At 71.0% G+C, this 56,767-nt stretch carries 48 protein-coding genes (2 of these 48 only partly in view); 22 read left to right on the top strand and 26 right to left on the bottom strand.

Going from position 1 to position 56,767, the window contains the following annotated elements; all coding sequences use genetic code 11:
- The 5 genes from fliG to ACX9MN_RS22490 form a co-directional block, all read right to left on the bottom strand.
- Positions 1–467, bottom strand: the start of a protein-coding gene (gene fliG / locus ACX9MN_RS22510; protein ID WP_020090834.1) for a flagellar motor switch protein FliG. It extends 592 nt beyond the left edge of the window; 467 of the gene's 1,059 nt are visible here — the first part of the coding sequence; it begins with the start codon at positions 465–467; the stop codon falls past the left edge of the window.
- Positions 468–492: 25 nt separating this feature from the next.
- Complete coding sequence (fliF, locus tag ACX9MN_RS22505) at positions 493–2,124, bottom strand: flagellar basal-body MS-ring/collar protein FliF (RefSeq protein ID WP_489725509.1); 1,632 nt, start codon at positions 2,122–2,124, stop codon at positions 493–495.
- 369 nt (positions 2,125–2,493) lie between these two features.
- Positions 2,494–2,769, bottom strand: coding sequence for a CtrA inhibitor SciP (gene sciP, locus ACX9MN_RS22500; RefSeq protein ID WP_007569077.1), 276 nt, complete (start codon positions 2,767–2,769; stop codon positions 2,494–2,496).
- Between the two features lie 91 nt (positions 2,770–2,860).
- Positions 2,861–3,547, bottom strand: coding sequence for a flagellar hook assembly protein FlgD (locus tag ACX9MN_RS22495; protein WP_020090831.1), 687 nt, complete (start codon positions 3,545–3,547; stop codon positions 2,861–2,863).
- An 89-nt stretch (positions 3,548–3,636) separates the two neighbouring features.
- The gene (locus ACX9MN_RS22490) at positions 3,637–5,193 is read right to left on the bottom strand and encodes a flagellar hook-length control protein FliK (RefSeq protein ID WP_489725508.1); all 1,557 of its coding nucleotides are present in this window, start codon (positions 5,191–5,193) and stop codon (positions 3,637–3,639) included.
- A gap of 239 nt (positions 5,194–5,432) precedes the next feature.
- Between ACX9MN_RS22490 and mnmA the strand changes: the two genes are divergently transcribed.
- The 4 genes from mnmA to ACX9MN_RS22470 all read left to right on the top strand — a co-directional run bounded on the left by mnmA (position 5,433) and on the right by ACX9MN_RS22470 (position 9,764).
- Positions 5,433–6,587, top strand: a complete 1,155-nt coding sequence (gene mnmA, locus ACX9MN_RS22485; protein WP_020090829.1) for a tRNA 2-thiouridine(34) synthase MnmA — start codon at positions 5,433–5,435, stop codon at positions 6,585–6,587.
- 25 nt (positions 6,588–6,612) lie between these two features.
- Positions 6,613–7,266 carry a class I SAM-dependent methyltransferase gene (locus ACX9MN_RS22480; RefSeq protein WP_056531444.1) on the top strand — a complete coding sequence of 218 codons (654 nt, stop codon included), beginning with the start codon at positions 6,613–6,615 and terminating at the stop codon, positions 7,264–7,266.
- Positions 7,263–8,066 (top strand): TVP38/TMEM64 family protein, encoded by an 804-nt coding sequence (locus tag ACX9MN_RS22475; RefSeq protein WP_020090827.1) that lies wholly within the window; start codon positions 7,263–7,265, stop codon positions 8,064–8,066. Before ACX9MN_RS22480 ends, ACX9MN_RS22475 begins: the two co-directional genes overlap by 4 nt.
- Positions 8,067–8,276: 210 nt before the next feature.
- A complete protein-coding gene (locus ACX9MN_RS22470; protein WP_489725507.1) occupies positions 8,277–9,764 on the top strand; it encodes an ATP-binding protein in 1,488 nt (495 codons plus the stop codon).
- 35 nt (positions 9,765–9,799) lie between these two features.
- On the opposite strand, the gene bioB is transcribed toward ACX9MN_RS22470, so the two are convergent.
- The 3 genes from bioB to ACX9MN_RS22455 form a co-directional block, all read right to left on the bottom strand.
- A complete protein-coding gene (gene bioB, locus ACX9MN_RS22465; RefSeq protein ID WP_020090825.1) occupies positions 9,800–10,813 on the bottom strand; it encodes a biotin synthase BioB in 1,014 nt (337 codons plus the stop codon).
- A gap of 31 nt (positions 10,814–10,844) precedes the next feature.
- Entirely contained in the window at positions 10,845–11,960 is a 1,116-nt protein-coding gene (locus ACX9MN_RS22460; protein WP_489725506.1) for a methyl-accepting chemotaxis protein, read from the bottom strand.
- Between the two features lie 228 nt (positions 11,961–12,188).
- Positions 12,189–13,073, bottom strand: a complete 885-nt coding sequence (locus ACX9MN_RS22455; RefSeq protein WP_091979324.1) for a fumarylacetoacetate hydrolase family protein — start codon at positions 13,071–13,073, stop codon at positions 12,189–12,191.
- A gap of 411 nt (positions 13,074–13,484) precedes the next feature.
- On the opposite strand from ACX9MN_RS22455, the gene ACX9MN_RS22450 reads away from it, so the two are divergent.
- Positions 13,485–14,798 (top strand): OmpP1/FadL family transporter, encoded by a 1,314-nt coding sequence (locus ACX9MN_RS22450; RefSeq protein ID WP_489725505.1) that lies wholly within the window; start codon positions 13,485–13,487, stop codon positions 14,796–14,798.
- A gap of 181 nt (positions 14,799–14,979) precedes the next feature.
- Here the strand turns inward: ACX9MN_RS22450 and ACX9MN_RS22445 are convergent, their stop codons facing one another.
- On the bottom strand, positions 14,980–16,761 hold the full coding sequence (locus ACX9MN_RS22445; protein WP_489726344.1) for a PHA/PHB synthase family protein: 1,782 nt from the start codon (positions 16,759–16,761) through the stop codon (positions 14,980–14,982).
- A 216-nt stretch (positions 16,762–16,977) separates the two neighbouring features.
- Between ACX9MN_RS22445 and ACX9MN_RS22440 the strand changes: the two genes are divergently transcribed.
- The 4 genes from ACX9MN_RS22440 (at position 16,978) to ACX9MN_RS22425 (ending at position 19,512) form a co-directional block, all read left to right on the top strand.
- On the top strand, positions 16,978–17,364 hold the full coding sequence (locus ACX9MN_RS22440) for a hypothetical protein (RefSeq protein WP_244492163.1): 387 nt from the start codon (positions 16,978–16,980) through the stop codon (positions 17,362–17,364).
- 110 nt (positions 17,365–17,474) lie between these two features.
- The gene (locus tag ACX9MN_RS22435; protein WP_489726343.1) at positions 17,475–18,692 is read left to right on the top strand and encodes an LL-diaminopimelate aminotransferase; all 1,218 of its coding nucleotides are present in this window, start codon (positions 17,475–17,477) and stop codon (positions 18,690–18,692) included.
- 134 nt (positions 18,693–18,826) lie between these two features.
- Positions 18,827–19,039, top strand: coding sequence for a hypothetical protein (locus ACX9MN_RS22430; protein WP_020090818.1), 213 nt, complete (start codon positions 18,827–18,829; stop codon positions 19,037–19,039).
- Between the two features lie 113 nt (positions 19,040–19,152).
- The gene (locus ACX9MN_RS22425) at positions 19,153–19,512 is read left to right on the top strand and encodes a hypothetical protein (RefSeq protein WP_020090817.1); all 360 of its coding nucleotides are present in this window, start codon (positions 19,153–19,155) and stop codon (positions 19,510–19,512) included.
- Between the two features lie 21 nt (positions 19,513–19,533).
- On the opposite strand, the gene ACX9MN_RS22420 is transcribed toward ACX9MN_RS22425, so the two are convergent.
- On the bottom strand, positions 19,534–19,869 hold the full coding sequence (locus ACX9MN_RS22420; protein ID WP_056531456.1) for a DUF3140 domain-containing protein: 336 nt from the start codon (positions 19,867–19,869) through the stop codon (positions 19,534–19,536).
- A gap of 280 nt (positions 19,870–20,149) precedes the next feature.
- On the opposite strand from ACX9MN_RS22420, the gene prfB reads away from it, so the two are divergent.
- A protein-coding gene (gene prfB, locus ACX9MN_RS22415) for a peptide chain release factor 2 (protein ID WP_106427873.1) occupies positions 20,150–21,278 on the top strand; the annotation gives its coding sequence in 2 pieces (ribosomal slippage) (positions 20,150–20,218 and positions 20,220–21,278; 1,128 coding nt in all).
- 182 nt (positions 21,279–21,460) lie between these two features.
- Here prfB and ACX9MN_RS22410 read toward each other — a convergent pair.
- From ACX9MN_RS22410 to ACX9MN_RS22385, 6 genes are all read right to left on the bottom strand, one after another.
- Positions 21,461–23,062 (bottom strand): gamma-glutamyltransferase family protein, encoded by a 1,602-nt coding sequence (locus ACX9MN_RS22410; protein ID WP_489725504.1) that lies wholly within the window; start codon positions 23,060–23,062, stop codon positions 21,461–21,463.
- Between the two features lie 258 nt (positions 23,063–23,320).
- A complete protein-coding gene (locus ACX9MN_RS22405) occupies positions 23,321–24,244 on the bottom strand; it encodes an ABC transporter ATP-binding protein (protein WP_489725503.1) in 924 nt (307 codons plus the stop codon).
- Complete coding sequence (locus ACX9MN_RS22400) at positions 24,241–25,269, bottom strand: ABC transporter ATP-binding protein (protein ID WP_489725502.1); 1,029 nt, start codon at positions 25,267–25,269, stop codon at positions 24,241–24,243. Before ACX9MN_RS22400 ends, ACX9MN_RS22405 begins: the two co-directional genes overlap by 4 nt.
- A complete protein-coding gene (locus ACX9MN_RS22395; protein ID WP_056531468.1) occupies positions 25,266–26,195 on the bottom strand; it encodes an ABC transporter permease in 930 nt (309 codons plus the stop codon). Before ACX9MN_RS22395 ends, ACX9MN_RS22400 begins: the two co-directional genes overlap by 4 nt.
- A complete protein-coding gene (locus ACX9MN_RS22390) occupies positions 26,192–27,136 on the bottom strand; it encodes an ABC transporter permease (RefSeq protein ID WP_091676321.1) in 945 nt (314 codons plus the stop codon). The genes ACX9MN_RS22395 and ACX9MN_RS22390 overlap by 4 nt, the downstream gene beginning before the upstream one ends.
- Complete coding sequence (locus tag ACX9MN_RS22385; protein ID WP_489725501.1) at positions 27,136–28,623, bottom strand: ABC transporter substrate-binding protein; 1,488 nt, start codon at positions 28,621–28,623, stop codon at positions 27,136–27,138. Before ACX9MN_RS22385 ends, ACX9MN_RS22390 begins: the two co-directional genes overlap by 1 nt.
- 440 nt (positions 28,624–29,063) lie before the next feature.
- Between ACX9MN_RS22385 and ACX9MN_RS22380 the strand changes: the two genes are divergently transcribed.
- The 8 genes from ACX9MN_RS22380 to ACX9MN_RS22345 all read left to right on the top strand — a co-directional run bounded on the left by ACX9MN_RS22380 (position 29,064) and on the right by ACX9MN_RS22345 (position 38,999).
- On the top strand, positions 29,064–29,555 hold the full coding sequence (locus ACX9MN_RS22380; protein ID WP_489725500.1) for a PilZ domain-containing protein: 492 nt from the start codon (positions 29,064–29,066) through the stop codon (positions 29,553–29,555).
- A gap of 112 nt (positions 29,556–29,667) precedes the next feature.
- Positions 29,668–30,276, top strand: a complete 609-nt coding sequence (locus ACX9MN_RS22375; protein WP_489725499.1) for a HupE/UreJ family protein — start codon at positions 29,668–29,670, stop codon at positions 30,274–30,276.
- A 62-nt stretch (positions 30,277–30,338) separates the two neighbouring features.
- Positions 30,339–30,662 (top strand): winged helix-turn-helix domain-containing protein, encoded by a 324-nt coding sequence (locus tag ACX9MN_RS22370; protein WP_489726342.1) that lies wholly within the window; start codon positions 30,339–30,341, stop codon positions 30,660–30,662.
- Between the two features lie 121 nt (positions 30,663–30,783).
- Entirely contained in the window at positions 30,784–31,473 is a 690-nt protein-coding gene (locus ACX9MN_RS22365; protein WP_056531477.1) for a hypothetical protein, read from the top strand.
- Positions 31,474–31,857: 384 nt separating this feature from the next.
- Entirely contained in the window at positions 31,858–33,507 is a 1,650-nt protein-coding gene (locus ACX9MN_RS22360) for a porin (protein WP_132368113.1), read from the top strand.
- Between the two features lie 873 nt (positions 33,508–34,380).
- A complete protein-coding gene (locus ACX9MN_RS22355) occupies positions 34,381–35,976 on the top strand; it encodes a porin (RefSeq protein ID WP_489725498.1) in 1,596 nt (531 codons plus the stop codon).
- Positions 35,977–36,284: 308 nt separating this feature from the next.
- Entirely contained in the window at positions 36,285–37,667 is a 1,383-nt protein-coding gene (locus ACX9MN_RS22350) for a 2-hydroxycarboxylate transporter family protein (protein ID WP_489725497.1), read from the top strand.
- 24 nt (positions 37,668–37,691) lie between these two features.
- Positions 37,692–38,999, top strand: coding sequence for an MFS transporter (locus ACX9MN_RS22345; protein ID WP_091979345.1), 1,308 nt, complete (start codon positions 37,692–37,694; stop codon positions 38,997–38,999).
- 13 nt (positions 39,000–39,012) lie between these two features.
- Here ACX9MN_RS22345 and ACX9MN_RS22340 read toward each other — a convergent pair whose 3' ends face one another.
- On the bottom strand, positions 39,013–39,666 hold the full coding sequence (locus tag ACX9MN_RS22340) for a GntR family transcriptional regulator (RefSeq protein ID WP_056531487.1): 654 nt from the start codon (positions 39,664–39,666) through the stop codon (positions 39,013–39,015).
- 116 nt (positions 39,667–39,782) lie between these two features.
- Here ACX9MN_RS22340 and tcuA point away from each other — a divergent pair, with 116 nt between their 5' ends.
- Entirely contained in the window at positions 39,783–41,279 is a 1,497-nt protein-coding gene (gene tcuA / locus ACX9MN_RS22335) for an FAD-dependent tricarballylate dehydrogenase TcuA (protein WP_091676348.1), read from the top strand.
- 117 nt (positions 41,280–41,396) lie between these two features.
- A complete protein-coding gene (gene addB, locus ACX9MN_RS22330) occupies positions 41,397–44,558 on the top strand; it encodes a double-strand break repair protein AddB (protein ID WP_489725496.1) in 3,162 nt (1,053 codons plus the stop codon).
- A 151-nt stretch (positions 44,559–44,709) separates the two neighbouring features.
- On the opposite strand, the gene ACX9MN_RS22325 is transcribed toward addB, so the two are convergent.
- The 4 genes from ACX9MN_RS22325 to ACX9MN_RS22310 form a co-directional block, all read right to left on the bottom strand.
- Complete coding sequence (locus ACX9MN_RS22325; protein ID WP_091676352.1) at positions 44,710–45,939, bottom strand: acyl-CoA dehydrogenase; 1,230 nt, start codon at positions 45,937–45,939, stop codon at positions 44,710–44,712.
- 113 nt (positions 45,940–46,052) lie between these two features.
- Positions 46,053–46,982, bottom strand: a complete 930-nt coding sequence (locus ACX9MN_RS22320) for an AEC family transporter (protein ID WP_489725495.1) — start codon at positions 46,980–46,982, stop codon at positions 46,053–46,055.
- A 260-nt stretch (positions 46,983–47,242) separates the two neighbouring features.
- Positions 47,243–47,722, bottom strand: coding sequence for a hypothetical protein (locus ACX9MN_RS22315; RefSeq protein ID WP_056531494.1), 480 nt, complete (start codon positions 47,720–47,722; stop codon positions 47,243–47,245).
- A gap of 92 nt (positions 47,723–47,814) precedes the next feature.
- Complete coding sequence (locus ACX9MN_RS22310) at positions 47,815–49,017, bottom strand: trans-sulfuration enzyme family protein (protein ID WP_489725494.1); 1,203 nt, start codon at positions 49,015–49,017, stop codon at positions 47,815–47,817.
- A gap of 131 nt (positions 49,018–49,148) precedes the next feature.
- On the opposite strand from ACX9MN_RS22310, the gene ACX9MN_RS22305 reads away from it, so the two are divergent.
- Complete coding sequence (locus ACX9MN_RS22305) at positions 49,149–49,667, top strand: TspO/MBR family protein (protein ID WP_091979357.1); 519 nt, start codon at positions 49,149–49,151, stop codon at positions 49,665–49,667.
- A 192-nt stretch (positions 49,668–49,859) separates the two neighbouring features.
- On the opposite strand, the gene ACX9MN_RS22300 is transcribed toward ACX9MN_RS22305, so the two are convergent.
- The 4 genes from ACX9MN_RS22300 to ACX9MN_RS22285 all read right to left on the bottom strand — a co-directional run bounded on the left by ACX9MN_RS22300 (position 49,860) and on the right by ACX9MN_RS22285 (position 55,630).
- Positions 49,860–50,387, bottom strand: coding sequence for a phosphate-starvation-inducible PsiE family protein (locus ACX9MN_RS22300; protein ID WP_043712027.1), 528 nt, complete (start codon positions 50,385–50,387; stop codon positions 49,860–49,862).
- A 123-nt stretch (positions 50,388–50,510) separates the two neighbouring features.
- Positions 50,511–51,068: a DUF4337 domain-containing protein gene (locus ACX9MN_RS22295; RefSeq protein WP_489725493.1), complete on the bottom strand. Its 558-nt coding sequence runs from the start codon at positions 51,066–51,068 to the stop codon at positions 50,511–50,513.
- A 119-nt stretch (positions 51,069–51,187) separates the two neighbouring features.
- Positions 51,188–54,325, bottom strand: a complete 3,138-nt coding sequence (locus ACX9MN_RS22290; RefSeq protein ID WP_489725492.1) for an efflux RND transporter permease subunit — start codon at positions 54,323–54,325, stop codon at positions 51,188–51,190.
- A 21-nt stretch (positions 54,326–54,346) separates the two neighbouring features.
- Complete coding sequence (locus ACX9MN_RS22285) at positions 54,347–55,630, bottom strand: efflux RND transporter periplasmic adaptor subunit (protein ID WP_489725491.1); 1,284 nt, start codon at positions 55,628–55,630, stop codon at positions 54,347–54,349.
- Between the two features lie 177 nt (positions 55,631–55,807).
- Between ACX9MN_RS22285 and ACX9MN_RS22280 the strand changes: the two genes are divergently transcribed.
- Positions 55,808–55,990: a hypothetical protein gene (locus ACX9MN_RS22280; protein WP_091676367.1), complete on the top strand. Its 183-nt coding sequence runs from the start codon at positions 55,808–55,810 to the stop codon at positions 55,988–55,990.
- A 72-nt stretch (positions 55,991–56,062) separates the two neighbouring features.
- On the opposite strand, the gene ACX9MN_RS22275 is transcribed toward ACX9MN_RS22280, so the two are convergent.
- Positions 56,063–56,767, bottom strand: the 3' portion of a protein-coding gene (locus tag ACX9MN_RS22275) for a glycosyltransferase (RefSeq protein WP_489725490.1). 330 nt of this gene lie beyond the right edge of the window; only the last 705 of its 1,035 coding nucleotides appear in the window; its start codon lies beyond the right edge, outside the window; its stop codon occupies positions 56,063–56,065.

Raw genomic sequence — 56,767 nt, 5'->3', positions numbered from 1 at the left:
CGCACCCGCGACAGCACCACCGCCACCGTCTGTGGGTACTCGTTGCGCAGGAACGAAGCGAGGATCTCCGGGTCGACCTGGGCGATCGAGGCCCAGACGCGCTTGCCCGACGCGCCCTTGATCTCCGCCATGATCAGCGAGACCTGATCGCTGGGGAAGATCTTGAGGAGCAGCGCCTCGGTCCGCTCGAAGTTCGACGAGATGCCGCCACTGTTGCCGAGCTTGGTCACGAACTCGATGATCAGCTTCTCGACGGTCTGCGCCTCCAGCGTGCCGAGCTGGACCATGGCGGCGCTGACCTTCTTGATCTCCTCCTCCTCGAGCATCTGCCAGATCGGGGCGCCTTCCTCCTCCCCGAGCATCAGAAGGAGCGCGGCGGCGCGCTGCGGCCCGGGCATCGACGCGAACGAATCGCCGCCCGCCGTCGCCAGCGTGTTCGCCAGACCCAGTGCCGCACCTGCCGCCATCGTGTTGCCCTCGACGCCCTACGCTTCACTCTTCCTGGATCCAGGTGCGCAGCACCTCGACGGTCTCGGACGGGCTCGCCCGGACCATGTCGACCACGCGCTGGACCGTCTCGGCCTGGACCTGGCCGTTGATCTTGGCGAACTCCATCAGCCGCGCGGTCGGGTTGTCGCGGTCGATGACCGTCACGGTCTGGCCCGGACCCGCGACCGCGGCGGCGTCGCCGGGGAGCGCCATTCCGGACGCCGTCAGGACCGGGGCATCCGGGACCGGCGCGAGCACTTGGCGCACCAGGGGGCGGACCACCGTGAGCAGGACGATGAGCGTCAGCAGCGCCAGGACGGCGAGCTCGGCCATGCGCAGCACGTCCTCCTTGGTGGGGGCGAGCAGCGACTGGATCAGCGTGGGCTCGGTGAATTGCGGCACGCTCGGCGCCTCCGCGAAGCGCAGGTTCACCACCTCGATCTGGTCGCCGCGGGACTTGTCGAAGCCGACGGCGCCGCGCACCAGCGCGGTGATCCTCTCGATCTCGGCGGGCGTGCGCGGGCTGTAAGTCTGCTTGCCGTCGGGGGCGGTGGCGTAGACGCCGTCGAGCACCACGGCGACCGACAGGCGCTTGATCCGGCCGCTCTCGGCGATCTCGGTCTTGGTGACCCGCGAGATCTCGTAGTTGGTGGTTTCCTCGTTCTTGTTGGTCGCGTCCTTGGGCGTCGGCGTCTTGTCGCCGCCATTGGCGCCGGGCAGCTCGTTGCCGACGCTGACCTGTCCCTCGGCATTGCCGGTGACCGCCGATTCGGTGCGGGTCTGGGCGGAGCGTACGACCCGGCTCTCGGGATCGAAGGTCTCGGAGCGGCTCTCGACCCGGTTGAGGTCGAGTTCCGCGTTGACCTGGACGCGGGCCCGGCCCGGGCCGACGATGCCGGCGACGACGTCCTCGATCTGGCCGCGCAGGCGCCGTTCGAGGCCGACCTGCCGGTCCTCGAACCCGCCGGCGACGTCGGCCGCGGCGTCCCGGGCGCCGTCGGCCAGAAGCCGGCCGCGCTCATCGACGATCGAGATCCGTTCGGGCTTGAGGCCCTCCACCGCGGAGGCCACGAGATGGCGGATCGCCCGGACCTGCCCGGCATCGAGATCGCCCATCAGCTTCAGCACGATCGCCGCGCTCGGGCTCTCCCGGTCCCGCTCGAACAGGCGGCGCTCCGGCAGCACGAGATGGACGCGGGCCGCCTGGACCCGCCCGATCGCCCGGATCGAGCGCGCCAGTTCGCCCTCCAGGGCGCGCAGGTGGTTCACGTTCTGAACGAAGTTGGTGGACGAGAACGCGTCGCCCTTGTCGAAGATCTCGTAGCCGACGCCGCCCTGGGTCGGCAGGCCCTTGCCGGCGAGGTCCATGCGCAGCTTGGCGAGGTCCGGGCGGGGGGCCAGGATCGTCTGCCCGGCATCGCCCCGCGTCTCGTAGCGGATGCCGCGGCTGTCCAGCTCCCGGACCACGGAGGCCGAGTCCTGCATCGACAGGTCGGAGAACAGCACGCCCATGTCGGGGCGCGAGACCCGCAGGATGATGAAGGCGAAGAATCCGATGAGCGTCAGCGTCACCGCCGCCATGGCGGCGATTCGGGCCGGTCCGAACTTCGTGACGAGATCGAGAACCGGCTTCACGGGAGGATTCGCTGCACTCTAACGCTGGCGGACCCCGGCGGCCCGCTCGGCAGAAATTGCCCAGGTCGTGGTTAGCGGGTCGTTAATGCGGGGGCGTCCCGCGGGCTCGGATGCGGGCGCCGGAACGACCGAAGCCGCGCCCGGGGTCCGGACGCGGCTTCGTGAGTCCTCGGATTCGACCGGGCCAGCCCCTCGGCGCCGTCTGAGGTCGTCGCTGCGGGCGGGTGGCCTTCGCGTCGGTCCGGGGCCGCGAAGCGGGTCCCTCGACCAGAGTCGCCGACGCGCCGGGTCCGGCATCCGCGGCCTCGATGAGACCCGGAAGCGCTGGCGGCGTCCCGGGATAGGGGCGCCCGGCACGGGCGCCGCGGATCAGTGACGGTAGTGCTGGATCCGGGTCGTCCGCAGGCCGGCGAGGCCGTGCTGGTCGATGGAGAATTGCCAGCTGAGGAATTCCTCTGTGGTCAGCGTGTAGCGCTTGCACGCCTCCTCCAGGCTGAGGAGACCGCCGCGCACCGCGGCCACGACCTCGGCCTTGCGCCGGATCACCCAGCGACGGGTGCTCGGGGGCGGAAGGTCCGCGATCGTCAGGGGGCTGCCGTCGGGCCCGATCACGTACTTCACTCTCGGGCGGCTCGGTTCGGTCATGATACGCTCTACACTCGACTGACCTGTCGAGCATTGAAGGTACTTGTGCCCGCTTAAGAGATGTTGAAGCGAGTCACTCGGATGTGATTCGTTAAGTGCCACTTGTGGACAACCCGATGGTCTGGACGCTGGACAGCGGCACGCGCTGCGAACCGATCACCAGCACCGGCGACGTTCCGCTGAGATCGACCTCGTCGACCGTGCCCGTGAGGCTCGTATCGACCGAAACGCTCGAGCCGGTGGCATCCGTGGCCGCCACCTTGATCGAGTAGTTCCCGTCGGGCGCGGTCAGGCCGGCCGAGGTCTTGCCGTTCCACGTGTAGGTCTGGCTGCCGGCATTGAGCGCGGTGGTCTGCGTGGCCACGACGTTGCTCTTCGAATCCAGGACCGTGATCACCGCCTTCGAGGCGGCCCGGGCCGGGTTCAGCGTCCAGGAGGCGGAGCCGCCGGACAGCTGCGAGGCGCTGCCGTCGGCCGACACGGTCTTCCCGATGTAGCTCGTGGCCGAGGCCGAGCTCGCCGATTGCGAGGCGCTCAGGATGCTGTCGAGGCGGTCGTTGGTCTTGAGCTGCTGCTCGACGCCGGCGAACTGCACCAGCTGCTGCGTGAACTGGTTGGTGTCCATCGGGTCGAGGGGGTTCTGGTTCTTGAGCTGCGTGGTCAGCAGCGTCAGGAACTGCGTGAAGTTGCTGGCGATCTCGGTGGCGTTGCCGCTGCTGCTCGTGGACGAGCCCGTCGTGTTCGTCGTGCTTGTCAGGCTCGATATACCGCTCGTCATGCTGATCTCTCCTGTGCCGCGTCCTGGCGCAGGGGCCGGATGCGCGTCGTGTCTGTGTGGGTCCGCGATGCGGGCGCCGCGCGTACCGCCTAGATCCTCATGTCGAGGCCGCCGTAGCCGCGCAGGACGCGGATCGGGGCGACCTCGTGCGGGGCTTCCCCCTGATCGCGCGACCAGCCCGTGCCGCCCCCGCGCGGGGAATCGCCCGGCTGACCGCCGCTGCCGCCGCTCTGGGCGCTTCCGTCGCCCCGCAGCGACAGGTTGATCCCGCCGGCCGAGGGATCGAAGCCGGCCTGGGTCAGCGCCTGCTGCAGCTGGCCGGCGTCGCGCTGGAGCAGCGCGAGGGTCTCGGGCCGGTCGACCACCAAGTGGGTCATGACGCGGCCGTGCGCCTTGTCGATCTCCAGCTTGACGTCGATGCGCCCGAGCTCGGCCGGGTCGAGCCGGATCTGGAACTCGTTGGATCCGCGCAGCGACCTCAGGCCGATGGTCATCGGCACTTGGCCGATCGGGATGGGTGGGTCGGTCTGGAGCGACGCGGTCTGCGTCGGCGCGGCGGTCTCCTGGGCGGCGCGCGTCGTGTCCACGGCCTGGCCGGATGTCGCGGGCGGCGCCGGACCACCCTGCGCCGCCGCGGGCAGCGTCTGAAGCGGACCTGCGCCCTGGCCAACGTCGGTCAGGGCGGTGAGGAAATCCTGGGCCGCCGCATCGGACGTCGCGGCCGCCGCGCCGCCGGCCGTCAGGCCGTCGACCGGGACGCTGCCCGGTTCGACTTTGCCGGGTTCGTGACCGGCGCCCGCCGATGCCGGAGCGGTCCCGGCGATGCTGTGGACGGTTCCGGCCGCGCGGCCGCCGCCCTGAGCGTTCGTGCCGGAAGGGCCCGCGGTTGCGCCGGTTCCGGAGAGAGCCGCCGAGCCGTCCTGCGCTGGCGCCGTGCCGCTACCCGCATCCGTCTCAGCCTCGGCCTCGGTCTTGACCGTCCCGGTCGCGCCGCCCCCCTCGGACAGCGCGGCGATGAGGGCCAGAAGGGAGGCGGACGGCCCCGAGGCCGCGGGTTGCGCGGGGGCCTCGGCCTTCTGCGGCGGCACCGCCGCGTCGGCCTCGGGGCCTGCGGTGCCGGCCGCCTCGGCGGCCGGATCCTGCCCGGCCGCGACGGCCTCGGAACCCTGCTGCGCGGCGGCTCCCGCCCGGCCGGTCTCGGCGGTGCGCGCCGCGCCCGCCTTCGGAGCCTCGGCGCGCGCGCCCGCGGCGGAGGGCGGTCCCTCGGCCCGCGCGGCCGAGGCCGGCGCATCCGCCGGCTTGGCGAGGCTGGCCCTCTTGTCCGCGACCCGGGCCTCGGTCTGAAGCGCCGCATCCCGGGCGCGGTCGCCGGCCAGCCGCGCGGCGTCGGCCTGATCGCGCAGGTCGGCCTGACGGGCGCGGGCCGAGGCGGCGACGTCGCGCTGATCGGCGGCGCGGGCCCGCGCCGTCGCGGCGTCGTCGCGGGCCTGGGCCGCGCTCAGGGCGGCGCCGAAGCGGTCCTGCGCGGAATTGCCGGCGCGGGCCGCCACGCCCGCGGCCTCCCAGCCCGAACGCTGCGCCTGCGCGTTCCGCGCGGACGGAATCCACGTGGTGACATCCAAACGATCCGCCGCGCCGCTCGCCATTCCGGACTCCTCTGGGCCGCACAGCAGCAAGGCGCGCGCCACCGTGCCGGCCGGATAAGTCTCTGAAAAATCTCGTTCTCTGCTTGCAGCACGTGGGTCGTACCTGATCGAAGCTGCCGCCCGCCCGGCAGGATCTGCCGAGTGTCCGATCTCGCTGCCCTGGAAAGCCGGGCGAAGTCCCGCTATAGACGGCCCGTGCAGCCAGGGAGCTTCCGGGCCGGCGGCTGCGGACCCTCGCGATGAACGCCCTCGATCTTCCCAAAGCCCCCCACGAGACGCGCGTCGTCGTCGCCATGTCGGGCGGCGTCGATTCCTCCGTGGTCGCGGGCCTGCTGAAGCGGCAGGGCTTCGACGTGGTCGGCGTCACGCTCCAGCTCTACGACCACGGCGCGGCGAGCCACCGCAAGGGCGCGTGCTGCGCCGGCCAGGACATCCACGACGCCCGGGCGGCGGCGGAGCATCTCGGCATCCCGCACTACGTCCTCGACTACGAGGATCGCTTCCGCGACGAAGTCATCGAGAAGTTCGCCGAGAGCTACCTCGCGGGCGAGACGCCGATCCCCTGTGTCGAGTGCAACCGCACGGTGAAGTTCCGCGACCTGCTGGGCCTCGCCCGCGACCTCGACGCCGACGCGCTCGCCACCGGCCACTACGTGGCCAGCCGGGCGCTCCCGGGCGGCGGCCGCGCGCTCCACCGCGCCCTCGATCCCGCCCGCGACCAGAGCTACTTCCTCTACGCGACCACGGCGGAGCAGCTGGACTTCCTGCGCTTCCCCCTGGGCGAGATGGAGAAGACCGAGACACGCGCGCTCGCGAAGGATCTCGGCCTGTCGCTCGCCGAGAAGCCGGACAGCCAGGACATCTGCTTCGTACCGCAGGGCCGCTACAGCGACGTGATCGCGCGTCTGCGCCCCGACGCGGCGCGGCCCGGCGAGATCGTCGACCTCGCCGGCCACGTTCTCGGCCGGCACGACGGGATCGTGCATTACACGGTGGGCCAGCGGAAGGGCCTGGGCCTGTCCGGGCCCGAGCCGCTCTACGTCGTGCGGCTGGAGCCGGACTCGGCCCGCGTTGTGGTCGGGCCGCGCACGGCGCTGGCCACGACCCGGATCCGCCTCTCGGACCTCAACTGGCTCGGCGAGGGGCCGGTGGCGGCCGTGCGCGACCTGCCGGTGGCGGTCCGCGTGCGCTCGACCCGTCCGCCGCGCCCGGCGACGCTGACGGTCGGGCCGGACGGCGCGGCCGAGGTCGTGCTCGCCGAGCCCGAGGACGGCGTGTCGCCGGGCCAAGCCTGCGCGATCTACGCGGATGACGGCCCCCGGGCCCGGGTCCTGGGCGGCGGCACCATCCGGCGTGTCGACGCGTTGTCGGCCCGGCCCCGCGAGGCCGCCTGATCTCAACCTCTGGAACCTTCGAACGATGCTGAGCGAGCCGCAGATGGCCGGGCCGAGCACGGCCCTGATGCGCAAGGCCTATGCCCGCTGGGCCCCCGTCTACGACGTGGTCTACGACAAGCTCACCGAGCCCGCGGCCCGCGCCGCCGTCGAGGCGGCGGCCGAGCACGGGCCTCGGATCTTGGAGGCCGGCGTCGGCACCGGGCTGGCGCTGGGCTACTACCCGAAGGCGAGCTTCGTCTGCGGCGTCGACCTGTCCGAGGACATGCTCAAGCGCGCCCGCGCCAAGGTCCGGCGCCGGAACTTGGCCCACGTGAAGGGCCTCCAAGTGATGGACGTCTGCCACCTCGGCTACGCCGACGCGAGCTTCGACGCCGTCGTGGCCCAGTTCCTGATCACCCTGGTGCCCGACCCCGAGGCCGCGATGTCGGAGTTCCTGCGGGTGGTTCGCCCGGGCGGCGGCATCGTCCTCGCCAACCATTTCGGCCAGAGCGACGGCCCTCTGGCCCGGGTCGAGGAAGTCGTGGCGCCGCTCTGCACGAAGATCGGTTGGTCGTCGGACTTCAAGGCGACGCGGATCGAGGCCTGGGCGCGGCGCAACGGCGTCGAGGTCCTGGGATTGAAGCCGACCTTCCCGGGCGGGTTCTTCAAGATCCTGCGGATGCGCAAGCCCGGGTGAGCGAGACCGGCAACGCCCCCGTCGCCGAAGGCCGCGTCGAGAACCGCGAGGGGCGCTGGAAGCGCCTGCGGCGCTGGCTCCCGCTGGCGCTGCTCCTGACGGTGTCGGCGGTGGTCCTGGTCTCGGGAGCCGCGCAACTCCTCAGCCTCGACCGCCTGCTCGCGTCCCGCCTCTGGCTGCGCGGCTTCGTCGAGGCCGGGTATCTCCGCGCGCTGGTCGCGGCCTACTGCCTCTATGTCGGGGCCGTCGTCGTGTCGGTACCGGCCACGCTGATCCTCACGATGGTCTGCGGCTTCCTGTTCGGCATCGTGCCGGGGGCGCTCACCGCGGTCTGTGCGGCCACGACCGGGGCGGCCATCGTTTTCGCGATCGGCCGCGGGCCCGGCGCCGACCTGCTGCGGCGCATGGGCGGCACGCGCCTCGCCGGGCTGGCCGAGGGCTTCCGGCGCGACGCCTTCGGCTACATCGCGGTGCTCCGCCTCCTGCCGCTGTTCCCGTTCTGGGTGACCAACCTCGCGCCCGCCGCCTTCGGGGTGAAGATGCGGGTCTTCGTGCTCGCGACGTTCCTGGGGCTGCTGCCGGGCGCGGTCGTGTACGCCACCACGGGCGCGGGCATCGAGGACGTCGTCGCCGCCCACGAGGCCGCCAGGGCCGCCTGCCTCGCGACGGGGGCGGGCGGCTGCGACCAGGCCCTGACCCTGCGCGCCCTGGTCACGCCCAAGATGGTTGCAGGTCTCGCGATGTTGGCCGTCTTCGCCCTGGTCAGCATGCTGCTGAGCCGCCGCGCCCGACGCGGCTGAGATGCGCCGCCGAGACGCGCGATCCGCCACCGGCTGTGTTTTTCGGTGTCTGAGGGCGCGTGCAACCGCTTGGAGGGGGATATCGTATAGTGCTCGCCGCCGGGAGCCTGTATTCCCGCCTGCGAATCTGTGGCTTGCGAACATGTATCCCGCGAAGGCCGAACCCGGCTCGAGCTTTCTCAATCCTCTCTCCGCCGATCCTCATCCGCGATGCCGGCGCGGAGCGTGACCGGCGTGTCCCTCGAGTCCCATCAGGCCGAGGCACCGGCGACGCCGGCGCCCGCACCGGCCCGCGACGTCCCCGAGCGGCGCACCGCGCGCCTCGGCCTGTCCGGGCGCCTGTTCCTCGTCACCGTCGCGTTCGTGGTGGTGGCCGAGGTGCTGACCTACGTGCCGGCGGTGGCCAATTACCGGATCGAATGGATGTCCGACCGCTTGGCGGCCGCGCAAGTCGCCGCTCTGGTACTCGACGGGCGGACCGGCGAGCCGGTCTCCGAGCCGCTCGAGAGCCGGCTCCTGGCCGGCGTGAACGCCCGCGCCATCGCCGTCCGCGGCGGCGGCGCCCAGCGTCTGCTCGCCATCGAGCCCATGCCCGAGCAGGTCGCCGACACCGTCGACCTGCGCGACGTCACGGCCCTGTCGGCGATCCGGGGTGCGTGGCGCACCCTCGTGGCGCCGGTCCACGAGCCGATCCGCGTGGTCGGGGAGGGCGGCATCGGCTTCGACCGGGTCGAGATCCTGCTCGATGAGGCGCCGCTGCGCACCGCCATGATCGACTACGCGCTGCGCCTGCTGGTCTCCTCGCTGATCATCGCGGCGGCCGCCGCCGGTCTCGTCTTCGTGGTGCTGCAGGTGCTGATCGTGCGCCCCGTGCGGCGGCTCGCCACCAGCATCACGGCCTTCGCGGACGATCCGGAGGATGCCGGGCGGATCATCGCGCCGTCCCGCCGCAGCGACGAGATCGGCCAGGCCGAGCGGGCACTCGGGCGGATGCAGCGCAGCCTCGCCGACCAGCTCCGGCAGAAGCGGCGACTCGCCGAACTGGGCTTGGCGGTCAGCAAGATCAGCCACGAACTGCGCAACCTGCTGACCGGCGCGCAGCTCCTGGGCGACCGCCTGGAGGGGACCGAGGATCCGACCGTGCAGCGCGTGGCCCCCCGCCTCGTCGGGACGCTGGCCCGCGCGATCCGCTTCTGCGAGGCGACCCTCGCCTACGGGCGGGTCTCCGAGCGGGCGCCGCTCCTCACCAGCACGCCGCTGGCACCGGTCTTCGCGGAACTTCCGGACCTCGCCGCGCTGGCGGCGCATCCGGTCAGCGTCCAGGTCGCGGCGGGCGATCTCTCCGTGCAGGCCGATCCGGAGCAGCTCGGGCGGGCGCTGGCCAACCTCGTGCGCAATGCCGTGCAGGCGCTGGACGGGGCGGCCGTGCCGGAGGCCGCCGTGAGCGTGGTCGCCGTCCGCGCGGCACCGGGCCGGGTCACGATCCTGGTCGCCGATAACGGTCCCGGTCTCCCGGCGCGCGCGCGGGAGAACCTGTTCGCGCCGTTCCAGGGGTCCATGCGGTCCGGCGGTACGGGCCTCGGGCTGCCGATCGCCGCCGAGCTGATCGGGATCAACGGCGGCACCCTCACCCTCGACGATTGCGAGGCCGAGGGGCTGAGCGGCGCGCGCTTCCGGATCGTGCTGCCGGAGGGCTGACGGGACCGGACCCGCGAGACGGTGCCCCGTTGCCGCTACTCGGCCGCGGCCCGGACGGGCTCCCCGACCCGGATGCCGAGATCGGCCAGCAGCGCCGCGTCGTCGTCCTGCCCGTTATTGGCGGTGGTGAGCAGCCGCTCGCCGTAGAAGATCGAGTTGGCGCCGGCGAGGAAGCACAGCACCTGGGCCTCGCGGGTGAGGCTCTTGCGGCCGGCGCTGAGCCGCACGCGGGAGCGCGGCATCACGATCCGCGCCGTAGCGCACATGCGCACCAGATCGAACGGGTCGACCGCCGGCTGGTCCTCCAGCGGGGTGCCGGGCACCGCCACGAGGGCGTTGATCGGCACGCTTTCCGGATGGGGGGCGTGGTTGGACAGAACCTGGAGCATCGCGGCGCGGTCGGTGACACCTTCGCCCATCCCGACGATGCCGCCGCAGCACACGCCGATCCCGGCCTCGCGGACGTTCGCGAGGGTCTGCAGGCGCTCGTCGTAGGTGCGGGTGGAGATGATGTCCTCGTAGAAATCCGGCCCGGTATCGAGGTTGTGGTTGTAGGAGGTCAGCCCGGCCTCGGCGAGGCGTCCGGCCTGCGAGGGCGTGAGCATGCCGAGCGTCACGCAGGCCTCCATGCCGAGGCCGCGCACGCCGCGCACCATGGCGAGCACCGCGTCGAATTCCGGGCCGTCCTTCGGCTGGCGCCACGCGGCGCCCATGCAGAAGCGCTGGGCGCCGGCGGCCTTGGCGGCGGCCGCCTCGGCCAGCACCGTCTCCACGGGCATCAGCCGCTCGCGCGCGACGCCCGCGCCCTTGTGATGGGCCGATTGCGGGCAGTAGGCGCAATCCTCCGGGCAGCCGCCGGTCTTGATCGACAGGAGCGAGGCCCGCTGGATGTCGGCGGGATCGTTGTGCCGGCGGTGCACCTGCGCGGCCCGGAACACGAGGTCCATCAGCGGCAGGTCGTGGATCGCGCGGATCTCCGCCACGCTCCAGTCGTGGCGGATGTCGCCGAGGTCGGGCTGCTGGGAACCGGGGAGGGAAGTCGCGCTCATACGGTGTTTGAGCCGGATCGGCGGCCAGAAATCAAGCGGGCCTCGCGCCCGATCCTCCGACCGAGGGGTCGGTCTGGACGATCATGCCGTACCAGCCCAGCCCGCGATAGGTCTCGTATCCCGGTGTCCGATGGTACGCCGTGACCGTGCCCGACCGCGGATCCCACACGACTCCGCTCGTCTCGCCGTCCATCCGGCAGGAGACCCGCTCGGTCAGGAGGCCGACCTGATCCGAGGCGGCCAGCACCCGGCCGCCGGCATCGACCAGCAGTGCGCGGGTGCGCCCCCGATCTTCCGGCGCGACCCGGATCCCCGAAACGATGGCGTGGGCCTGCGGTGCCCAGTCGAAGTGGATCGCCAGGACGCCGAGCGGTGCGCCGGTCGCCTGACCGCCTTCACGCACGCTCGCCGCGTAGGTGGCGACCTGCGCGCCGCCCAGCGCATCCTCCTGCCGCACGTCGGCGCAGACGAAGGCGTCGCCGCTCTCCAGGGCGAGCGCCTCCCGGAACCACGCCTCCCCCGCGACGCTCCGGCCCTGCAGGCCGGGGTATCGATCGGCGCGGCCGGTCGCGAGGATGCGGCCGTCCAGGCCGCAGATCCAGAGATCGAGATAGACCGTGTAGGCCGAGAGGATGATGCCGAGGCGGTCGCCCGCGAAGGCCGCCGCGGCCGGGCCGGGATCGGCCGCGCAGGCGACGACGGCGGCGTCGGTCGCCCACCAGCGCACGTCGCAGGTCCGCTCGTAGAGGTTGCGATCGATCAGTTCGACCGCGCTGAGCGCGAGATCGACCAGGCGTTCTCCCTGGACGCGGCCCGCCATCGTCTCGACGGTGCGCTGCAGCTCGACGATGCGGCCGGACAGGTGAAGCTCCAGCTCGCCGGCGATGACGTCCACGGACTCGCCGAGGGCGCGCACTTCCTGGGCGACGACCGCGAAGCCGCGTCCCTCATCTCCGGCGCGCGCGGCCTCGATGAGCGCGTTGAGGGCGAGGATCTTGGTCTGCGCCGTGATCCGCCGGATCCGGCCGGTCTTCTCCTGCGCCGCCTGCTTGACGGCATCGGCCAGGATCTCGATCGACCTGAGGGTCGGCGGCTCGGACTCTAATCCGGAGGTCCGGTCATTTGGGAAATCAGTTTTCGCAGTCATGCCGGGCCCGATCGACGAGGCGGGCATTTTACAGCTATAATATAATACAGTCTTAACCGATCAAGGTCCGCGATATAACTTACAATACTAAAATAAATCCATAATTCAATCGAGAGTATATAAATCCCGTCGGTCGCGGGTGCCGGGCGCTCGCCAATATCGATGACGTTGCCTGGACGCGGGGCCGCCGCCCGGACGCGGGCGGCAGCCCGTCTGTCAGCCCGTCTTTCAGTGCGTCGGCTCGCCGGCCGAGACCTTGGCGGTCCAGTCGTCGAAGGCGATGACCTTCTGCCGCTGCTCGCCGAGCCGGTCGATGCGCAGGACCATCTCGTCCCCGGCCTTGAGGTAGCGCGGCGGCTTCATGCCGAGGCCGACACCCGGCGGCGTGCCGGTGGTGATCACGTCGCCCGGCTCCAGCAGCATGAAGTGCGACGCGTAGGCGACGAGTTGGGGAACGTCGAAGATCATCGTGGCTGTCGAGCCGGTCTGACGGCGCTCGCCGTTCACGTCGAGGCTCATGGCGAGGTTCTTCAGGTCCGGAATCTCGTCGAGGGTCACCAGCCATGGGCCGAGGGGGCCGAAGGTCGGCGCGCTCTTGCCCTTGGTCCAGGTCGGACCGCGGTTCATCTGCCACTCGCGCTCGGAGACGTCGTTGCAGATGCAGGCACCCGCCACGTAGCTCAGCGCCTCGTTGGCGTGGACGTAGCTGGCGCGCCGCCCGATCACCACGGCGAGCTCCACCTCCCAGTCGGTGCTGTGCGATCCCTTGGGGATGATGACCGTGTCGTTCGGCCCGCACAGGCTGGACGGAGCCTTGTTGAAGATGATCGGCTCCGCGGGGATCGGCGAGCCGGTCTCTTCGGCGTGGTCGGCGAAGTTCAGGCCGATGGCGACGACGTTCCGGGTGCCGCCGACGCAGGGGCCGAGCCGCACGTCCGGGGACAGCTTCGGCAGGGTCTCGGGATCCAGGGCGCGCAGCCGCGCCAGCGAGTCGGGCGCGAGGGCCGGCCCGGCGATGTCGCGCACGATGCCCGACAGGTCGCGCAGCCCCCCGCTGGCATCCACGAGGCCGGGCTTCTCGTCGCCGCTCGGGCCGTGCCGGAAGAGCTTCATGGCCGCACTCCTCATCCTTCCCTGAACCGGTCTGCGCCGGACGCCGGGACCATGGCCGGGCCTCGACCCGGGTGCAAGGCCGGCCGCGTCGGCGTGTCGGTCCGCCGGGTGTCGCCGCAGGGCAACAGGACGGCGGAAAAGTGCAGGGTCGGCGACGTTCGGATATATTGTTCCTGTCGCCATCTCGGTGTGACAGCTCGGATCAAGACTGAAAAATCTCGATCATCACGGGGTTTCGCTCGTGAAGGTGCCGTTTACCGCTCCTTATCTACTACTATTCCTCTCGGTGCCGAAAATGGTCGGGGTCATTGCGGTTCCGCACCCGAAACCGGCACCATGCATGGAAGGTCGCCGCATAACGGGTCTCGAACAATCGACGGCGCCCAGCAGAACGAAGGCTTGGGGGAAGAGATGGGCGGGACGGTTCGCGCTGCGATGCTGGCGGCGACGGCGGTGGTCCTCGGCGCCGGGCAGGTACAGGCGGGGGCGTTCGGGATCCGGGAGCAGAGCACCGAGGCCCAGGGGCTGGCCTTCGCGGGCGCGGCGTCGGGGTCGGGCGGCGTCTCGTCGATGTTCTGGAACCCCGCGACGATCACGATGAACCCGGGCTTCGTCGCGGAGCAGAACTTCACCTATATCGGCCTCTCCTCGACGATCCGTCCGGATGCCGGCACCAATCCGGGCTTCGCGCGGCTGGGCGGCTCCGGCGATATCGGCCAGGGCGCCGTCGTGCCGGCGGGCGCGACCTCGTACCAGCTGAACGACCGCCTGTGGCTCGGCCTCTCGACCGGCGCCCCCTTCGGCCTCGTCACCAAGCCGCGGGACGTGTGGGCCGGCGAGGTCTACGGACGCTCGTCGCGGATCTTCTCGCTGGCGATCAACCCGGTCATCGGCTTCAAGGTCAACGAGTGGCTCTCGATCGCGGCCGGCCCGAACATCGAGTATTTCCGCCTGACCCTGCGGCAGGCGCTGCCGATCCCCGGCATCCTGCCGACCTCGTATCCGAGCTCCTTCCTCAAGGGTGAGTCCTGGGGCGCGGGCTTCACCGCCGGCGCCACGCTCACGCCCCGCGACGGGACCGTGCTGGGTATCGGCTACTGCTCCTCGGTGCACTACGACATCGACGGTTCGATCGGCGTCCCGCTCGTCGCCCTGGCGCCGCTGGCCGGACAGGTCCGCGCCAAGCTGAACACGCCCGAGAAGCTGAGCGTCGGCCTGACCCAGGCGGTCTCGCCGGTGGCGCGGGTGAATCTCGGCTTCGAGTGGGACAACTGGTCGAGGCTCGGGACCATCGGCATCGTGTCGAAGACGATCGGCCTGCCGGTGAACAACCTGCCGCTCAACTACAAGGACGGGTTCACCTACGCGATCGGCGCCGAGTACGACGCGTCGCCGAACCTGACGCTGCGGACCGGCTTCGCCTACGAGACCTCGCCCATCGACTTCCGGAACCGCTCGGTGCGCCTGCCGGACGGCGACCGGTACAACGTCTCGGTCGGCGCCAGCTACCGCTGGAGCCAGCAGCTGACGCTGAACCTCGCCTACTCGCACTTCTTCCTGGACCGCTCGCGGATCCTCGCGGGCATCGGCCGCGACTACAACATCAGCAACATCGCCTTCGCGGGCGTGGTGGATTCCAGCGCCGACATCGTCTCGGTGGGCTTCCGCTACGTCTTCGGCGCGCCGCCGGCCCCGGCCCCGGCGCCGCTCGTGCGGAAGTACTGACGGGCAGCTCCGGTCGCGTCCGTCGCTGCCGCCGTCCTCGCGAGCGGAATGAGGCGATCCAGGGCATCGCCACGCCGACAGGTGTCGCGCTGCCCCGGGTCACGTCGCTCCGCTCGTGATGACCGGGCGGCTCCGTGATCGTCGCGGCCGTTCACCCATCGATCCGCGTGCGTCGCGCGCCTCAGGCGCGCATCCGCACGTATGTGCCGGGCGCGGGCCCTAAGGATTGCAGCGCGTCGCCGCCCGGCTGCCGAGCCGGCACCCGCTCCGGGGCCTGCGCCTCGATCCACTGGAACCAGTAGGGCCACCACGAGCCCTTGGTCTCGACCGCGGCCCTGATCCACTCCTCGAGCGTCCCCTTCACGGGGCCGCCGGTCCAGTAGCCGTATTTCGGCTTGGACGGCGGGTTGATCACGCCGGCGATGTGGCCGGAGCCGGCGAGGACAAAATCGACCTTCCCGCCGAAGACCTTCGAACCCTCGAAGACCGACAGCGCCGGCGCGATGTGGTCCTCGCGGGTCGCGAGGTTGAAGATCGGCACCTGGACCTTCCTGAGGTCGAGGCGGACGTTGCCGAGCACCATCCGCCCCTGCGCCAGCGTGTTGTCGAGGTAGCAGTTGCGCAGGTAGAACGAGTGGTTGGCCGCTGGCATCCGGGTGGCGTCGGAGTTCCAGTACAGCAGGTCGAAGGCCGAGGGTGCCTTGCCCTTGATGTAGTTGTTCACGACGTAGGGCCAGATCAGGTCGTTCGGCCGGAGCATGTTGAAGGCGTTCGCCATGCGGGCGCCCTCCAGGTAGCCCTGCTCGGCCATGCGCGCCTCGACCTGGCGGATCTGCTCCTCGTCGGCGAAGACCTTCAGGTCGCCCGCGTGGGTGAAGTCGACCTGCGTGGTGAGCAGCGTCGCGCTCTTGATCCGCCGGTTGCCGGTGGCCGCCTGCATGGCGAGCGTCACCGCGAGCAGCGTGCCGCCGACGCAGTAGCCCGCCGCCGTGACCTCGCTCTCACCGGTGGCGACGCCGATCGCGTCGATGGCCGCCTCGATCCCCTCGCGCATGTAGGACTCGAAGTCCTTGTCGGCGTGGCGGGAATCGGGATTGACCCAGGAGATGCAGAAGACCGTCAGGCCCTGGTCGACCATCCACTTCAGGAAGCTCTTCTGCGGATTGAGGTCGAGGATGTAGAACTTGTTGATCCAGGGCGGGACCATCAGGAACGGGCGCCGCAGCACGGTCTCGGTGGTGGGCGCGTACTGGATCAGCTCGATCAGGTCGTTGCGGAACACCACCTCGCCGGGGGTGACCGCCATGTTGCGCCCGACCTCGAACCCGCTCGGGTCGGTCTGGCGCACGCGCAGCTGCCCGCCGCCGGCCGCCAGATCCTCCTCGTACATCTTGAGGCCGCGGACGAGATTGGCGCCGTTCTCCTGCAGGGTGTGGCGGATCAGCTCCGGGTTGGTCGGCAGGAAGTTCGAGGGCGACAGCATGCTGGTCACTTGGCGCAGGTAGAACTGCGCCTTGTGACGCGTGTGCGCGTCGAGCCCCTCGGCCTCGTCGACGAGGCTCTCCGCCCAGCGGGTGGCGAGCAGGTAGGCCTGCTTGAGGAAGTCGAAATACGGGTTGGTCGTCCACTCGGCGTGGGCGAAGCGCGCGTCCCGGGGCTCGGGCAGCGCCACCGGATCGGCGGGCTGGCCCTGCAGGCGCAGGTAGGTCGAGCCCCAGAGCGACAGGAACGCCTGCGACAGGCGCGCCTGAGCCTCGGCGCTGCGGTTCGGATCGGCGAGCCAGGTCTCGGCCACCTGACCGAGCACCTTGGCCGCCTCGTTCATCTCGCTGCCGGGTGCGGCCGCCTGGCCCTCGGGCCCGAGGAGGCGGGCGGCGTTGCGCCCCATCGCCTCGACGAACTGACCGGCATTGCGGGAAATCGCCTCGAAATCCGGCATCGGGGCGACCGTGCCGTCCGGCATCGCGCCGTTCGAGACCGACTTCGGAGGGGCGGTCCGATCCGGCGCCTGCGGGCTCGTCAAACGTGCCTCCCTGTGCTTCATCTGTTGACCCGATGGCGCGGGCCTCGTTTCCGACAAAATAAGGAGCGAGCCAGAGTTTTCGCCAGCCCGGCTCAGGACGTCGCCGAAACATCCGGCCGATCTTTTCATACGCATGTGACGATGGATCGTGCCATTTTGAACCCCGCTATCCGCCCACATCGCGCCGGTCCGCTGCGCCGCCTGACGCGCGCGGCCGGCCTGGGCGTGCTGGTCGGCGCGCTCGGGGCCTGCTCGGGCGACGTCGTCCGCTCGCTGGCCTCCGATGCAGGCTACGGGCCGCGGGTCGTCGCGGCCCCGGATTTCGTCACGGACACCCGCAGCAAGGCGCAGCCCGACTTCATGCCGGTGGGCGTCGACGCGCCGAAGCGGCCGGTCCGGGCCAAGTCGGTCACGGGCCAGAAGGCCCTGGAGGCGGAGCTGGAGGGTGCCCGCGGCCGCAACGAGGCCCGGGGGCGGGCCGCCGAGAGCGCCGGGCGGGGCGCGGCCGCCACCGTCAAGCCGGCTCCGGCGGCGTCGCAGTAGCGGCCCTTTTTCAGGGTCGGCGGCGGCCCGCAACTCTGCTAGAGCACGTGGTTCGCCCGACCGGCCCAGACGAGAGACGCCGGATCCGGGACGCGCCGATGGACACGCCCATGACCGACTTCCACCGCATCAAGCGACTGCCGCCCTACGTCTTCGAGCAGGTCAACCGGATCAAGGCTGCCGCCCGCGCGCAGGGCGCCGACATCATCGATCTCGGCATGGGCAACCCGGATCTGGACGCCCCGAAGCACGTCATCGCCAAGCTGTGCGAGACGGCCGGGCGGCCGCGCACGGATCGCTACTCGGCCTCCAAGGGCATCGCCGGCCTTCGCAAGGCCCAGGCGGGCTATTACCAGCGGCGCTTCGGCGTGACCCTGAACCCCGACACCCAGGTGGTGGCGACCCTCGGGTCCAAGGAAGGGTTCGCCAACATGGCCCAGGCGATCACCGCGCCGGGCGACGTCGTGCTGGTGCCGAACCCGAGCTACCCGATCCACGCCTTCGGCTTCCTGATGGCCGGTGGCGTCATCCGCTCCGTGCCGGCCGAGCCGACGCCGGCGATGTTCCCCGCCCTGGAGCGGGCCATGCGCCACTCTATCCCGAAGCCGGTGGCGCTGGTCGTCTGCTACCCGTCGAACCCGACCGCCTACGTGGCGAGCCTCGACTTCTACCGCGACCTCGTGGCCTTCGCGAAGCAGCACGAGCTGATCCTGCTGTCGGACCTCGCCTACGCGGAAGTCTATTTCGACAACAACCCGCCGCCCTCGGTGCTGCAGGTGCCCGGCGCTATCGACTGCACGGTGGAGTTCACCTCGCTGTCGAAGACCTACTCGATGGCCGGCTGGCGGATGGGCTTCGCGGTGGGCAACGAGCGCCTGCTCGCGGCGCTCACCCGGGTGAAATCCTACCTCGATTACGGCGCCTTCACGCCGATTCAGGTCGCCGCGACGGCCGCCCTCAACGGCCCGGACGAATGCATCCACGAGATGCGCAGCATCTACAGGAAGCGTCGCGACGCGCTGGTGGAGTCCTTCGGCAAGGCCGGCTGGACCATCCCGTCGCCCGCCTCGTCGATGTTCGCCTGGGTGCCGATCCCCGAGCGGTACCGGGAACTGGGCAGCCTCGAATTCTCCAAGCTGCTCCTGGAGAAGTCCGACGTGGCGGTCGCGCCCGGCATCGGCTTCGGCGAGTTCGGCGACGAGTACGTCCGCATCGCGCTGGTGGAGAATGAGCAGCGCATTCGGCAGGCGGCGCGCAATATCCGCCGGTTCTTCGACGGCACCGACAAGACGCTGCACAACGTCCTGCCGATGGCCCGGACCGGCTAAGCCGGCCCGCGCAAATTGTTGCCGCGGGGCGACAGACGTCGTCAAAGGTGTCGGCGCCCCGCGCCGGCGCTTGTCAGCGCGGGGCGCGATGGCCAGGGTCAGGTGCGGGGGTCTTCCCGCGTCCCGAGTCTCGCATGCGCCGCCTGAACCTCATCGCCGCCCTGCTGCTCGCCGCCGCGGCCTCGGCCTGCGCGCCGAACCCGATCATCGCCCGGGACCCGATCCCTGCGCCAGGGCCGGCGGACGTGTACGCGTGCGACTCGAAGCCGTTGCCGGTCAACGCCTTCACGACCGATTGCCGCCCCGTCCCGGCGAGCCCGCAGGTCGTGCTGCGCGCGCGGGGCTGAACCCGCCCGGAATTTCGGTAACCGGTCGATTCGGACGGGCCGGACAAGCCGCCCGCGATCAGCTAGACTGTAGGCCAGATGCCGGCCAGCCCGGCCCCCTGACGGAGCATCGCGTGAGCACCAAGACCCTGATCGCCGCCGGATTGCTCGCCCTCCTGGCGGGGCAGGGCGCCTCGGCCTCTGACGCCGCCTACCCGCCGGCGCCCTACCAGCCCCGCGCCTTCGTGTTCACCGCCCCGAACGGCCCGACGGTCCTGCAGACCGAGGGCTGCTGCCAGGTGGTGGTGCCGCCGGGCCGGCCCGATCTCGCCCAGCCCGCCGTGCCGGTGGCCGAGGTGATGAACGGCGGCGGCTTCGGCTACACCGGGTTCGACTACTACAACGACCAGATCACCGAGGGGCGGTTCGGCGCGCGCAAGCGGCCGCGGGAGTACGTGATCGCTCCGTCCTACATCGTGCCGCCGCGCTACTGAGCCGCCGGGCGTTCCGGGGCCTCAATCTTTCTGCGGATCGTGGCCCCAGTTCATCAGCGACATCCGCCACGGGGAGTCGGGGTCCTTCCGGGCCTCGCCGCCCTGCTTGAGATGGCGGTGGACGTAGCCCACGACCTTGCGCATGGCGGCGTAGTCGTCGTCCGTCAGGTCGGCCTTCTTGGTGTCCTTGATCGCCAGGATCCGCCGGCCCATCTCGTGCCCGGTCGACTCGCCGCCGTCCTTCTTCTGGCCGACCTCCCGGCTCGCCGCGCTGTCGAGGTGCTTCCTCAGCGCCGCCGGCGTCATGTTGACGGCCTCGTTGAAGTCCTTCCACGTCGCCGCGTGATCGTCCGCCATCCGCCTGCCTCCCGGGCCGTGTCGCTCGTCCTCGACAACCCCGACAACGCGCCCGAGGCTCGCCGGCTCGCCGCCATCCCTGCGGTCGGGCGCCGCACGGGCGACGGGCGACGTGGCGGGCGACGTGGCGGGCGACGTGGCGGGCGACGTGGCGGGCGACGCGGCGGGCGACGTGGCGGGCGACGTGGCGGGGAAGCGTTTACAGGCCGGGTCCCGGGGGGTATCACCCCGACCCGACGAGCTTCCATTCTCTCCCCACACCCCATTCCCGAAAAGCCAGATGCGCGCCGAGATCGAGCAAGCCTCGGATGCCGCCAAGCAGTCTATAGGGCTGCTGAGGAGGCATCTTTGACTGGGATACAGTCGATAAACGCCTCGCGGAGCTGAACGCGGCTTCCGAGGACCCCGACCTCTGGAACGACGCCGAGGCCGCCCAGAAGGTCATGCGCGAGCGCCAGCAGCTCGACGAGGCCGTCACGGCGATCAAGAAGCTGGAGCGCGACCTCGAGGACGGCGCCACGCTGATCGAGCTCGGCGAGATGGAGGGTGACGAATCCTCGATCCGCGAGGGCGAGGCGGCGATCCTCGCCGTCGAGAAGGAGGCCGCGAGCCGGCAGGTCGAGACGCTTCTGTCGGGCGAGGCCGACGGCTTCGACACCTATCTCGAGGTCCATGCCGGGGCCGGCGGCACCGAGAGCCAGGACTGGGCCAACATGCTCCAGCGCATGTATGCCCGCTGGGCCGAGCGCCGGAAGTACAAGGTCGAGGTCGTCGAGATGACCGACGGCGAGGAGGCCGGGATCAAGGGCGCCACGCTCCTGATCAAGGGCCACAACGCCTACGGCTGGCTCAAGACCGAGTCCGGCGTGCACCGTCTGGTCCGGATCTCGCCCTACGATTCCAGCGCCCGGCGGCACACCAGCTTCGCCAGCGTCTGGGTCTATCCGGTGATCGACGACCGGATCGAGATCGAGATCAAGGAATCCGACTGCCGGATCGACACCTACCGGTCGTCCGGCGCCGGCGGCCAGCACGTCAACACCACCGACTCGGCGGTGCGCATCACCCACAACCCCACCGGGATCGTGGTCGCGTGCCAGCAGGAGCGCTCCCAGCACAAGAACCGGGCGACCGCCTGGAACATGCTGCGCGCCCGCCTGTACGAGCTGGAGCTGAAGAAGCGCGAGGAGAAGGCCAACGCCGAGGCCGCCGCCAAGACGGATATCGGCTGGGGCCACCAGATCCGGTCCTACGTGCTGCAGCCGTATCAGCTGGTGAAGGACCTGCGCACCGGCACCCAGTCCACTGATCCGGACGAGGTGCTCGACGGCGACCTCGACCCGTTCATGGAGGCCTCGCTCGCGCAGCGGGTCTACGGCGGCGGTGAGGCGGTCGAGGATATCGACTGAGGCGGCGTGAGCTGCCTCCCCGTCATCACGAGCGCAGCGAAGTGACCCAGGGCGGCGCGCGATCGATCAGCGTGGCGCGACCCTGGATCGCTTCGCTCCGCTCGCAATGACGGCGGTGCTGACAGAAGAGCGCCGTTGAGGCCAAAGGATGAGCGCCGGCGGCGCCCATCCTCCCACGCCTCTCAATACCCCAGCGCCGCCCCGTCCTTGCGCGGGTCCGAGCCGGCCGCCAGCGTGCCGGCCTTGCGGTCGATCCAGATGACCTGCCCCCCACCGAGCGGCAGCGGCGCGCGGATCGCCGGGTGGCCGCGCTCGACCAGCCCCGCCATCACGGCGTCGGAGATCCCGCCCTCGACCTCCAGGCTGCCGCCGTAGGCGAAGCTGCGCGGGGCATCGAGGGCCTCCTGCACGTCGAGGCCCCGGTCGAGGAGACCGGAGAGCAGCTCGACATGGCCCATGGCCTGGTAATGGCCGCCCATGACGCCGAACGGCGCGACGGCCTGCCCGTCCTTCATCAGCATGCCGGGGATGATCGTGTGCATCGGCCGCTTGCCCGGCCCGACGCTGTTCGGGTGGCCGCCCTCCGTGCGGAACGACAGGCCGCGGTTGTGCAGCAGCACGCCACTCTCGGGCGCCAGGATGCCGGAGCCGAAGCCCTGGAAGATCGAGTTGATCAGCGACAGCGCGTTGCCGTCCCGGTCGACCACGCAGAGGTAGACCGTGTCCTTGTGGGCGCGGCCCTCGGCCATCTCGCGGGCGATCTCGGGATAGATCTCCGGCTCGCGGGCCCGGCCCATGTCGATCGCCCCATGGGCGGCGGCCTTCCAGGCGTCGGAGAGCAGGTGCTCGACCGGCACGTTGGCGAGGGCCGCATCGCCGAACAGCACGTCGCGGTGATGGTAGCCCTGCTTGCACACCTCGGCGAAGAGGTGGAGCCGGTCGAGGTCGGAGAGCGCGCCGACATCGTAGTGCGACAGCACGTTCAGCATCATCAGCGCCGCCAGACCCTGGCCGGCGGGCGGGCACTCGTAGACGTCGTAGCCGCGGTAGCGGGTCGAGACCGGCACGACCACGTCGGGCCGCGCGGCGGCGAAGTCGTCCAGCGTGTGCAGGCCGCCGAGGGCGTTCAGCCGGCTCACCATGTCCTCGGCGACGGGGCCCTCGTAGAAGGCGCGCGCGCCCGCCTCGGCGATCGCCCGGAGCGTAGCCGCGAGCTTCGGCAAGCGGACGACGCTGCCGATCGCCGGCACCTCTCCGCCGGGCAGGTAGGTCGCGGCGGCGTGGGGATCGGCGGCGACGCGCTCGGCGCCGCGCAGCCAGTCCCAGCCGACCCGCTGCTGGACGATGAACCCGTCCTCCGCGTAGCGGATCGCCGGCTGGAGCAGCTCGCCCAGCGACCGGGTGCCGTGCTCGCGCACCAGCAGATCCCAGGCCGCGACCGCGCCCGGCACCGTCACGGCGTGGGGGGAGGTGGGCGTGATCGCGACGCCGTGCTCGGCGTACCAGTCGGGCGTCGCGGCGGCGGGCACGCGGCCCGAGCCGTCGAGGGCGATGGGCTTGGTGGCGCCCGCGGGGGCGTAGAGCGCGAAGCAGTCGCCGCCGATCCCGGTCATCAGCGGGTCGACCACGCACTGCACGGCCACCGCCGCGATACCGGCATCGACGGCGTTGCCGCCCGCGCGCAGCACCTCGATGGCGGCGAGCGTCGAGAGCGGGTGCGAGGTCGCGACCGCGGCGTTGGCGGCGTAGACCGGGGATCGGCCGGGGGCGGAGAAGTCTCTCACGGGATGTCCTGCTCTGCTGGGCGACTTAAAGAATCACCGCTTGATGCATATCGCCACCTCGGGATGAGGCGGTGACGGAGATGACGGCGCGGCCTCGTCCATGACGGATGGCTTCGTCGCCTCGTCTTTGCGAGCGCAGCGAAGCAATCCAGCCGCAACGCTGGGCAACCTCGCGCTGCCCTGGGTCACTTCGCTGCGCTCGTGATGACGGCGGAGGCCGGGCTGACCGGTTGTTCCGATCGAGGATCGCCTGGACGATCACGCGTGCTGCCCTCTCGGCAGCGCCACCCAGTGCCCCGGCGCCACCTCGGTGAGCGGCCCGTCGGGCGGCTGATCGTGGCCGGCGAGGTCCCGCGCGGCGAGGCGGGCGCGCTCCTCGGCCGGGTGCGGCACCGGCACCGCGGCGAGCAGACGGCGCGTGTAGGGGTGGCGCGGATCCTCGTAGAGCGCGTCGGCCTCGGCGAGCTCGACGATCCGCCCGCGCCAGAGCACCGCGACCCGGTGGCAGAGGTAGCGCACCATCCGCAGGTCGTGCGAGATGAACAGGTAGGACAGGCCCATCTCGTCCTGCAGGTCCTGCAGCAGGTTCACCACCTGCGCCTGGATCGAGACGTCGAGCGCCGCGATCGGCTCGTCGGCGACGATGAAGCTGGGCTTCAGGGCGATCGCCCTGGCGATGCAGATGCGCTGCCGCTGGCCGCCCGAGAACTGGTGCGGGTAGCGGCCCATGAAGCGCGGATCGAGCCCGACTCGCTGGAGCAGGGCCGCCACCGCCTCCCGCCGCTCCGGGCCGCGCATGTCCCGCCGATGCAGCTTGAACGCCTCCGCGACGTACTCGCCGGCGCTCATCCGCGGGTTGAGGGCCGCGTAGGGATCCTGGAACACGGTCTGGATCCGCGCGCGCATCTTGCGCATGGCGCCCGCCGAGAGCTTGGCGAGGTCGGTGCCCTCGAAGGCGATCGTGCCCGAGGTCGGCGGGTTGAGCATGGTCACGGCCCGGCCGATGGTGGATTTGCCGGAGCCGGACTCGCCCACGAGGCCCAGGGTCTCGCCGGGGCGGATGTCGAAGCTCACGCCCTCGACGGCGCGGAACACCGCGCCCTTGCCGCCCCACCAGGAGCGGAGGGGATAATGCTTGGACAGGTCGCGCACCGAGACGACCGGCTGCTGCGACGCGTTCATCGCGCGGCCTCCTCACCCAGGAGCTTCGGCAAGTCGTACCAGGCGGCGACGAGGTGGCCCGGAGCGGCGCCGGGCGCCTGCGCCAGGGGCGGCATCTCGGCCCGGCAGCGGGGCGTCGCGAAGGCGTTGCGCGGCGCGAACGGGTCGCCCGGCGGGAGATGGCGCATGTCCGGCGGCGCGCCCTCGATCTGGTGGAGGCGCCGCCGCCCGGCGCGGCCGCCGGAGAGATCCGGCAGGGACCGCAGCAGGCCGAGCGTGTAGGCGTTGCGGGGATCGGCGAAGATGTCGTCGACCGGGCCGCGCTCCAGGATCCGGCCGGCATACATCACCTGCACGGTGTCGCTGATGCCCGCCACCACACCGAGGTCGTGGGTGATCCAGATGATCGCCATGCCGAGCTCACGCTTCAGCTCCTGCACCAGGGTGACGATCTCGGCCTGGACGGTGACGTCGAGCGCCGTGGTCGCCTCGTCGGCGATGAGCAGCTTCGGCCGGCAACTCAGGCCGATCGCGATCATCACGCGCTGGCGCTGGCCGCCGGAGAACTCGTGCGGGTACTGGTCGAGGCGCGCGGCCGCGTTCGGGATGCGCACGAGGTCGAGCAGCTCCCGGGCCCGGGCGCGGGCCGCGCGGGCGTCGAGGCCGAGATGGATGCGCAGCGGCTCGACGATCTGCGCCGCCACGGTCATGCCGGGGTTGAGCGAGCTCATCGGGTCTTGGAACACGAAGCCGATCGCGCCGCCGCGGATCTTGCGCAGGTCCCGCTCCTTCAGGGCGAGGAGGTCGCGTCCCTCGAACAGCACCTGCCCGCCGGTGATGCGGCCGGGCGGGCGCGGGATCAGACCCAGCATGGCCAGCACGTGCACGCTCTTGCCGGAGCCGGACTCGCCGACGATCCCCAGCGTCTCGCCCTCGTGCAGTGTGTAGGACACGCCGTTGACCGCGTGGACCGCGCCGCCGTCGGTGTCGAAGGCGACCGCGAGGTCGCGGACGTCGAGGAGGGGCTTCGTCATCGCGGCCGTCATGTGCGCTGCCTCGGATCGAGGGCGTCCCGCAGGCCGTCGCCGAACAGGTTGAAGGCGAGTACCGCGAGGAAGATCGACAGGCCGGGCCAGATCGCCATCCAGGGCGCCTCGTCCATGAAGTTCTTGGCGGTGTTGAGCATCGCCCCCCAGGACGGCTCGGGCGGCTGCTGACCGAGGCCGAGGAACGACAGGCTCGCCTCCGCGATGATCGCGGCCGCGATGGTCAGCGTTGCCTGCACGAGGATCGCCGGGACGATGTTGGGCAAGATGTGGACCCGGGCGATCCGCCAGGGTGGGTTGCCCATGGCGCGCGCGGCCTCGACGAACTCCTCCGCCGCCACGGCGCGCACCTGCGCCCGGGTCAGCCGGATGAAGGTCGAGGTCGCCGAGAGGCCGATCGCGATCATCGCGTTGACGAGGCTCGGGCCCAGGAAGGCGGCGAGCGCGATCGCCAGGATCAGGAACGGGATCGCCAGCAGCGCGTCGGTGAGCCGGGAGATCGCGCCGTCGATCCAGCCACCCGCGTAGCCGGCGAGCAATCCCAGGGGCAGGCCGAGGGACACCGCCAGCGCCACTGAGACGAGGCCGGCGCCGAGCGAGGCCCGGGTGCCGAAGATGATCCGCGAGAGTACGTCGCGCCCGACCTCGTCGCCGCCGAACGGGTGCGCGAGGCTCGGGGGCCCGCGGACGTTGCCCCAGTCGGTGGCTGTCGGGTCGTAGGGAGCGATCCAGGGCGCGAACACCGCCATCAGCACCAGCAGGCCGACGATGACGAGGCCCACGACCGCGCTCCGGCGCGCGCGCAGGCGTCGCCAGAAGGCCGCGAGGGTGCCGGGCTCCTGGATGAGCCCGTTGGCGGGGGCGCCGGACGGGGCGGCCTCCAGGCCGACCGCCTCGGCGCGGGCGATCTCGCTGCCGGTGCTCATGCCCGCCTCAGCTTCGGGTTCACGGCCGCCGCGAGCAGGTCGGCGGCGAGGTTCAGGGCGATGTAGGTGGCGGCCGTGCAGATCACGACGCCCTGCACGGTGGCGAAGTCCCGGTTGAACACCGCATCGACCATCAGCTTGCCGAAGCCCGGCACGGAGAAGACCTGCTCGGTGAGCACCGCCCCCGACAGGAGCTGGCCGAATTCCAGCGCGCCGAGGGTGATGATCGGGATCGCGGCGTTGGGCAGCGCGTGCCGCAGGGTGACCCGCAGCGGCGAGACGCCCTTGGCGCGCGCGGTGCGGACGTAGTCGGAGCCGAGCACGCCGAGCATCGCCGCGCGGGTGTGGCGCATCATCACCGCCGCGATGGCGTTGCCGAGCACGAAGGCCGGCATCGCCATGGCGGCGAGGTTCTCCGACAGGCTCTCGAAGGGCGAGACGTAGCCCGAGGCCGGCAGCCAGCCGAGCTCCACCGAGAACAGCAGGATCAGCAGGATCCCGAGCCAGAAATTCGGCACCGACAGGCCCCAGAGGGCCACGCCGTTCGCGATCGTGTCGGCGGCCTGCCCGCGCTTGACCGCCGAGAGCACGCCCATCGGCACGCCGATGGCCAGCGCCACCAGCATGGCGAGGCAGGCGAGTTCGAGCGTCACCGGCAGCTTCTCGACGATCAGCTCGGAGACCGGCTTCTGCAGCCGGATCGACTCGCCGAGATCCCCCCGCAGCACGCCGCCGGCCCAGTAGGCGTAGCGCACCGGCAGGGGCTCATCGAGGTGGTATTTTTCCCGGATGAACGCGATCACCTGCGGATCACGCTCCTCGCCGGTGAGCGCCGTGGCGACGTCGCCCGGCAGCAATTGCTGCAGGGCGAAGATGATCATCGAGGCGAGGATCAGGGTCGGGACCGCCAGGGCAAGGCGCCGTGCGAGAAACCGCAGCATCAGTTCAGCTTCAGCCCGGTGAAGCGCACGAGCCCGTCCGGGTAGGGCACGAAGCCCGTGATCTTCTGGCTGTAGGCCCAGAGCAGCTTGCGGTGCAGGATGTAGATGCCCGGCCGGTCCTTCAGGACCTGATCGGCCAGGGCCTTCCAGGCGGCCTTGCGCTTAGCCGGATCCACCGTCCCGCGCTCCGCCTGGAGGGCCGCGTCGGCTTCCGGACTGCAGTACTTGGGATAGTTCAGCGCCGCCTTGCAGGCCAGGAAGCTGAACGTGTTGCCGTCCGGGTCCGAGCGGCCGCTCCAGGAATAGAGCTGCGCCTCGTAGTTGCCCTTGTCGGCGGCATCGAGCGCAGTCGTGAAGTCCACCGCCTGGATCTTCACGTCGAAGCCGGCCTCCTTGGTCATCGCCTGGATCACCTGGCCGACCTGCGGCGACTCGCTGTTGGCGTAGACGGTCAGCGTGATCTGCGGGTTCGGCTTCCCGGCCTCGGCCAGCAGCGCCTTGGCCTTGGCGACGTCCCGCTTCGGGATCGGGTACTCGGCGACGTAGTTCGGGTTCTTCGGGTTGACCCACTGGTTCCCGGCCAGGAACTCGCCGTTGTAGACCACCTGATTGATGGCGTTGCGGTCGATGGCCGCCTCGAACGCGGCGCGCACCTTCGGGTCGGACACCGGCGAACCGGCCTTGTGGGGGTTGAACAGGATCTCCTGGAAGCCGAGCTCGTAGGTTGAGTCGAGCTTCAGCTTGGCGTCACGCTTCACCTGCGCCACGTCGGTGGGGGCGAGGCGCTCCAAGAGGTCGAGCTGACCCGCGCGGAGGTTGGTGAGCCGCACGGTGGCGTCGGGGATCGGCCGGAACTCGATCCGCTGGATATGGATCGCGTCCTTGTTCCAGTAGTCGGGGAAGCGCTCGACCACGATCCGGTCCTGCGGCACCCGCTCGACGAACTTGTACGGACCGGCGCAGACCGGCGCGGAGGCGAACTTGTCGCCGAGCCGCTCGGCGGCCTTGGGCGAGACCATCATGCCGGCCCGGTCGGTGAACTGCGCCAGCAGCGGCGCGAACGGCTGCTTCAGGTTGATGCGGAAGGTCAGGTCGTCGACCACGTCCACGGAGTCGATCGGCGCGATCTCCGAGCGGCGCTGCGAGCCCGGCATCTTCATGTGCCGCTCGATCGAGTACTTGGCCGCCGCGGCGTCGAGCTTCTCGCCGTCGTGGAACAGCACGCCCGGACGCAGGTGCATGGTCAGCGCCTTCTCGTCGGGCGACAGCTCCCAGGAAGTCGCGAGCTGCGGCACCGGTTTCAGGTCCGGGCCGATATCCACAAGCTTGTCGCAGAGCGCGGCGAACACCATCCGGCTCGCGAAGGTCCGGGCGAGCGTCGGGTCGAGGGCGTCCGGATCCTCCATCATGCCGTAGCGCAGGGTCTGCGCGGCGGCGGGCCCGGTGAGGGCGAGCCCGGCGAGGAGACAGGCGGCGTAACGCAACATGAGACCGATCCGGGTGGAGGCGGGAGAAGCGGAGCGGACCGGCCGGTCCGTTCCGGAGGCGGCCGGCAGTGTTGCGCGGCCGTTTGGCATGCACAATCCCAGGCAGCATCCATGCCATACAATCAGGATGCATCTTTTATTCAATCCGCGCCGCGAGCCTCTGAGGCCGCCGTTTCGAGCCGGCCGGCGGCGTTCGATGACGGCGCGACCGCGCCAAGGTCGAGATCGGCCTGCGAACAGCTCCGTGAGCGCCGGATCTGAGGTGCGACTTAGATCGGGATAAGTCAAATTTTACGCATTGCTTGAACAGGCCAGAAGAAACTTCGGCCCCAGAAGGTCACCGATGTATTCTTTATGATGATGCGGGTGTGATGGTCCGGCGGCACATCGTCATGTTGCCCGCGTTGTGCTGGAACCAGCGGCGTCGCGATTTCTACGCCGTGACCGCCGACGTCTCGACCGAGGGCATCCGGTTCCGCTCCTCGTCGCTCCTGGTGCCGGGTGAGCATCTCACCTGCAGCATCCGCCATATCGGCACGCTCGAGGCCCGCATCGCCCGCGTGGCCGGTCAGGAGTTCGTTGTCTGTGTCCGCGGTGGACGCGCGACTCTCACTGACGTTGCCCGTCAGTTCGTGACGCTGGCAAAAGCCCAGGACCTGCAATCCGAACCGATCCGCGCGCACCGTCGGATCGTGCCGAAGCAGAAGATCGTCCAGATCACCACTTCATCGGGCGAGGCCCTCCAGGGACACGTCCTCAACGTTTCGGCCTCCGGCGTCGCCCTGCTCGTCGATCACGCGCTGGAGATCGGGGCGATGATCCGCGTCGGGCGAAAGACCGCCACCGTGATGCGCCACTTCACCCACGGTGTCGGGGCCGCCTTCTCGGAGCCGTTCGCGCCGTCCGCGGTCCACGAGGCGATGTCGCTCTGAGGGCCGCCCGCGGATCCGGGCGCTGCCGCGGTGCGGCGATCGTCGGCCACCGGCCCCTCGCAGAGGCGGCGGAAGGGCGCTACAACTTCGCGGGTCCAGCGAAGGATCACCGATGAAGCGACCGCTCTCCGCCCGTTCCGCCACATCCCTGGCGCTCCTGCCGGCTGCACTCGCCCTGCTGCCCCAGGCGGCCTTCGCCCATCCGGGGCACGGCACCGCGACGGGCGCGGAGGCGGGGTTCCTCCATCCGCTCCTGGGCGCCGACCATGTTCTCGCGATGGTCGCGGTCGGCCTCCTCGCCAGCCTGCGCGGCGGACGGGCGCTCTGGGCGCTGCCCCTGTCGTTCCTGGCGTTGATGAGCGTGGGGGCGGGGCTGGGCATGGCCGGCGCGGTGCTGCCGCATGTCGAGCTCGGGATCGCGCTGTCCATCGTCGTGTTCGGCCTCGCCGCCATCGTCGGCCTGCGCGCGCCGGTGGCCCTGCTGGCTGCCCTGGTCGGGGTCTTCGCGGTGTTCCACGGCTACGCCCACGGCGCCGAGATGCCCGAGACCGCCTCCGGCCTGTCCTTCGGCCTCGGGTTCCTCGCGGCCACCGCGCTCCTGCACGCCGCGGGGATCGGCCTCGGCGCCGCGGCGTCGCGGATCGGAGCGACGCGGGCCGCCCCGGCCCTCGGTGCCGGCCTCGCCGCGGCCGGTCTCGCGCTGCTGGCGCTCCCCGCCTGAGCGCCGTACCCGACCCGCTCCGGAACCCCGCCCGGGCCGCGGGCGCGGCGCCCCGGCTGAGCATCCGCATCGATCTCGGGCCGGGGCACCGCCTCGGCCCCGGCAAGGTGCGGCTCCTGGAGATGATCGCCGAGCACGGTTCCATCGCGGGCGCCGGCCGCGCGCTGGGCATGTCGTACCGCCGGGCCTGGCTGCTGGTCGAGGCGATGAACACCGGCTTCGGCCGCCCCGTGGTCGAGGCGCAGACCGGTGGCCGGGCCGGCGGGGGCGCGCGCCTCTCGGCCTTCGGCGCCGACGTGGTGCGGCGCTACCGGGCCGCCGAGGCGGCCGCGGAGGCTGCGGCCGCGCCGTTCCTGATCTGCCTGGGACAGGCCGGGGACGCGTAACCGGGCCGGGCACGGGCGCGAACCCGGATGCGATGTCACAGGCCCTCGTGGGCTGACGTTCCATCATCCCGCCCCACGTCCAGCCGGTCGCGACAATCCCGGCACCAGGAAGAGAACCCCCATGGCAAAACTCACGACGCTCGCCCTGATGGGGCTGCTTGCCGTCACCACCGGTGCGCAGGCGGCGCCGAAGGTCGAGCGCCTGCGCGGGACCGTCGAGGCGGTCGCGGGCGGCGGCTTCACGCTGAAGACACGGGACGGCGCGTCGGAGACCGTGGCGCTCGCCCCCGACGCCAAGGTTTCCTGGGTGGTCCCGTCGAGTCTCGACGCGATCAGGGACGGGGTCTTCATCGGCACGGCCACGAAGGGCGAGCCACCGGTGGCCCTGGAGGTGGTGCTGTTCCCCGAGGCGATGCGCGGCACCGGCGAGGGGCACTACGACTGGGACATGATCCCCGACCACACCGCGGGCGGGGCGCCGGTGCGGAGCGCCATGACCAACGGAACCGTGAAGGCGGACGTGCGCTCGACCGCTCCCGACGCGCCCCGCGTGAAGAGCGCGATGACCAACGGGACGGTCAAGGCGAGCCGCGGCGGGGCGGAGCGGACCCTCACGGTCGATTACGGTCAGGGCCAGTCGCTGCAGATCCTGGTGCCGCCACAGGCGCCGGTCGTCAGCTTCGAGCCCGCCAGCGCCGCGGCCGTAGCGCCCGGCGCCAAGGTCTTCGTGATCGCCGCGCGCGGGGACGACGGCCGCATCACGGCGCGGCGCGTCGCCGTCGGAAAGGACGGGCTGACGCCGCCCATGTGAGGCGCCCGTCTGGCGCCGGCGAATCGGCTGGGACGGCGTGAGCCGCCCGGTCCCGGGTCGGGGCCGGGCGAAAGGCTGCCCGTCGGCGCGGCAGCTCAGCCGCTCAGGACAGCATTCGTGCACATTCGGCGGACCGTCGCCGACTAAAGCGCCCCGAGAATGTTGCCAGGCCGCAACATCGCGCTGGAACTGCCAAGGCAGCCGCGAATCCTCGTTGCTCGCGGAAACCCGTTCGCACATGGTGATCGTGCACGGGGGCATCGCCAAGCGAGAGCCCGCAGGAGCCTGCCACCTAAGACGCAGGCCAAACCTACAGAACGTGCGGCTAGACCCGGATAACCGGGCAGGTCCGCATCATTGGGTCTCGAAGCTTTGGAGATGTCTATGAAGCTCTTGAAGAGCTCATTGCTCGGGTCTGCTGCTGCGTTCGCGGCGGTAGGCGCAGCCCACGCCGCCGACCTCCCGGTCAAGAAGGCGGTCCCGATCGAGTACGTCCGCGTCTGCGGCGCCTACGGCGCCGGCTTCTTCTACATCCCCGGCACCGACACCTGCCTGCGTCTCTCCGGCCGCGCCCGGTTCGAGGGCGGCTACATGACCAGCTACTCGCGTCAGGGTAGCAACGGCGACACGTCGGGCTACCAGGGCCGGATGCGCATCAACCTCGATGCCCGCACCCAGACCGCCTACGGCACCCTGCGCGCCTTCGTCCGCCTCGATGCCGGCTCCCGCACCGGCTACTCCGGCGTCGGCACCTCCGGCACCCAGCAGCGCATCGGCCAGGCCTTCCCGGGCCTCGGCATCGACCAGTTCGGCCGCGCCCAGCAGTTCGTCAACGTCGACAAGGCCTTCATCCAGTTCGCCGGCATGACCGCCGGTCGCGCCTCGTCGTTCTTCGACTTCTACGCCCACGACTTCGAGTTCGCCGGCGCCACGCTCGGCTCCGACATCGCCTCGACCAACCTGCTCGCCTACACGGCCACGCTCGGCAACGGCCTGTCCGCCACGATCTCGGCCGAAGACCCGGTCTTCCGCCGCAGCGTGATCTTCTCGCAGACCAACAACCCGGGCGGCGTGACGGTCAACGCCAACCTCGCCAACTTCGCGCAGTCTCAGTCGCCGGCCGAGGTGTTCATCGGCTACACCAACGGCGTGCCGACCCGGTACAGCTTCGTTGACGTGATCCAGCGCTCGCGCATGCCCGACTTCGTCGGCGCCCTGCGCCTCGACCAGGCCTGGGGCTCGGCTCAGGTCTCGGCCGCCGTCCACGAGCTGAACGTCGGCAACGTGGCCAACGGCGCCGGCACCGGCACCGGCTCGAACATCAGCATCCCGCACGCCAGCAACTCGTACGGCTGGGCGGTGCAGGGCGGCCTGAAGATCAACACGCCGTTCATCGCGCCGGGCGACGCCCTCTACCTGCAGGGCGCCTACGGCTCCGGTGCCCAGATGTACACCGGCTACTGCGCGTTCAGCGGCTGCTACTCGCAGAACCCGGCCACCATCCAGGGTCAGAAGTTCGCGCAGTACATCAACGACGCGACGCTCAACCCGTTCACGGGTCAGCTGGAGCAGTCGACGAGCTTCACCGCGACGGCCTCGTACCTCCACTACTGGTCGCCGGAGTGGCGCTCGGCCTTCTTCGGGTCGTACGGTGAGATGAGCTACGGCAGCGGCGCTCGTCTGGCCCAGGGCGCGGCCTTCGCGCTGGCGAACAACACCGGTGGCAACTCCTTCGGCGTGAACGGCGTCGGCGTGCCGGGCAGCCGGTTCTACCAGCTCAGCGAGGCGCTGCGCGACACCTACCAGTTCGTGGCGGGCGGCAGCATCATCTGGTCGCCGGTCAAGGACCTCGATATCGGTGTCGAGGGCTTCTACACCCAGATCGGCGTCAAGAACGGCCGCGTGATCGACCGCGACAAGAGCCCGACGGCCTACGCGAACGTCGCCGGCATCAACAACGGCACCTTCGTGCCGCGGACCACGACGGCGGACAGCGTCTCCACCTTCCGCTTCCGCGTCCAGCGCGACTTCTAAGCCACTCCACCGGCGCCGGGGCCTCGGCCTCCGCGCCGGTCCCCGTGCTTCAGGAACCTCAAGGCTCGGCTTCGGCCGGGCCTTTTTCGTTGTGCCGGGCCGCCCTGGATCCGTAACGCCTCCGGCCGCCAGCGCGCGGTCGGCCACGCGACCCGGTGCGTTCCGCGCCGCGATCCCGCCCGCTCTCGGCCGGTCCGTTGACCGACCCATGATAGGGTCCGGCGATGCGCCGCCCCGCGCGCAGGGCGCCGCCGGTGCGCGCCATCGTTCGTTCGGACCCGCTTTCCGGGCGCGCGCCGCGTCCATCGAGCCGGGCAAACGCCGCCGCGCCGTGCGAACGTGCCATCCCGCAAATGAGCCGAGCCTCCGGCCGACGCGTCGGACGGGCAGGACCCGCGCGTCGAATCGCTCGCCGGCGACCGCGTGCCGTTCGCGGGGCACCCAGGCGGTTCTGACTGCATCCGCCGCGCCTGTCCGGTCAGAGACGGCCCGCACGACAGCTCCGAGCTGACTTCCGGGCCATCGCCTCTCGATTGGTGCTGGTCGTTCGAACGAGCCGGTTTTAGCAATATTTCATCCGTCCGGATAACCTGATAATATATAGATATACTGAGTAATTATCTCCCATTTTGCATTATTAGATAACATTTTGTTGCGGACGCGCAACGTTCATCTGCAAGATTGAAGATAAATCTGAATCTTTGTTGCGCGCGGTGGGGCCTCTGCACATCGTCGCCGGGCAAATGGGCCTCAAAACCGCCGTGGCGAGCGAGAACAGGCCAATGATCTGCGAATAACTCGTGGATTATACTTGGTGTGTCCGGTCTTGCTCATCCGTTTGCGAGAATTGAGATTCAAATTTCGGAGACATCGATGACATTACTGAGATCATCGCTGCTGGCGACTGCCGCCGCGTTCGCGACAATGGGCGCTGCGCACGCCGCCGACCTGCCGGTCAAGAAGGCTGTCCCGGTCGAGTACGTCCGCGTCTGCGGCGCGTACGGCGCCGGCTTCTTCTACATCCCCGGCACCGACACCTGCCTGCGCATCTCGGGCCGCGCCCGGTACGAGGGCGGGTACATGACGGCGTCGACGCGGCAGGCCGGCACCAACGCCGGCGACAGCGCGGGCTATCAGGCGCGTCTGCGCATCAACCTCGATGCCCGCACGCAGACCGCTTACGGCACCCTGCGCGCCTTCGTCCGCCTCGATGCGGGATCCCGCACCGGCTACGCGCGCTCGGGGACGCAGGCGCGCATCGGGCAGGCCTACGACGCCACCGGCGTCGACCAGGCCGGGCATGCGCAGCAGTTCATGAACGTCGACAAGGCCTTCATCCAGTTCGCCGGCCTGACCGCCGGTCGCGCCTCGTCGTTCTTCGACTTCTACGCCCACGACTTCGAGATCTACGGCGCGACCGCGGGCTCGGACGTCTCCTCCACCAACCTCCTCGCCTACACGGTGACGGCCGGCGCCGGGCTGTCGGCCACGCTGTCGGTCGAGGACCCGGTCTTCCGGCGCAGCCCGATCTACGCGCCGGCCGGCACCGCGTCGCCGGTCAGCCCGGTCTTCGTCGGCTACTTCAGAGGTGCACCGATCGGTGTCAGCGGCGTCGACAGCATCCAGCGCGAGCGGCTGCCCGATGTCGTCGGCGTCCTGCGCGTCGATCAGAGCTGGGGCTCGGCGCAGCTCTCCGCCGCGGTTCACGAACTGAACGTCGGCAACATCGCGGCGACGCCCGCGGCGGGCGCCAATGTCAGCGTCGCGCACACCAGGAGCGTCGAGGGCTGGGCGGTGCAGGGCGGCCTGAAGATCAACGCCCCCTTCGTCGCGCCGGGGGACGCCCTCTATCTCCAGAGCGCCTACGCCGACGGCGCGCAGATGTATACGGGATACTGCGCCTTCACCGGCTGCTATACGCAGCTCAACAACGGCTTCCAGGGCCAGAAGATCTATCAGAGCTTCTCGGACGCGACGGTCAACCCCTTCACCGGACGGCTGCAGACGTCGCAATCCTTCTCGGCGGTCGCGTCGTTCCTGCATTACTGGACGCCGGAATGGCGCTCGGCGGTCTTCGGCGCCTACGGAGAGCAGGATTTCTCCCGCAACGCGCGCCTCGCCCAGGGCGCGCTCTACAACGTCCTGAGCTTCAACGGCGCCGCCAATCTCGGCTCCAACGCGGTCGGCGCGCCCGGAACCCGCTTCTACCAGTTGAGCCAAGCGCTGCGCGACACCTATCAGTTCGTCGCGGGCGGCAGCATCATCTGGTCGCCCGTGCGCGACCTCGATATCGGCGTCGAGGCCTTCTACACCCAGATCGGTGTGAAGCACGGTCGCGCGATCGACTCCGACAAGAGTCCCACCGCCTACGCGAACGTCGCCGGCATCAACAGCGGCACGTTCGTCCCGCGCACCGTGACGCAGGACTCGGTCTCGCAGGTCCGCTTCCGCGTCCAGCGCGACTTCTGATCGACGATCCCGGCGGCGGGGCCTCGGTCCCGTCGCCTGTCCCCGTCCGATGCTGTCATGGCCCGGTCGGCCGCGTGGCCAATTCTCTGCGCTGTGATCACGACGGAGACGGGATCTTAATCCCCGCCGACGGGACAGGTCGCGTCCTTTGTTCCCTGGATCGCGTTGCCGCCCTTCATTCGCGCTGATACGCCGGATGTCACTTTATCGCCGCCGATCGTGCGCGGCCCGATGGATCGCGGCCCGGCGCGCGGTCGCGAGGGCGCGGCGAAGCGGCCCGCGAGCGGTCAGAGATCCGGGGGGACGCCATGACCAGCACCGTTTCACCGAGCCCGATCCCGTCGCCGGCGGAGGGCCGGGCCGAGGACGGGCGCGCGGCCCGGTTCTGGCCGGACGTCTGGTGGCGGCTGATCGACTTCAAGATCGGCATCATACCGCTCCCGATCTTCGTCGTGCTGGCGATCCTGCTCACCGTCCTGGTCCAGGAGGGCGAGATCAAGCCCGACGGGCCGACCATGATCGCCGTGCTGGTGATGGGCGGCTTCACCTGCGCGGAGATCGGCAAGCGGATCCCGATCCTGAAGAACATCGGCGCCGGGGCGATCTTCGCGACCTTCATCCCCTCGGCGCTGGTCTACTACGCCCTGGTGCCGCCGCAGATGGTCAAGGCGATCACCGATTTCACCAAGTTCACCAACTTCCTCTACATCTACATCGCCACGATCATCGTCGGCTCCATCCTCGGGATGGACCGCGAGGTCCTGATCAAGGGCTTCCTCAAGATCTTCGCGCCGCTCGCCCTCGGCTCGGTGGCGGCGGCCCTGGTCGGGACGCTGGTCGGCACGCTCCTCGGCCTCGGCCCCTACAAGACCTTCTTCTTCATCGTCGTGCCGATCATGGCGGGCGGCGTCGGCGAGGGGGCGATCCCGCTCTCCATCGGCTACGCGGCGATCCTGGGGATGCAGCAGGGCGTGGTCTTCGCTCAGGTGCTGCCGCCGGTGATGCTGGGCTCCCTGACCGCGATCATCCTGTCGGGCACGCTCAACTCCGTCGGCAAGCGCTACCCGCACCTCACCGGCGAGGGCCGCCTCCAGCCCGATTCGGACGGCATCAAGTCGAGCGACGCCCAGGCCAAGGCCGAGGCGGCCAAGGGCCAGATCGATCCCGCCACGATCGGTGCGGCCGGGCTCACGGCGATCACCCTCTACCTGCTCGGCGTCATGGCCCACCACCTCGTCGGCCTGCCGGCGCCGGTGGCGATGCTGTTCCTCGCCGTCCTGGCGAAGCTCGCCAGCGCGGTGTCGCCCCATCTCCAGGCCGGCGGCTTCGTGGTCTACAAGTTCGTCCAGGTCTCGATGACCTACCCGCTGCTCTTCGCCATCGGCGTCGCGCTGACGCCCTGGCACGAGCTGATGGCGGCCTTCACTCTGGTGAACCTGGTCACCATCGTGTCGACCGTCGTGACGCTGATGACGGTCGGCTTCTTCGTCGGCCGCTGGCTCGGCATGTATCCGATCGAGACCGCCATCGTGAACGCCTGCCACAGCGGCCAGGGCGGCACCGGCGACGTGGCGATCCTCACGGCGGCGAACCGCATGGCCCTGATGCCCTTCGCGCAGATCGCCACCCGCATCGGCGGCGCGCTGACGGTGACCGGCACGATCGTCGCCATGAAGTGGATCGGTGCCTGACGGGCACCCGGAAAGGACGTCGTCATGGCCGGTGATCCCGGGGCCGTCGGGGCCACGCTCAAGTCGCGGATCGGCGCGATCCTCCGCTCGACGAGCGGCAACTTCCTGGAGATGTTCGACTTCTTCCTGTTCGGGTTCTACGCCACCTACATCGCGCGGGCGTTCTTCCCCTCGGGCAACGAGACCACCGAGCTGCTCCTGACCTTCGGCACCTTCTGGCTCGGGGCGCTGATGCGGCCGCTCGGGGCGATCGTGCTCGGCGCCTATATCGACCGGATCGGCCGCCGGAAGGGCCTGATCATCACCCTCGCCATCATGGCGAGCGGAACGGTGCTCATCGCCTTCTGCCCGAGCTACGACACGATCGGGGTCGCGGCCCCGCTGATCGTGCTGGCCGGGCGCCTGCTGCAGGGCTTCTCGGCGGGCGTCGAGATCGGCGGCGTCTCGATCTACCTGTTCGAGATCGCCACGCCGGGCCGGCGCGGCTTCTACACGTCGTTCCAGTCGGCGAGTCAGCAGGTGGCGATCATGTTCGCCGCCCTGATCGGCTACGGGCTGAACGCGTTCCTGACCAAGCAGCAGCTCGGCGATTTTGGCTGGCGCATCCCGTTCTTCATCGGCTGCCTGATCGTGCCGTTCATCTTCTTCATCAGGCGGTCGCTCCAGGAGACGCAGGAATTCGCCAAGCGGACCCGCCACCCGACCACCCGCGAGATCCTGACCACGGTGGCCGCCAACTGGCGGATCGTGCTGCTCGGCATGATGCTGACCACGATGACGACGGTGACGTTCTACATGATCACCGTCTACACCCCGACCTTCGGCAAGAACGTCCTCAAGCTCACCGAGACCGACAGCCTGATCGTGACGCTGTTCGTGGCGATCACCAACTTCGTCTGGCTGCCCGTGGGCGGAGCCCTGTCGGACGCCATCGGCCGCAAGCCGGTGCTGCTGACGATCTCGACCCTGTCGCTGCTGACCACCTACCCTGCGCTGCACTGGCTCGTGGCCGACCCGACCTTCGGCAAGATGCTCGCCGTCGAGCTGTGGTTCTCGTTCTTCTTCGGAGTCTACAACGGCGCGATGGTGGTCTCGCTCTCGGAAGTCGTGCCGGCCCATGTCCGCGCCAGCGGCTTCTCGCTGGCCTACAGCCTCGCCACCGCGCTGTTCGGCACGGCGACGCCCATGGTCTCGACCTTCCTGATCGAGAAGACCGGCGACCGGGCGGCGCCGAGCTACTGGCTGATGGCGGCGGCCGCCTGCGGCATCGTCGCGACGCTCGCCCTGTTCCGCGGCCGGCCCGGTCTGGAGCGCGTGCCGGCCCACGCCTGAGGGTCGGGGGCCCTCAGCTCTCCTGCCAGATCCGGATCCGCGCCTTGAAGGCGGCGCGGATATGGGCCCGGGCCGCGGCCTCGGCGGCATCCCCGTCGTGGGCTCGGATCGCCGCCACGATCGCCGCGTGCTCGGCGAGCGATTCCGCGGCGCGGTCGGGTGCCGCCAGCGTGGTGGCGCCCGGGAGCAGCACCAGGGACAGGCGCATCGTCTCCAGCGTGCCCTGCAGGAAGCGGTTGCGCGCCGCCCCGTGGATCTGGCGGTGGAACAGCCGGTTGGTCCGTGCCAGCGCGGGCGCGTCGCCGAGCAGCGTCCGGTCCCGGGCGACCATCTCCTCCAGGATCTCGGTCTCGACCGTGCTGGCGTGGATCGCCGCGAGGCGCGCGGCCGTCCCCTCCAGCACCTCGCGCAGGTCGTAGAGCTCGCTCACCTGCCCGTAGTCGAGCTGCGCCACGCTGGCGCCCCGGTGCGGCTCGTGGGCGACGAGTCCCTGCGCCTCCAGCCGGCCGAGCGCCTCGCGGACCGGCGTGCGGCTGATCTGGAACCGCTCGGCAAGCTCCGCCTCGCGCAGGCGGCTGCCGGGGGCGAGCTCGCCCTCCTCGATCGCCCGCAGCAGCCGCTCGTAGGCGCCGGCGCCGCTGGAGCGCTCCGCTTCGCTGGCCTTCATGTCCGGCTCTCCTCGGCTCGGCCATAGCGCGAAACCGTGACGCCTGAAACGCTTGCGAGAAATTGCATGCAGACGTATACAATGCGTTGAGAGCAGCCACTGGAGAGGAGGCAGGCATGCAGCGTCCGGACGATGCGCCGTGGGATGTGGTGGTGGTCGGCTCGGGCAACGCCGCCATGAGCGCCGGTCTCGCCGCCCTGGAGCGCGGCGCCTCGGTGCTGATGATCGAGAAGGCCGAGCGGGACCTCGCCGGCGGCAACACCGCCTACACGGCCGGGGCCATGCGCTTCGTCTACGCGGGCAACGACGACCTGATCCCGCTGCTGGTCGATCCCGAGGACCCGCGCCTGCCGCGGACCGATTTCGGTGCCTACACGGCACAGAAATTCGAGGCGGACCTGCTCGGCTTCAATGACGGGCGGCCGCTCTCGCGCGAGCAGCGCATCCTGATCGACGAGAGCGGCGCGGCCCTGCGCTGGCTGGCGACGCAGGGGGTGAAGTTCGAGCCGATCTACTCCCGTCAGTCGTTCGAGAAGGACGGGCGCTTCGTGTTCTGGGGCGGCCTGACGCTCGCCACCCACGACGAGGGCTTCGGCCTCGCCCGGGCCGAGCTGGAGGCCTTCACCCGGGCCGGCGGCGAGATCCGCTACGGCTGCCCAGCCCGGGGCCTGATCGTGGAGGACGGGCGCGTCGTCGGCGTGGAGACGCCGCAGGGTCCGGTCCGGGCGACGTCCGTGGTGCTGGCCTGCGGCGGCTTCGAGTCGAACGCCGCCCTCCGGACACGCTTCATCGGCGAGGGCTGGGACAAGGCCCGGGTACGCGGCACGCCCCACAACCAGGGCGACGGGCTGCAGATGGCGCTCGACCTCGGCGCGAAGGCCCACGGCTTCTACGGTGGCTGCCACGCCACGCCGATGGACCTGCACACCCCCGATTACGGCAACCTCGAGCTGCCGCACGGCGAGCGCAAGCACTACCGGAAGATCTGCTACTTCCTGGGCCTCATGCTGAACGCGGACGGAGAGCGGTTCGTCGACGAGGGCAAGAATTTCCGCAACTACACCTACGCCCAGTTCGGCCGCTCGATCATGGAGCAGCCCGGGCACGTGGCGTGGCAGATCTTCGACGCCAAGGTCGATCACCTGCTCTACAGCGAGTACCGGTTCCACGACGCGCACTTCGTCGAGGCCGACACCCTGGACGGGCTCCTCGACAAGCTCGAGGGCATCGACCGCGCGGCGGCGCGGCGGACCATCGCGGCGTTCAACGCCGCCGTGGACGAGAGCGTGCCCTTCGACCCGACCGTGAAGGACGGGCGCGGCACGAAGGGGCTCGCCCTGCCGAAGTCGAACTGGGCGCAGAGGATCGAGACCGGGCCGTTCAAGGCCTACCCGGTCACGGGCGGCATCACCTTCACCTACGGCGGCGTCGAGGTCGGCGACGACGGCGGCGTGAAGCGCGCGGACGGCGGCGCGATTCCCGGCCTCTACGCCTGCGGCGAGATGGTCGGTGGCGTGTTTTTCAACGGCTATCCCGGCGGCTCGGGGCTGACCTCCGGCGTCGTGTTCGGCCGCCGCGCCGGCTACGGCGCCGCCGCGAGGGCGAAGGGCTGAGGTCAGCGGCGGAGCGCGACCGAACTCCTCCGATGCGGGGAGGGAAGCCGCGCGATCGTTCCCCAGCGGCCCATCGTCCCCTGTCCGCCGCCCCGGCGCGGGCGTAGAAGCCCAGCCATGCCCGCCCGACAGGCCGTCTTCACCATCTCCCGCGGCGTCCCGTTCCTGCCGACGCTCGCCGAGGCGCTGCTCTCCGGCCGCCTGGTCGGGCCGGTGGCGGACGATCCGCTGGCGCTCGCCTCCGTCACGATCTACCTGCCGACCCGCCGCGCGGCCCGGGCGCTCGGCGCGATCCTGGCCGAGAGGCTCGGCCGGGACGCGCCCGGCCAGGCGACGCTGCTGCCGCGGATGGTGCCGCTCGGCGAGGCCGACGAGGCCGAGCTCGACCTCGCCGCCGAGCCGCTGCTGGAGGAGAACGCCGACCCCCTGAGCATCCCGATGCCGCCGCTGGAGCGCCGGCTGATCCTGGCCCGCCTCGTCCAGGCCTGGGCCAGGACCGTCGACCGGACGCTGCTGCCGCTGGACGCCGAGGTGCCGTTCCTGGTGCCGTCCTCCCCCGCCGACGCGGTCGGGCTCGCTGGCGATCTCGAGCGCCTCATGGACGCGCTCACCGTCGAGGGCCTGCCCTGGTCGGAGATCGGCGCGGCCGTCGAGGCCGAGTATTCCCGCTACTTCGGCCTGACCCTCGACTTCGTGAAGATCGCCGCCGAGAACTGGCCGAAGCTCCTGGCCGAGCGGGGCCTCGCTGATCCGGTCGCCCGCGCCCGCGGGCTCGTGCTCGCCGAGGAGCGTCGCCTGTCGCGCGGCGCGACGCCGGACCCGGTGATCGTCGCCGGCTCGCTGGGCTCCGTCCCCGCCACGGCCCGGCTCATCGCCGCCGTGGCCAAGCTGCCCCACGGCGCCGTGGTCCTGCCCGGGCTCGATCTCGACCTCGACGCGGCCGGCTGGGACGGCATCGACACCGGCGAGGGTTTTTCCCGCGTGATCGCGCACGGCCATCCGCAGGCGGTGCTGCACCGGTTGCTCGGACCGGAGAACCTCAACCTCGACCGCGCCGAGGTCGTCGCCCTCGGCGAGCCCGACCCCGGCCAGGCGGCGCGAGCCGCGCTCCTGTCGCAGGCCCTGCGGCCGGCCGATACCACCGACGCGTGGGCCGCCCTCGACCCGGCCGCGCGCGACACCGTCGCCCGCCTCGGCCTCGAGGGGCTCGCGCTCGCCGAAGCGGCCGACGAGCGCGAGGAGGCGCTGGTCGCGGCGCTGGCGCTGCGCGAGACCCTGCAGACCCCCGGTGCCACTGCGGCGCTCATCACGCCCGACCGCGGGCTCGCCGGCCGGGTCGCCGTCGAGCTGCTGCGCTGGGGCATCGTGGCCGAGGATTCCGCCGGGCTGTCCCTGGCCGTGAGCCCGGCCGGGCGGCTCGCCCGGCTCGCGGCGGAACTCGCCGCCGACCTCGCCCGCGATCAGGCCGACGCGATCCCGGCCCGGCTGATCGCGCTGCTCTCCCATCCGATGGTCCATCTCGGCCTGCCGCGTCCCGACGTGGTCCGGGGCGCGGCCGCCCTGGAGATCGGATTGCTGCGCGGCCCCGTCCCGGCCCCGGGCTTCGACGGCCTGCGCAAGGCCCTCGCCGCCGAGCGCGCCGGGCCGCCCGAGCACCGGCCCCGGGCCAAGCGCCGCCTGAAGGACGTCGACTGGGAACTGGCCGCGGACCTCTTGGACCGGCTGGATCTGGTGTTCCGGGATTTCCCGGGCCCGGACGGCGCGGGCGATTGCGACCTCGTCACCACCGCCACCGGGCACCGAGCGGCGTGCGACCGGCTGATCGCGGGGCCGGAGGACGCGCCCGAGGAGACGGACGGCTCCCTGTCCTGCCTGGACGCCCTGTTCGACGACCTGGAGATGGCCGAGCCCGGCCTGATGCCGGGCCGGTTCGACGATTACGCCACTTTCTTCACGTCGCTCGCCCGGGAGCGCAAAGTCGCCTGCTCGGGCGAGGCGCCGCATCCGCGCCTGCGCATCCTCGGGCTGCTGGAGGCGCGCCTGCTCTCGGTGGACCGCGTGGTGCTCGGCGGGCTGGACGAGGGCGTCTGGCCGGTGCGCACGCTGACCGACTCGTTCCTCAACCGGCCGATGCGCGAGCGGGTCGGACTCAACCCGCCCGAGCGGCGGATCGGGCAGATGGCCCACGACTTCGTGCAGGCGCTCGGCTGCCGCGACGCGGTGATCACCCGCGCGTTGAAGCGGGAGGGCGCGCCGACCGTGCCGTCGCGCCTGATCCAGCGCCTGCGCGCCCTCTCGGGCGACGCCCGCTGGGACGTCGTCCTGCACGCGGGGCGCCGGCTCGCGGGCCTCGCCGCGCGGCTCGACACGGCGCCGCCGGAGCCGCGGCTGAAGCGCCCCGCGCCGAAGCCGGACCCGGCGCTGTTCCCGCGCTCGCTCAGCGTCACCGAGATCGAGACGCTGGTGCGCGATCCCTACAGCATCTTCGCCCGCCACGTGCTCGGGCTCGACCCGCTCGATCCGCTGGCGGCGGCGCCGGGCGTCGCCACCCGCGGCTCCCTGGTGCACGACGTCTTCGCGGAATTCGCCAGTCGCCATCCCAAGGACCTGCCGCTGGACTCCGCGGAGCGGCTGCTGAACTTCGCGGTGAACGCCTTCAGCGACATCGAGGCGGAGTACCCGAACCTCTACGCCGAGTGGTGGCCGCGCTACGAGCGCATGGCTTCGGCCTATCTGGACTGGGAGACCCAGCGCCGGCCCGGCCTGACCCGGGTCTACCCGGAGGTCTCCGGGCGCTGGGCGATCCCGATGGGGCGCGAGACCTTCACGCTGCGCGCCCGGGCCGACCGGATCGAGCTGCGGCCGGACGGCACCGCCTGCATCGTCGATTACAAGACCGGGACGCCGCCCTCGGGCAAGATGATCTTCTCCGGGTTCTCGCCGCAGCTCACCCTGGAGGCGGCGATGCTGATGCACGGCGCCTTCGCGGATCTGCCGGCCGTGAAGACGACGCCGGACCTGCTCTACGTCCACGCCTCGGGCGGCCGGAAGCCCTTCGTCCCGATCCCGGTGAAGCCGCCCCGGGGCGAGGAGCGCGGGGTCGAGCAGATCGTGGCGGAGCACGCCGCGCGGCTCCGGGGGCTGGTGGCCCGGTTCATGACCGGCGAGGCGGCCTACACGGCGCGGCCCTACCCGCAATACGCCAGCCGGTACGGCGCCTACGACCACCTCGCCCGGGTGCTCGAGTGGTCGCTCGCCGGGGACGAGGGCGGGGAGTGACCCCGCCCACGCCCTCATCCTGAGGTGCCGAAGTGCAGCGGATGTCTCGAGGAAGCCTCCCGATATCGCCGCGGTTCCGGGGGACTTCTTCGAGGCGACTGCGCCGCACCTGAGGATGAGGTGACCCGGTGGGAGGCGCGTCCTCCGCGCCTCAGAAGAACGCCTGCAGCCCCGTCTGGGCCCGGCCCAGGATCAGGGCGTGGACGTCGTGGGTGCCCTCGTAGGTGTTCACCGTCTCGAGGTTCTGGGCGTGGCGCATCACGTGGTACTCGCCCATGATGCCGTTGCCGCCGTGCATGTCCCGGGCGGTGCGGGCGATGTCCAGCGCCTTGCCGCAATTGTTGCGCTTGACCAGCGAGATCATCTCGGGCGCCATCTTGCCCTCGTCCATCAGCCGCCCGACGCGGAGCGAGGCCTGGAGGCCCAGCGCGATCTCGGTCTGCATGTCGGCGAGCTTCTTCTGAACGAGCTGGGTCTGCGCCAGGGGCCGGCCGAACTGCTTGCGCTCCAGCGTGTAGGTGCGGGCGCGGTGCCAGCAATCCTCGGCGGCGCCCATCGCGCCCCACGAGATGCCGTAGCGCGCCCGGTTGAGGCAGCCGAACGGCCCCTTCAGCCCCGAGACGTTCGGCAGCAGCGCGTCCTCGCCGACCTCGACGCCCTCCATGACGATCTCGCCGGTGGTGGAGGCGCGCAGGGACAGCTTGCCCTTCAGCGTCGGGGCGGACAGGCCCTTCATGCCCTTCTCGAGGACGAAGCCGCGGATCGCGCCCTCGTGCGCGTCGGACTTCGCCCAGACCACGAACACGTCCGCGAAGGGGGCGTTCGAGATCCACATCTTGGCGCCGGAGATCCGGTAGCCGCCGTCGATCTTCTCGGCCTTGGTCTTCATGCCGGCCGGGTCCGAGCCGGCATCCGGCTCGGTGAGGCCGAAGCAGCCGATCCACTCGCCCGAGGCGAGCTTCGGCAGAAACTTCTCGCGCTGCTCCTCCGAGCCGTAGGCGTGGATCGGGTACATCACGAGGGAGGATTGCACGCTCATCATCGAGCGGTAGCCGGAATCCACCGCCTCGACCGCCCGCGCCACGAGCCCGTAGGCCACGTAGGAGGCGCCCGCGCAGCCGTACTCCTCCGGGAGCGTCACGCCGAGCAGGCCGAGCTCGCCCATCTTGCGGAACAGGCCGGGATCGGTCTTCTCGGTGGCGTAAGCCTCCACGATCCCGGGCAGCAGCTGCTCCTGCGCGAAGCTCTGAGCGACGTCGCGGATCGCCCGCTCGTCCTCGGTGAGCTGATCCTCCAGCAGGAAGGGATCGTCCCAGACGAAGCGGGCCGAGGCCGGGGCCGACGGGGAGGCGCTGCCCGGAGGGCGCATCGGAGCGTTCATCGAGATTCCTCGCCTGCAGGGTGGCGCGGGTCTTCGCGGCCCGCGCGCTTGACCCTACCCTAGACCCGCGCGCCGCCCGGTCCAACGCGCGCGGTGACGCCGGGGCGCCGCCGTCACGCGCGGCCGAGGAGCATGAGCCAGAGCAGCGTGGTGAGCGGCGCCAGCAGCGTCGAGACCAGGACCGAGGCCGCGACCATGCCGGTCTCGGTCCGGTAGCGCGCCGCCAGCAGGTAGGCGTTGATCCCCACCGGCATGGCGGCGAACAGGGTCGCGACGCCCGCGTAGGCGGCCGGCATCGCGAAGACGTGGAAGGCCAGGAGCCAGACCGCCAGCGGGTGCAGGAGGTTCTTCAGGAGCGCGATCACGAGCGCACCCTTGAGGTCGAACAGCACCCGGTAGCGCTTCAGGCCGGCGCCCAGCGCCACCAGGGCGCAGGTGGAGGCCGTGCCGGCGAAGGCGTCGATCAGCGACTGGGCGATGCCGACCGGCGCGAGGCCGAGGGCCTTCATGGCCATGCCGATCAGCAGCGCCACGAAGATCGGGTTGCGCAGCAGCACCAGGGCGAGCCCGCGGATCCGCGCCAGGACCGGCAGGCCGGAATCGGACTCGATCAGGAAAGTGGCGCTGCCCATCATCAGGGGCAGGTGGACGGCCAGCAGCATGAACAGCGGGAAGGCGCCCTCCTCGCCGTAGGCCTGGAGGATCATCGGGACGCCCACGAACACCGTGTTCGACTGGCTCGCCGCGAAGCCGTGGAGGATAGTACCCCGGCGCTCGATCCCGGCCCGCCGCCGGGCGATCAGCGTGCCGACGGACCACGAGATCGCCGCGCCGCCGAAATACGCGACCCAGTAGGACCACGCGATGGTCCCGCTCATCCCGGGCTTGGTCAGCGTGGCGATGATCAGCGCCGGGACGGCGACGGCGAAGACGTATTCCGACAGCCCGTCACTGACCTTGTCGGAGAGGAGCCCCGCGAGGGCGGCGGCCCAGCCGATCAGGACGATCCCGAAGATCGGGGCGATGATGGCGAGGGCGTTCACGGGGCCGGCGGGAGCGGGGGCTGATGCGCGGGGGGAGGACTCGGCCCATAGCACGCCCGCGCGCCGCGTCGCGCCCCGTCGGAAGCTGTGCTGGCATGCCGGACGAGAGGGGGGAGAATCACCGCGCCGCCGAGCGCGCCCGGGTCGCCGCGGCGGTGCGGGCCCTCATCGCGGGCACCCGGTAACGCGCCGGCCGCGAGACCGTCGACGTCCCCTTCGTCACCACGGCCGACAGCGGCGCGTGACGGCGCCCGCGCCGCCTACTTGTTCTCCAGCACCTGGATCGGATCCGTGCGCTGGCTCGCGGGCGGTTCCTTGGTCAGGTTGGCGCCGCCCTCCCGCTGCACCTTGACGTCCTTCGGCGCACCCGGCCCGCCCACCGCGCGGCCGCCCTCGGCGCTCTGGGTCGGCACCGTGCCGGACGCCAGTTCCAGGCAGGTCACCATCTCGACGTAGGAGGGGAAGCCGCCCGCCTTGAACTGGTTCTGGCACTGGCTCTTCGCGGCGGGCGTGTAACTGCTCCAGTGGCGCTCGGCCTCCTTCTTGGCGTCGCGCTCGGAGCGGATGCAGCCGTCGTAATTCGCCTTGTCGCTGATGCTCGTGTTGGCGACCTGAGCCGACCGGCAGGTCCGCTCGACGTCGAGATCGGGCACGGCGTCGGCCCGGGCGGAGGCCGGCGCGAGCGCCAGGATGAGCAGCGCGAAGGTGCCGGGGACCATCGTGCGGGAACGGGTCGTCATGTCGTCAGACTCGCGATCTGTGGCGGTTCGCGCCGCCGGAACTGCCGGCACAACGCGCCAGGAGACGGTTCGGCACCAAGCGCCCGCGACGATCAGCCCGCGTGGGCGCCGCGCAGGGCCTGGTCGAGATCGCCGTACAGGTCGTCCGTGTCCTCGATGCCGGTGGACAGGCGCAGCAGGTCCGGCGGGCAGGGGCTGCCCGGGCCTTCCACCGAGGCGCGGTGCTCGATGAGGCTCTCGACGCCGCCGAGCGAGGTTGCCCGCTTCCAGAGCCGCACCCGCGCCGCCGTGGCGATGGCGCCGGCCTCGCCGCCGGCGACCCGGATCGACAGCATGAAGCCGAACCCGTCCCGCATCTGCCGGCGGGCGACCGCGTGGCCGGGATCGTCCGGGAGGCCCGGGTAGAGGACGCGGGTCACGTGCGGGTGCCCGCTCAGGCGCCCGGCGAGGCGCAGGGCGCCCGCCGCCTGCGCGGCCGCCCGCAGGTGCAGGGTCCGGAGCGAGCGCATCAGCAGGTAGGCCTCGAACGGCCCGAGGATGCCGCCGCTGCCGGCGCGGATCCCCCGGATCCGCTCCCAGAACGCGTCGGCCCGCGCCCCCGCCAGCACGCCCGCAACCACGTCGGAATGACCGTTCAGGATCTTGGTGGCCGAGTGCATCACGATGTCGGCGCCGAGTTGCAGAGGGCGCGTGTGCACCGGTGAGGCGGCCGTTGAATCGACGGCGAGCCGCGCCCCCGCCGCGTGGGCGATCTCGGCCGCCGCGGCGATGTCGGTGACGGTCCAGAGCGGATTGCCGGGGGTCTCGATCCAGACGAGCTTGGTCCGGCCGGGCTCGATCGCGGCGCGCAGGGCGTCCGCGTCGTCCGTGTCCACGAAACTCAGTGTGAGGCCGCGCCGGGGCGCCTCCTCGCGCAGCCAGCGCTTCAGAGCCCAGTACATGACCGTGCCGGCGACCACGTGGTCGCCGGGCTCCAGCGCGCCGAACACCGCGGTCGCCGCCGCCATCCCCGAGCCGAACAGCAGCGCGCCGGCGGCGGCGCCCTCCAGCATCGCCAGGACCGACTCCGCCTCGCGCACCGTGGCGTTGTCGGGCCGCGCGTAGCTGTAGCCGGAGCTGTAGCCGTTGTCGGGATCGCGGATGAAGGTGGTGGCGACGTGGAGCGGCATCACCACCGCCCGCGTCTCCGGCTCGATCCGCCCCATGGCCTGGGCGGCGAGGCTCCGGCGCGTGTATTCCGGCTCGGCGTCGCTCCGGGTATCCGACGGACCCTGCGGCGCGTAAGGCTGTGACATCTGGCGATTCTCGGCGGATGGAGACGGGCGCGTGCCACGGCGCGCGGGTGCCGGCAAGCCGCGCCACATGCCGCGCCACATGCCGCGCCACATGCCGGGCCACATGCCGCGCCCCGTGGAGACAGACGATCATGACCGCCGCCACACAGGTCCCCGAGGGATCGCCCCTGCCGCGCTGGCTGCGCCTCGCCGCCGCGATCCTGCCCGTCGCGGCCACGGCCGCCGTCGGCTCGGTGTCGACCCAGGCGGAGATCCCGGGCTGGTACGCGAGCCTGAACAAGCCGGCCTTCAACCCGCCGAACTGGGTGTTCCCGGTCGCCTGGACGATCCTCTACACGATGATCGCGGTCTCGCTCTGGCGCCTGCTCGGCGCCATGCCGCGCACGGGACCGAGCCGCCAGGGCTGGTGGCTCGCCCTCGCGGCGTTCGTGGTGCAGATCGCGCTCAACGCCGCCTGGACGCCGGTCTTCTTCACCGCCCACGCGATCGGCGCCGGCCTGATCGTCGTCGCGATGCTGCTGGTGATGGTGCTCTGGACGATCCGGCTGACCTGGCGGTTCGACCGGCTCGCGGCGTGGCTCCTCGTCCCCTACGCGGCCTGGGTCGCCTTCGCGACGCTCCTCAACGCCGCGATCCTGCGGATGAACTGATTTCCGATTCCGGTTCGGTTTCCTTCCGTCATCGCGAGCGAAGCGAAGCGACCCAGTGCAGCGTTACCTCGGTCGGCGTGGCGCAACTGGATTGCTTCGCTGCGCTCGCAAGGACGGTCAGGGCAATCCGGACGCCGTCAGGCGTACGGATCGGTGCAGGTCCTTCGTGAACGCCGCGAAGGCGCGCGGATCTCAGGACACGTGCTCGGGCTTCTCCTCGCCGGCCGGCTTGCCGTCGTCGCGGGCGCGGTGCAGCAGGAAGATCGCGAACACCATCGTGAGGATCAGACCCGCCAGCACGCCGAGCTCGATCATCGAGGCCTGGAACAGCGCCTGCTTCTCCGGCGACCAGTCCTTGGCGTGCATGATCTCCGACGATTGCAGGGTGATCACCAGAACCCGCCGGATCGAGGCGATCAGCCCGACGATCAGAAACGGCTCGCAGGTCAGCGTCCCCGACCGCATCGAGACCCGGACCGTGTGCAGGATCTCGATCAGCATCAGCAGGAACAGCAGCCGGTCGATCACCTCGAGGATCTGCTGAGCGCCGCCGAGCGCCCGCATCGCCTCCCAGGTCATCCCGGCGGCCTCGATCAGCGCCACGAGGGCGGTGAGCGCCAGCAGGATGCCGAGCGCCGCGTAGATCGCGTGCTCGGTGTGCAGGAAGATCGCGCTGGCGACCTTCGTCAGGCGTCCCTGGTCTTCTGAGTGTTCCGACATCATTCCCCCCTGGAATGCGCCGAGACGATCAGCTTCCGGACCGCGCGTCCAGTGCGGCGACGCTTGTGCTCGATCGATCGGGATCGGGGGTGGCGTTACGTCGCTGCCGGCGGCCGGGGCCGCTCAGTGGAAGAACGGCAGGGCGTGCGGCGCGAGGTAGCCGAAGCCGAGCAGCGCCGCCCCGGCGAGGCCCAGGAAGCCGCCGGCGAAGACCAGCAGGCTGATCCCGGTGATGACCTCGGCCGAGGCCAGCACGATCCCGATCTGGAAGGCCGCCGAGGCCAGCTCGTAGTGGTGGTAGCGCAGCAGCGCGAGGTCGCGCCGGCCCTCGGACGCGCGGGCCTTCTCGGACAGCTCCTTGCGGCCCTCGCCGGTCGCCGGCTCCGAATCCCAGCGCGCCAGCGTCTTCGACCACTCGGCGCGCTTGGCGGCGATGGCCTCCTGGTTCGGCCCCGGGGGCACCAGCGCCAGGGCCTCGTCGGCGGTCTTGAGCACCGTCGCGCGGATCGTGCGGGCCTGGAAATAGGCCCACTGGTTCGCGGCCTCGACGTTGGCGCCGATCGAATCCGTCTGGGACGCCTTGCCCAGTGTCTCGCTGAACGCGAGGAACAGCGCCAGCACCGAGATCAGCAGCGCCACGCGCTTGTTCGACCCCTCGACCGCCCCGTGACCACCCGACATCGTCTCGCTCGTCTCCGTTGATTCGGCGGGGCCGAGTCACAGCCCATCGCGGCGCGCGACGCAATCCGCGACGCAATCCGCGCCGCCGATCCGGCACCCGCTCTCCGCGCCGACCCGCTCTACTCCGCGGCGATCCGCGGCGGCGGCGGGTGCCCGTCATTGGCCGGATGGGCCGGATCGAAGGCGGGGGCATCCTCCGGATCGTCGCGCTCGCCGATGAAGCGGCCGAACAGCCGCGTCAGCAGGCGGGACAGGTCGTCCATCAGCACGAAGATCGCCGGCACGAAGACGAGCGACAGCACCGTCGAGACGATCAGGCCGCCGATCACCGCCACCGCCATGGGCGAGCGGAACTCGCCGCCGATCCCGTAGGCCATCGCGGAGGGGACCATGCCGGCCGCCATGGCGATGGTGGTCATCACGATCGGCCGGGCGCGCTTGCGGCCGGCATCGACGATCGCGACGTTCCGGTCGACGCCGGCGCGGATCTGCTCGACGGCGAAATCCACCAGCATGATGGCGTTCTTGGTCACGACGCCCATCAGCATCAGGATGCCGATCACCACCGGCATCGAGATCGGCATGTGGCAGATCAGGAGCGCCAGGATCGCGCCGCCGATGGAGAGCGGCAGCGAGAACAGGATGGTCAGCGGCTGCAGGAAGTTGCCGAACAGCAGGATCAGCACGCCGAAGACCATCATCAGGCCGGCGCCCATGGCCAGCGCGAAGCCCTCGAAGACCTCGCCCATTACCTCGGCGTCGCCGGTCTGGCTGATCGTCACCCCTGGGGGCAGGTTCTTGGCGGTGGGCAGGTTCATGACCTGGCTGATCAGCGCGGCGAGCGCGTCGGTGCCCTGCATGTCGCCCTCGAGCGCGACGCGCACGGCGCGGTCGTAGCGGTCGATGCCGGTCGGGCCCTGGCCGAGGCTGATGTCGGCCACGGTCGCGAGCGGGACGGCCGTCCCGCCCTTCACCGGCACCTTCAGGGTCTCGAGGTCGGATAGCCGGCCGCGCACGCTCTCGGGGAGCTGCACGCGGATCGGGATCTGGCGGTCGGTGGCGTTGAACTTGGCGAGGTTCATGCCGATGTCGCCGATCGTCCCGACCCGCACGGTCTCGGCGATGGTGTCGGTGCTGACGCCGAGATCGGCCGCCACGGCGGGCTTCGGCCGGATCCGGACCTCGGTCCGGTCGAGGGGTGCGGTCGACATGACATTGACGAGGTGCGGGACCTGCTGGGCCTCGCGCTGGAGCTTGGCCGCCGTCTCGGCCACCACGGCCTTGTCGGGGCCGGCGATGATCAGCGCGAGGTCGCGCTGGCCGCCCTCGCGCAGGGCCCAGAAGCGCAGGTCCGGCTCCTCCCGGAGGATCGCCGCGACCTCGGCGTCGATCTGCTTCTGCGTCTTGTCGCGGCTGTTCTTCGGCGTGAGGTTGATGGTGAGGCTCGCGAGGCGCACCTCCTTCTTGGCCGGCAGCTGACGGCCGCCGTCCACGAACACGCTCTTCACCTCGGGCAGCGCGCGGATCTTCTCCTCGATGCGGTCGGTGACCCGGACCGTGTCCTGGAGCCGGGCGCCCGGCGGCAGCTCCACCACGAACAGGGTGCGGGCCTGGTCCTCCGCCGGCAGGAAGCCCGCGGGCAGCAGGCCCGTGGAGGCGATGGAGCCGGCGAAGCACGCGAGGCCGAGCACCAGCGTGATGAACTTGTGCCGGACCGACCACGCCACGAGGCGGGTGTAGCCGCGCATGACGACGCCGTCCCGCTCGTGGTCCGGCCCGTGGTCGCGCAGGAAGTAGGCGGCGAGCAGCGGCGTGATCAGGCGCGCCACGAGCAGCGACATGAACACCGCGGCCGCGATGGTCAGGCCGAACTGCTTGAAGTACTGGCCGGCGATGCCGCCCATGAACGACACCGGCGAGAAGATCGCGATGATCGTCGCCGTGATGGCGATGACCGCGAGGCCGATCTCGTCGGCGGCCTCGAGGGACGCGCGGTAGGGCGACTTCCCCATCCGCATGTGCCGGACGATGTTCTCGATCTCCACGATCGCGTCGTCCACCAGGATGCCGGTGACGAGCGTGATCGCCAGCAGGCTGACGGCGTTGAGCGAGAAGCCCAGGGCGCTCATCACCCAGAAGGTCGGCAGCACCGAGAGCGGCAGCGCCACCGCGGCGATCAGGGTCGCGCGCCAGTCGCGCAGGAACAGCAGCACCACCACGACGGCGAGGAGGGCCCCCTCGATCAGGCCCATCATGGCCGAGTGGTAGTTGCCGATCGTGTTGACGACGCTGGTGTCGATCAGGTCGAACCGCACGTTGGGATTGGCCGCGTGGAGCGCCGCGATCTTCTTGGCGACGCCCACCGACACGTCGGCGTCGCTGGCGCCGCTGGCGCGGGAGATCGCGAACGCGACCACCGGCTCGCCGTTGAAGCGCGCGAAGGTGCGGGGCTCCTCGGCGGTGTCCGATAGGGTCGCGAGCTCGTCGAGGCGGACCTTGCGGTTGCCCGGCACCACGATGGAGGTCTTGGCCAGCGTGTCGAGGCTCGCCGAGGCGGCGAGCGCCCTGATGGACTGCTCCTGGCCGCCGACCTCGGCCCGGCCGCCGGCCATGTCGGCCGAGGTCAGGCGCAACTGCCGGTTCACGTCCGCGGCGGTGATGCCCAGCGCCAGCAGGCGGTCAGGCTTCAGGGTGACGCGGATCTCGCGGGCGACGCCGCCGAGGCGCTCGACGCCGCCGACGCCCTTCACGCTCTGCAAGCCCCGGGCGACGACGTCGTCCACGAACCACGACAGGTCCTCGGGCGTCATAGCGGGCGCTGAGGCGCCGTAGACCATGATCGGCAGGCCGGCGATCTCCACGCGCGAGACGATCGGCTCGTCGATCGTCCGCGGCAGGTTCTGGCGGATCTTGGCGATCGCGTCCTTGACGTCGTTGGTCGCCCGATCCTGGTTCACCTCCAGGCGGAACTCGATCGTGGTGGTGGAGGTGCCCTCCGTGATCGTCGAGAGGATGTGCTTGACGCCCTTCACGCCGGCGACCGAATCCTCGACCCACTTGGTGACCTGGGTCTGGAGTTCGGCGGGCGCGGCGCCCGACTGGGTGATCGTCACCGAGACGATCGGGATGTCGATGTTGGGGAACCGGGTGATCGGCAGCGCGCGGAAGCTCACGAGCCCGAGGATCATCAGGACCAGGAACAGGACCACCGAGGGCAGGGGCCTGCGGATCGCCCAGGCGGAGACGTTGAGGCGCATGGCCGGATCCTTCGTCTCGTCCTACCGCGGGGCCGCGTCGGCGATCGGCGTGCCGGTCGGAGCCGGCACGGCGCGCACCCGGTCGCCGTCGCGCAGGAAGCTTCCGGCGCGGGCCACGACGCTCTCGCCGGCCGCCACGCCGGAGCGGAGTTCCGTGAAGCCGTCGGCGGAGAGCCCCGCGGTCACGGACCGCGCCTCGACACGCCCGTCCTTCACCACGAGGACGCTGGCGCGGCCGTCGGCCGCGTAGAGCAGGCTGGAGACCGGCACGGCCACGCCGGTGCGGCGCGCGATCTCGACGTTGCCGCGCGCGAAGGCGCCGATGCGCAGGGCCGGATCGTCGCCGAGGCGGATGCGCACCTTGCCGAGCCGCGTGGCCCGGTCGACCTCCGGGTAGACCCGGCGCACCTTGCCGGCGAGGCGGCGGCCATCATCGAGGTCGAGGCTCGCCGGGTTGCCGACGTGGATGCGCGCCAGCGACGTCTCCGGCACCTCGCCTTCCAACTCGATCTCGCCCCGGGCGATCAGCCGGAACAGCGGCTCGCCCACCGCGGTGGCTGTGGCGCCGATCCGGGCGGTGCGGCGATTGACGATGCCGGCCTCCGGCGCCCGGATATCGGTGCGGGCACGCCGCAGGGCGATCTCGGCGCCGGCCGCCCGGGCGGTGGCGAGGTCGGCCTGGGCCGATTGCAGGCCGCCCCTGGCGGCGGCGAGGCGCCCTTCCGCCCCCTGCGCCGCCGAGACGCGCTGTTCCAGCACGGCCGCGGTGGCGTTCCCGGTCTTGGCGAGCGCCTGGGCCCGCTCCAGCGACTGCTTGGCTTCGACGTTGGCCGCCTCCGCCTGGACGATCTGGCTCTGGGCCTGGACGATGGCCGCCTCGGCCCGGGCGATCGCCGCGGCGTTCGAGGCCTCCTGGGTGACGATCATCTCCAGCGACAGCTTGGCGAGAACCTGTCCCTTGGTGACGCGGTCGCCCTCCTCGACGAGGAGATCGGTGATGCGCAGGCCCTCGACCTCCGGGGAGACGAGGATCTCGTCGCGCGGGACCAGCGTGCCGGTGACGACCGCCCGCTCGACGATCTCGCGGTTCTCGGCCGGGACCACGGTGACGGCGGGCGCGATGGCGGCCGCGTCGGGAACGGCGGCGGTCTCGACGGCCCTGGCCGGCGCCCCGGCGAGGATCGCGAGCCCGCACAGGAGACTGAGGCGGGGCGCGCGCCAACGGACGGAGTTCACGACGGGGGCCTCGCAAGCGGCGCTGGACTGGTATTGCCTCTCCCTCGCTGGGCAGGTCGGCGTTTTCATGGCGAGCCACTCCACCGGAGGTCGAGCATAGCGCCATCCGGCGGGGCCGTCGCCGGGCCTCGCGCCGCAGGTGATCGGGGCGGCCGGAGCGCGGCCGTTCACGGCGCTCAACCTGCAACCAGCCACGAATAGCGACGTTAATAGGCCGATGGTCTTCTCGGGACCGGGGAGGGGTCGATGAGCATTTTCCAGATCAGGCAGAAGAAGAGCGGCGCGGTGCTCTGGACGGGGGCGGCCGACGACGAGCAGACGGCCCTCGACGCCATGGCGCGCGAGGCGGGCTATCGCGACTTCTCGTCCCTGCCGGACACGATCCGCGCCGACGGGATCGAGGCCGCGAAGCTCGACCTGATCTCCTGAGTCCGGACATGAGTGCGGACTGAGGCACCCGCGCCGGCGCGGCGACCGCCCGCTCCGTCGCGGCCCGGCCGTTCAGAGATCCGCGATCAGGGTCTGGATCGTCGCGGCGCAGGTCCGGACCGCGTCCGGGTCGTGCAGGCCGCCGATCACCGATGGGTCGATGGCGCGGGCCGCCGCGATGAGGCCAGGCCAGGCCGCGGCCGAGGGCCAGCCGGGATGAACGATCGCGGCCCCGAGCCGGGCCAGAGCCTCGGCCTTCTCGGTCTGCTCCCCGTAGGCACGCTCCTCCGGGAGGCAGACGAAGCGCTTCCGCTGCGCGGCCGCCAGGGCGACCACACCGTCGCCGCCGCCGCCCACCAGCAAAGCCGCCCGAGCGACCCGCGCCTCGACGTCCGGGACCCAGCCGTGCAGGTGCAGGTTGCCGGGGACGGCGCCCGAGCCTGAGACCGGCCCCAGGACGTGCCACGGCCGGTCCGGCACCGCCCGCGCGGCCGCGGCGAGATCCGCGAGGTCGCCCCCCGCGCCGCCGCGGCCGAACACGACCACGATCTCGCGTCCCGCCTCGATCGGGGCCTGCGCCGGCGCGCCCAGGAAGCCCGCGTACAGCGTCTTGGCCCGGACCCAGTCCGGCACGGCCGCGCCGTCGAGTGCCGCGGGGAAGGGGGCCAGCAGCCGCGTCGCGCTGCGGAAGGCCTCCAGATGCGGCCGGTCGGTCCGCGTCCCGGCGAGCCGCACCACCAGGGTCGGCACCGACAGGAGGCGCGCCAGGAGCGCCAC

The sequence above is a fragment of the Methylobacterium sp. 1A genome (assembly GCF_058072805.1).
This window is presented reverse-complemented; position numbering and strand designations above follow the sequence as displayed.

Coding starts and splice junctions, on each gene's coding strand:
- sciP (WP_007569077.1), bottom strand. CDS start 2,769: ATGACCGAACCGAGCCGCCCGAGAGTGAAGTACGTGATCGGGCCCGAC.
- ACX9MN_RS22495 (WP_020090831.1), bottom strand. CDS start 3,547: ATGACGAGCGGTATATCGAGCCTGACAAGCACGACGAACACGACGGGC.
- ACX9MN_RS22490 (WP_489725508.1), bottom strand. CDS start 5,193: ATGGCGAGCGGCGCGGCGGATCGTTTGGATGTCACCACGTGGATTCCG.
- mnmA (WP_020090829.1), top strand. CDS start 5,433: ATGAACGCCCTCGATCTTCCCAAAGCCCCCCACGAGACGCGCGTCGTC.
- ACX9MN_RS22480 (WP_056531444.1), top strand. CDS start 6,613: ATGCTGAGCGAGCCGCAGATGGCCGGGCCGAGCACGGCCCTGATGCGC.
- ACX9MN_RS22470 (WP_489725507.1), top strand. CDS start 8,277: ATGCCGGCGCGGAGCGTGACCGGCGTGTCCCTCGAGTCCCATCAGGCC.
- bioB (WP_020090825.1), bottom strand. CDS start 10,813: ATGAGCGCGACTTCCCTCCCCGGTTCCCAGCAGCCCGACCTCGGCGAC.
- ACX9MN_RS22460 (WP_489725506.1), bottom strand. CDS start 11,960: ATGACTGCGAAAACTGATTTCCCAAATGACCGGACCTCCGGATTAGAG.
- ACX9MN_RS22455 (WP_091979324.1), bottom strand. CDS start 13,073: ATGAAGCTCTTCCGGCACGGCCCGAGCGGCGACGAGAAGCCCGGCCTC.
- ACX9MN_RS22450 (WP_489725505.1), top strand. CDS start 13,485: ATGGGCGGGACGGTTCGCGCTGCGATGCTGGCGGCGACGGCGGTGGTC.
- ACX9MN_RS22445 (WP_489726344.1), bottom strand. CDS start 16,761: ATGCCGGACGGCACGGTCGCCCCGATGCCGGATTTCGAGGCGATTTCC.
- ACX9MN_RS22435 (WP_489726343.1), top strand. CDS start 17,475: ATGACCGACTTCCACCGCATCAAGCGACTGCCGCCCTACGTCTTCGAG.
- ACX9MN_RS22430 (WP_020090818.1), top strand. CDS start 18,827: ATGCGCCGCCTGAACCTCATCGCCGCCCTGCTGCTCGCCGCCGCGGCC.
- ACX9MN_RS22420 (WP_056531456.1), bottom strand. CDS start 19,869: ATGGCGGACGATCACGCGGCGACGTGGAAGGACTTCAACGAGGCCGTC.
- ACX9MN_RS22405 (WP_489725503.1), bottom strand. CDS start 24,244: ATGAACGCGTCGCAGCAGCCGGTCGTCTCGGTGCGCGACCTGTCCAAG.
- ACX9MN_RS22400 (WP_489725502.1), bottom strand. CDS start 25,269: ATGACGGCCGCGATGACGAAGCCCCTCCTCGACGTCCGCGACCTCGCG.
- ACX9MN_RS22395 (WP_056531468.1), bottom strand. CDS start 26,195: ATGAGCACCGGCAGCGAGATCGCCCGCGCCGAGGCGGTCGGCCTGGAG.
- ACX9MN_RS22390 (WP_091676321.1), bottom strand. CDS start 27,136: ATGCTGCGGTTTCTCGCACGGCGCCTTGCCCTGGCGGTCCCGACCCTG.
- ACX9MN_RS22385 (WP_489725501.1), bottom strand. CDS start 28,623: ATGTTGCGTTACGCCGCCTGTCTCCTCGCCGGGCTCGCCCTCACCGGG.
- ACX9MN_RS22375 (WP_489725499.1), top strand. CDS start 29,668: ATGAAGCGACCGCTCTCCGCCCGTTCCGCCACATCCCTGGCGCTCCTG.
- ACX9MN_RS22365 (WP_056531477.1), top strand. CDS start 30,784: ATGGCAAAACTCACGACGCTCGCCCTGATGGGGCTGCTTGCCGTCACC.
- ACX9MN_RS22360 (WP_132368113.1), top strand. CDS start 31,858: ATGAAGCTCTTGAAGAGCTCATTGCTCGGGTCTGCTGCTGCGTTCGCG.
- ACX9MN_RS22355 (WP_489725498.1), top strand. CDS start 34,381: ATGACATTACTGAGATCATCGCTGCTGGCGACTGCCGCCGCGTTCGCG.
- ACX9MN_RS22350 (WP_489725497.1), top strand. CDS start 36,285: ATGACCAGCACCGTTTCACCGAGCCCGATCCCGTCGCCGGCGGAGGGC.
- ACX9MN_RS22345 (WP_091979345.1), top strand. CDS start 37,692: ATGGCCGGTGATCCCGGGGCCGTCGGGGCCACGCTCAAGTCGCGGATC.
- ACX9MN_RS22340 (WP_056531487.1), bottom strand. CDS start 39,666: ATGAAGGCCAGCGAAGCGGAGCGCTCCAGCGGCGCCGGCGCCTACGAG.
- tcuA (WP_091676348.1), top strand. CDS start 39,783: ATGCAGCGTCCGGACGATGCGCCGTGGGATGTGGTGGTGGTCGGCTCG.
- addB (WP_489725496.1), top strand. CDS start 41,397: ATGCCCGCCCGACAGGCCGTCTTCACCATCTCCCGCGGCGTCCCGTTC.
- ACX9MN_RS22325 (WP_091676352.1), bottom strand. CDS start 45,939: ATGAACGCTCCGATGCGCCCTCCGGGCAGCGCCTCCCCGTCGGCCCCG.
- ACX9MN_RS22315 (WP_056531494.1), bottom strand. CDS start 47,722: ATGACGACCCGTTCCCGCACGATGGTCCCCGGCACCTTCGCGCTGCTC.
- ACX9MN_RS22310 (WP_489725494.1), bottom strand. CDS start 49,017: ATGTCACAGCCTTACGCGCCGCAGGGTCCGTCGGATACCCGGAGCGAC.
- ACX9MN_RS22305 (WP_091979357.1), top strand. CDS start 49,149: ATGACCGCCGCCACACAGGTCCCCGAGGGATCGCCCCTGCCGCGCTGG.
- ACX9MN_RS22300 (WP_043712027.1), bottom strand. CDS start 50,387: ATGTCGGAACACTCAGAAGACCAGGGACGCCTGACGAAGGTCGCCAGC.
- ACX9MN_RS22295 (WP_489725493.1), bottom strand. CDS start 51,068: ATGTCGGGTGGTCACGGGGCGGTCGAGGGGTCGAACAAGCGCGTGGCG.
- ACX9MN_RS22290 (WP_489725492.1), bottom strand. CDS start 54,325: ATGCGCCTCAACGTCTCCGCCTGGGCGATCCGCAGGCCCCTGCCCTCG.
- ACX9MN_RS22285 (WP_489725491.1), bottom strand. CDS start 55,630: ATGAAAACGCCGACCTGCCCAGCGAGGGAGAGGCAATACCAGTCCAGC.
- ACX9MN_RS22280 (WP_091676367.1), top strand. CDS start 55,808: ATGAGCATTTTCCAGATCAGGCAGAAGAAGAGCGGCGCGGTGCTCTGG.